At 38.3% G+C, this 57671-nt stretch carries 52 protein-coding genes and 2 other annotated features (2 of these 54 cut by a window edge); of the genes, 45 read left to right on the forward strand and 7 right to left on the reverse strand.

Translation table 11 applies throughout. The annotated features are described in order from the left end of the window. The 4 genes from pknB to BCR24_RS03405 all read left to right on the forward strand — a co-directional run. Positions 1-1051: the end of a Stk1 family PASTA domain-containing Ser/Thr kinase gene (gene pknB, locus BCR24_RS03390; protein WP_069639161.1), read on the forward strand. The gene continues 1133 nt to the left of window position 1, outside the view; 1051 of the gene's 2184 nt are visible here — the last part of the coding sequence; its start codon lies beyond the left edge, outside the window; its stop codon occupies positions 1049-1051. Positions 1052-1180: 129 nt separating this feature from the next. After that, positions 1181-2080 carry a ribosome small subunit-dependent GTPase A gene (rsgA, locus tag BCR24_RS03395; protein ID WP_069639162.1) on the forward strand — a complete coding sequence of 300 codons (900 nt, stop codon included), beginning with the start codon at positions 1181-1183 and terminating at the stop codon, positions 2078-2080. A gap of 13 nt (positions 2081-2093) precedes the next feature. Continuing rightward, positions 2094-2744 carry a ribulose-phosphate 3-epimerase gene (gene rpe, locus BCR24_RS03400; RefSeq protein ID WP_069639163.1) on the forward strand — a complete coding sequence of 217 codons (651 nt, stop codon included), beginning with the start codon at positions 2094-2096 and terminating at the stop codon, positions 2742-2744. Continuing rightward, a complete protein-coding gene (locus tag BCR24_RS03405) occupies positions 2744-3385 on the forward strand; it encodes a thiamine diphosphokinase (protein WP_069639164.1) in 642 nt (213 codons plus the stop codon). The genes rpe and BCR24_RS03405 overlap by 1 nt, the downstream gene beginning before the upstream one ends. Positions 3386-3436: 51 nt before the next feature. Here the strand turns inward: BCR24_RS03405 and rpmB are convergent, their stop codons facing one another. Next, the gene (gene rpmB, locus BCR24_RS03410) at positions 3437-3625 is read right to left on the reverse strand and encodes a 50S ribosomal protein L28 (RefSeq protein ID WP_069639165.1); all 189 of its coding nucleotides are present in this window, start codon (positions 3623-3625) and stop codon (positions 3437-3439) included. Between the two features lie 266 nt (positions 3626-3891). Here rpmB and BCR24_RS03415 point away from each other — a divergent pair, with 266 nt between their 5' ends. From BCR24_RS03415 to ftsY, 15 genes are all read left to right on the forward strand, one after another. Further along, positions 3892-4254 carry an Asp23/Gls24 family envelope stress response protein gene (locus BCR24_RS03415; protein WP_010761897.1) on the forward strand — a complete coding sequence of 121 codons (363 nt, stop codon included), beginning with the start codon at positions 3892-3894 and terminating at the stop codon, positions 4252-4254. Between the two features lie 65 nt (positions 4255-4319). Next, positions 4320-5993 carry a DAK2 domain-containing protein gene (locus BCR24_RS03420; protein WP_069639166.1) on the forward strand — a complete coding sequence of 558 codons (1674 nt, stop codon included), beginning with the start codon at positions 4320-4322 and terminating at the stop codon, positions 5991-5993. 392 nt (positions 5994-6385) lie between these two features. After that, positions 6386-8440 (forward strand): ATP-dependent DNA helicase RecG, encoded by a 2055-nt coding sequence (recG, locus tag BCR24_RS03425; RefSeq protein WP_069639229.1) that lies wholly within the window; start codon positions 6386-6388, stop codon positions 8438-8440. Between the two features lie 346 nt (positions 8441-8786). Then, positions 8787-9785: a phosphate acyltransferase PlsX gene (gene plsX / locus BCR24_RS03430; RefSeq protein WP_069639167.1), complete on the forward strand. Its 999-nt coding sequence runs from the start codon at positions 8787-8789 to the stop codon at positions 9783-9785. A 143-nt stretch (positions 9786-9928) separates the two neighbouring features. After that, on the forward strand, positions 9929-10168 hold the full coding sequence (acpP, locus tag BCR24_RS03435; RefSeq protein WP_069639168.1) for an acyl carrier protein: 240 nt from the start codon (positions 9929-9931) through the stop codon (positions 10166-10168). Positions 10169-10614: 446 nt separating this feature from the next. After that, the gene (locus BCR24_RS03440) at positions 10615-11622 is read left to right on the forward strand and encodes an ABC transporter ATP-binding protein (RefSeq protein ID WP_069639169.1); all 1008 of its coding nucleotides are present in this window, start codon (positions 10615-10617) and stop codon (positions 11620-11622) included. Further along, positions 11622-12599 carry an ABC transporter ATP-binding protein gene (locus BCR24_RS03445; protein WP_069639170.1) on the forward strand — a complete coding sequence of 326 codons (978 nt, stop codon included), beginning with the start codon at positions 11622-11624 and terminating at the stop codon, positions 12597-12599. Before BCR24_RS03440 ends, BCR24_RS03445 begins: the two co-directional genes overlap by 1 nt. Next, positions 12566-13528 (forward strand): oligopeptide ABC transporter permease, encoded by a 963-nt coding sequence (gene opp4B / locus BCR24_RS03450; RefSeq protein ID WP_069639171.1) that lies wholly within the window; start codon positions 12566-12568, stop codon positions 13526-13528. Before BCR24_RS03445 ends, opp4B begins: the two co-directional genes overlap by 34 nt. Positions 13529-13565: 37 nt before the next feature. Next, positions 13566-14468 (forward strand): ABC transporter permease, encoded by a 903-nt coding sequence (locus tag BCR24_RS03455; RefSeq protein WP_069639230.1) that lies wholly within the window; start codon positions 13566-13568, stop codon positions 14466-14468. Between the two features lie 24 nt (positions 14469-14492). Continuing rightward, positions 14493-16259 (forward strand): oligopeptide ABC transporter substrate-binding protein, encoded by a 1767-nt coding sequence (locus tag BCR24_RS03460; RefSeq protein WP_069639172.1) that lies wholly within the window; start codon positions 14493-14495, stop codon positions 16257-16259. A 198-nt stretch (positions 16260-16457) separates the two neighbouring features. After that, the gene (gene ndk / locus BCR24_RS03465) at positions 16458-16865 is read left to right on the forward strand and encodes a nucleoside-diphosphate kinase (RefSeq protein ID WP_069639173.1); all 408 of its coding nucleotides are present in this window, start codon (positions 16458-16460) and stop codon (positions 16863-16865) included. Between the two features lie 245 nt (positions 16866-17110). Then, a complete protein-coding gene (rnc, locus tag BCR24_RS03470) occupies positions 17111-17803 on the forward strand; it encodes a ribonuclease III (RefSeq protein ID WP_069639174.1) in 693 nt (230 codons plus the stop codon). A 23-nt stretch (positions 17804-17826) separates the two neighbouring features. Further along, positions 17827-21405, forward strand: coding sequence for a chromosome segregation protein SMC (gene smc / locus BCR24_RS03475; RefSeq protein ID WP_069639175.1), 3579 nt, complete (start codon positions 17827-17829; stop codon positions 21403-21405). Positions 21406-21432: 27 nt separating this feature from the next. Then, on the forward strand, positions 21433-22260 hold the full coding sequence (locus tag BCR24_RS03480) for a Cof-type HAD-IIB family hydrolase (protein WP_069639176.1): 828 nt from the start codon (positions 21433-21435) through the stop codon (positions 22258-22260). Beyond that, entirely contained in the window at positions 22261-23496 is a 1236-nt protein-coding gene (gene ftsY, locus BCR24_RS03485; protein ID WP_069639177.1) for a signal recognition particle-docking protein FtsY, read from the forward strand. It begins immediately after the preceding gene. Positions 23497-24301: 805 nt separating this feature from the next. Here ftsY and BCR24_RS03490 read toward each other — a convergent pair. Beyond that, positions 24302-25180: a YitT family protein gene (locus BCR24_RS03490; RefSeq protein WP_069639178.1), complete on the reverse strand. Its 879-nt coding sequence runs from the start codon at positions 25178-25180 to the stop codon at positions 24302-24304. A gap of 198 nt (positions 25181-25378) precedes the next feature. After that, the gene (locus BCR24_RS03495) at positions 25379-25873 is read right to left on the reverse strand and encodes a cysteine hydrolase family protein (RefSeq protein ID WP_069639179.1); all 495 of its coding nucleotides are present in this window, start codon (positions 25871-25873) and stop codon (positions 25379-25381) included. A gap of 226 nt (positions 25874-26099) precedes the next feature. On the opposite strand from BCR24_RS03495, the gene gshAB reads away from it, so the two are divergent. Beyond that, complete coding sequence (gshAB, locus tag BCR24_RS03500; RefSeq protein ID WP_069639180.1) at positions 26100-28367, forward strand: bifunctional glutamate--cysteine ligase/glutathione synthetase; 2268 nt, start codon at positions 26100-26102, stop codon at positions 28365-28367. Between the two features lie 93 nt (positions 28368-28460). Here gshAB and BCR24_RS03505 read toward each other — a convergent pair whose 3' ends face one another. Next, the gene (locus BCR24_RS03505; protein ID WP_069639181.1) at positions 28461-28910 is read right to left on the reverse strand and encodes a YueI family protein; all 450 of its coding nucleotides are present in this window, start codon (positions 28908-28910) and stop codon (positions 28461-28463) included. 384 nt (positions 28911-29294) lie between these two features. Here BCR24_RS03505 and fitA point away from each other — a divergent pair, with 384 nt between their 5' ends. From fitA to BCR24_RS03580, 15 genes are all read left to right on the forward strand, one after another. Continuing rightward, complete coding sequence (fitA, locus tag BCR24_RS03510; protein ID WP_069639182.1) at positions 29295-30242, forward strand: iron chelate ABC transporter permease FitA; 948 nt, start codon at positions 29295-29297, stop codon at positions 30240-30242. After that, positions 30239-31207, forward strand: a complete 969-nt coding sequence (gene fitB / locus BCR24_RS03515; RefSeq protein WP_069639183.1) for an iron chelate uptake ABC transporter family permease subunit FitB — start codon at positions 30239-30241, stop codon at positions 31205-31207. Before fitA ends, fitB begins: the two co-directional genes overlap by 4 nt. Further along, positions 31204-31962 (forward strand): iron chelate ABC transporter ATP-binding protein FitD, encoded by a 759-nt coding sequence (gene fitC / locus BCR24_RS03520; protein ID WP_069639184.1) that lies wholly within the window; start codon positions 31204-31206, stop codon positions 31960-31962. The genes fitB and fitC overlap by 4 nt, the downstream gene beginning before the upstream one ends. A 56-nt stretch (positions 31963-32018) precedes the next feature. After that, positions 32019-32978, forward strand: a complete 960-nt coding sequence (gene fitD, locus BCR24_RS03525) for an iron chelate ABC transporter substrate-binding protein FitD (protein WP_069639185.1) — start codon at positions 32019-32021, stop codon at positions 32976-32978. Positions 32979-33133: 155 nt separating this feature from the next. Beyond that, positions 33134-33368, forward strand: a binding site (T-box leader). A gap of 228 nt (positions 33369-33596) precedes the next feature. Further along, positions 33597-35243, forward strand: a complete 1647-nt coding sequence (locus BCR24_RS03530) for a peptide ABC transporter substrate-binding protein (RefSeq protein WP_069639231.1) — start codon at positions 33597-33599, stop codon at positions 35241-35243. Positions 35244-35247: 4 nt separating this feature from the next. Then, positions 35248-36483 carry a peptidase T gene (gene pepT, locus BCR24_RS03535; protein WP_069639186.1) on the forward strand — a complete coding sequence of 412 codons (1236 nt, stop codon included), beginning with the start codon at positions 35248-35250 and terminating at the stop codon, positions 36481-36483. 70 nt (positions 36484-36553) lie between these two features. Next, positions 36554-36781: a binding site (T-box leader), on the forward strand. An 811-nt stretch (positions 36782-37592) separates the two neighbouring features. Beyond that, complete coding sequence (gene trpE, locus BCR24_RS03540; protein WP_069639187.1) at positions 37593-38957, forward strand: anthranilate synthase component I; 1365 nt, start codon at positions 37593-37595, stop codon at positions 38955-38957. Next, positions 38954-39529, forward strand: coding sequence for an anthranilate synthase component II (locus tag BCR24_RS03545; RefSeq protein ID WP_069639188.1), 576 nt, complete (start codon positions 38954-38956; stop codon positions 39527-39529). Before trpE ends, BCR24_RS03545 begins: the two co-directional genes overlap by 4 nt. Position 39530: 1 nt before the next feature. Beyond that, the gene (gene trpD / locus BCR24_RS03550; protein ID WP_069639189.1) at positions 39531-40544 is read left to right on the forward strand and encodes an anthranilate phosphoribosyltransferase; all 1014 of its coding nucleotides are present in this window, start codon (positions 39531-39533) and stop codon (positions 40542-40544) included. Position 40545: 1 nt separating this feature from the next. After that, positions 40546-41304: an indole-3-glycerol phosphate synthase TrpC gene (gene trpC / locus BCR24_RS03555; RefSeq protein WP_069639190.1), complete on the forward strand. Its 759-nt coding sequence runs from the start codon at positions 40546-40548 to the stop codon at positions 41302-41304. Continuing rightward, positions 41301-41891 (forward strand): phosphoribosylanthranilate isomerase, encoded by a 591-nt coding sequence (locus BCR24_RS03560; protein ID WP_069639191.1) that lies wholly within the window; start codon positions 41301-41303, stop codon positions 41889-41891. Before trpC ends, BCR24_RS03560 begins: the two co-directional genes overlap by 4 nt. A 367-nt stretch (positions 41892-42258) precedes the next feature. Continuing rightward, complete coding sequence (gene trpB / locus BCR24_RS03565; protein ID WP_069639192.1) at positions 42259-43452, forward strand: tryptophan synthase subunit beta; 1194 nt, start codon at positions 42259-42261, stop codon at positions 43450-43452. After that, complete coding sequence (gene trpA / locus BCR24_RS03570; protein WP_069639193.1) at positions 43449-44222, forward strand: tryptophan synthase subunit alpha; 774 nt, start codon at positions 43449-43451, stop codon at positions 44220-44222. Before trpB ends, trpA begins: the two co-directional genes overlap by 4 nt. 69 nt (positions 44223-44291) lie before the next feature. After that, complete coding sequence (locus BCR24_RS03575; RefSeq protein WP_069639194.1) at positions 44292-44861, forward strand: GNAT family N-acetyltransferase; 570 nt, start codon at positions 44292-44294, stop codon at positions 44859-44861. A gap of 32 nt (positions 44862-44893) precedes the next feature. Next, positions 44894-45517: a DUF1054 domain-containing protein gene (locus BCR24_RS03580; protein WP_083244295.1), complete on the forward strand. Its 624-nt coding sequence runs from the start codon at positions 44894-44896 to the stop codon at positions 45515-45517. A gap of 174 nt (positions 45518-45691) precedes the next feature. On the opposite strand, the gene lepB is transcribed toward BCR24_RS03580, so the two are convergent. After that, positions 45692-46237 carry a signal peptidase I gene (gene lepB / locus BCR24_RS03585; protein ID WP_069639195.1) on the reverse strand — a complete coding sequence of 182 codons (546 nt, stop codon included), beginning with the start codon at positions 46235-46237 and terminating at the stop codon, positions 45692-45694. A 182-nt stretch (positions 46238-46419) separates the two neighbouring features. Between lepB and BCR24_RS03590 the strand changes: the two genes are divergently transcribed. Continuing rightward, positions 46420-47505, forward strand: coding sequence for an ABC transporter permease (locus BCR24_RS03590; RefSeq protein ID WP_069639196.1), 1086 nt, complete (start codon positions 46420-46422; stop codon positions 47503-47505). A gap of 16 nt (positions 47506-47521) precedes the next feature. Continuing rightward, positions 47522-48193 (forward strand): ABC transporter ATP-binding protein, encoded by a 672-nt coding sequence (locus BCR24_RS03595; RefSeq protein ID WP_069639197.1) that lies wholly within the window; start codon positions 47522-47524, stop codon positions 48191-48193. A 112-nt stretch (positions 48194-48305) separates the two neighbouring features. Here the strand turns inward: BCR24_RS03595 and rpsD are convergent, their stop codons facing one another. Beyond that, positions 48306-48917: a 30S ribosomal protein S4 gene (gene rpsD / locus BCR24_RS03600; protein ID WP_010761823.1), complete on the reverse strand. Its 612-nt coding sequence runs from the start codon at positions 48915-48917 to the stop codon at positions 48306-48308. 622 nt (positions 48918-49539) lie between these two features. Here rpsD and BCR24_RS03605 point away from each other — a divergent pair. From BCR24_RS03605 to BCR24_RS03615, 3 genes are all read left to right on the forward strand, one after another. Next, positions 49540-50337 carry a formate/nitrite transporter family protein gene (locus BCR24_RS03605; protein WP_069639198.1) on the forward strand — a complete coding sequence of 266 codons (798 nt, stop codon included), beginning with the start codon at positions 49540-49542 and terminating at the stop codon, positions 50335-50337. Between the two features lie 100 nt (positions 50338-50437). Next, complete coding sequence (locus tag BCR24_RS03610; protein ID WP_069639199.1) at positions 50438-51085, forward strand: DNA alkylation repair protein; 648 nt, start codon at positions 50438-50440, stop codon at positions 51083-51085. A 22-nt stretch (positions 51086-51107) separates the two neighbouring features. Then, on the forward strand, positions 51108-51884 hold the full coding sequence (locus BCR24_RS03615) for a Cof-type HAD-IIB family hydrolase (protein ID WP_069639200.1): 777 nt from the start codon (positions 51108-51110) through the stop codon (positions 51882-51884). Between the two features lie 53 nt (positions 51885-51937). Here the strand turns inward: BCR24_RS03615 and def are convergent, their stop codons facing one another. Then, the gene (def, locus tag BCR24_RS03620; protein WP_069639201.1) at positions 51938-52501 is read right to left on the reverse strand and encodes a peptide deformylase; all 564 of its coding nucleotides are present in this window, start codon (positions 52499-52501) and stop codon (positions 51938-51940) included. Between the two features lie 271 nt (positions 52502-52772). On the opposite strand from def, the gene rpsO reads away from it, so the two are divergent. The 5 genes from rpsO to BCR24_RS03645 all read left to right on the forward strand — a co-directional run. After that, positions 52773-53042: a 30S ribosomal protein S15 gene (gene rpsO, locus BCR24_RS03625; RefSeq protein WP_010761818.1), complete on the forward strand. Its 270-nt coding sequence runs from the start codon at positions 52773-52775 to the stop codon at positions 53040-53042. 212 nt (positions 53043-53254) lie between these two features. After that, entirely contained in the window at positions 53255-55369 is a 2115-nt protein-coding gene (pnp, locus tag BCR24_RS03630; RefSeq protein WP_069639202.1) for a polyribonucleotide nucleotidyltransferase, read from the forward strand. A 186-nt stretch (positions 55370-55555) separates the two neighbouring features. Then, positions 55556-56416, forward strand: a complete 861-nt coding sequence (gene mreC, locus BCR24_RS03635; protein ID WP_069639203.1) for a rod shape-determining protein MreC — start codon at positions 55556-55558, stop codon at positions 56414-56416. A 7-nt stretch (positions 56417-56423) separates the two neighbouring features. Next, complete coding sequence (mreD, locus tag BCR24_RS03640; RefSeq protein ID WP_069639204.1) at positions 56424-56933, forward strand: rod shape-determining protein MreD; 510 nt, start codon at positions 56424-56426, stop codon at positions 56931-56933. A 241-nt stretch (positions 56934-57174) separates the two neighbouring features. Further along, positions 57175-57671 carry the 5' end (the start) of a coiled-coil domain-containing protein gene (locus tag BCR24_RS03645; protein ID WP_069639205.1) on the forward strand. Its footprint extends 829 nt past the window's final position, so 497 of the gene's 1326 nt are visible here — the first part of the coding sequence; the start codon lies at positions 57175-57177; its stop codon lies beyond the right edge, outside the window.

Below are 57671 nucleotides of genomic sequence, written 5' to 3' on the forward strand. Positions count from 1 at the left end.
GCAAGCACGTAAAATGCTGGAAGATGCCGGTTTGGAAGTGAAAACGGAGACCAAACAAGTACAAAGCGACACGATCGAAGAAGGAAAAGTAGTGAAGACCAATCCTGAAATAGGTTCTACTGTAAAGAAAAATCGTGAAATCGAGTTATATATTAGTTCTGGAAATAAAAAAATCAAACTACCTAAAGTGACAGGGAAAAGCTATAAAGATGCAATCGAGGAGTTAGGTGACTTAGGCTTTAAAGAAAGCCAAATCAAGATTACCAAAGAGACCGATCCTAAGGTGGATGAAGATAAAGTCATCAGTCAAACGCCAGAATCTGGTGAAGAAGTAGATCCAAAAACAGATGAAATAAGTTTGGTTGTAAGTGAAGGGCCAGAAGATGTGTATCTTGCTGACTATGCAAGCTTAGGATATAGCTACGATGATGCAGTAAACGAATTACTAAGTTACGGCATTAAAGAAGATCAAATTACGCGCGTGAATAAACCGAGTGATACAGTAGGGAAGGACCTAGTTATTGGTCAAAATCCCGCAGCAGGCAATCCATTTAATCCTAAAAAAGGGAAAATTACATTAACAGTCAGCTCTGGGCCTGAGAAAACAACAGAGACTAGTTCTGACTCAACTAAAATCTCTTTAGGTAATTATGTAGGACGTTCATATGAAAATGTCGTAACTGACTTAGTTGCACTAGGGATTAAATATGAACAAGTGGATGAAGCAAGCGATACAGTCAGTAAGGGAACCGTTATTTCTCAGGAACCTAAAGAAGGGGCGACATTTGATACTAAAACTGGTAAGGTCATCTTACGAGTTAGTTCAGGCCCTAAAGAAGTAGCCGTTCCAGACGTTACAGGGTTAACTCAAGCAGAAGCAAAGGCTAAATTAGAAAGTAGTGGCTTTACTTACGCTGCAGGTTCTGGTGACGTATCTAAAGGTACCGCCTCAAGCACTTCTCCAAGTGCAGGAAGTATGCTTGCTAAAGGGGAACCAGTTACTGTAAACTTCTCAAACGCAACAGCTCCAACAAATGGAGAAAATAATTAATAAATGAAAAAGTGATGAAGCTGTGAAATCGAGTATTCATCACTTTTTTTGTACCAAAAAAGGGTTTACGCTATCTTCCGTTTAGCTTTCTCCCAACCTATGGTAAAATGAAACCAATAGAACGAGGAGGTGGCATTTCTGAAAGGTCAAATCAGAAAAGCATTAAGTGGGTTTTACTACATCTATGCAGAGGGTGCAACATTTCAAACGAGAGCCCGCGGCAATTTCCGTAATCGAAAAATCACCCCATTGGTTGGGGATGAAGTGATGTTTGAAAGTGATAATCCGACGGACGGCTATTTACTTGAAGTTTTCCCTAGACACAATGAACTAGTCCGTCCACCGGTTGCAAATGTCGATCAAGGCGTGGTCGTCATGAGCATGGTGGAACCGAACTTTTCCTACAATTTACTGGATCGTTTTTTAGTTACATTGGAAGAGAAAGAAATTGCTCCGATCATTTATTTGACGAAGATCGATTTATTGACTGGAACAGAAGCCGTTAGTGTGACTCAGGTAAAAAAAGTCTATGAAGAAATCGGGTATCCTGTAATTGCTGCAACAAAAGCAGATGACGATGCAGCGGTGCGTGCTTTAGAACAGTACTTCCCCGAACAGTTAACTGTTTTTATGGGTCAGTCTGGTGCAGGGAAATCGACCTTACTAAACAAGATTTCTCCGGAATTACAATTAGCGACTGATAAAATTTCTGAATCACTAGGACGAGGAAAACATACTACGCGTCACGTAGAGCTGCTACCCCTGTATGAGGGATTAGTCGCAGATACACCAGGGTTTAGTTCAATCGACTTTTTAGAGATGGAAACAACAGAGCTGCCAAAACAATTTCCAGAATTTGTAGAAGCATCCTCAGCGTGTAAGTTTCGTGAGTGTATGCATCGCAAAGAACCTGGTTGCGAAGTGAAACAGCGCGTCGAGGCTGGAACAATTGCTCAAACACGTTATGATAATTATCTGCAGTTTTTACTAGAAATAGAAAATCGCAGACCAATTTATAAGAAAAAATAAAGGAGTGTCTTTAATGAAACTAGCCCCATCGATTTTAAGTGCCGATTTTGCCAATTTAGAAAGAGATATTAAATTAGTCGAAAAACTAGGAGCGGATTATATCCACGTAGATGTGATGGATGGTCAATTTGTCCCTAATATTACATTAGGACCGAATGTGGTTTCAGCAATTAGACCGGTGACTAAGCTGCCACTAGATGTTCATTTAATGATCGTTCAGCCAGAAAACTATATCGAAGCATTTGCTAAAGCTGGTGCGGACATTATCACCGTTCATGAAGAGTCTACACCGCATATCCATCGTGCTGTGCAAATGATCAAAGCATCTGGTGTAAAAGCTGGTGTGGTGATTAATCCCGGTACACCGTTATCAGCGATTGAGTATGTCTTAGATTTAGTCGATCAAGTTTTGATCATGACCGTTAATCCAGGATTTGGCGGACAATCATTTATCGAAAGTTCGTTGGATAAAATTGCCCAGTTAAAAGAGTGGAAAGAGTCCAAAGGCTATACGTACGATATCGAAGTAGACGGTGGCATTGTTCCAGAGACAGCGAAGCGTTGTAAAGAAGCTGGTGCAAATGTATTTGTAGCTGGTTCCTATATCTATAATGCAGAAAGTCCAAAAAATCAGATCGACTCGTTGAGAGCTGTGTTGGACTAATGAATATTCTTCTTGTGGCTGGCGGTTCACCAGATAAGTGGCCGCAATTAAACGCTAAAGATTTTGATTATTTTGTAGGAATTGACCGCGGAAGTTTATATATTGTGGAGCAAGGGTGGTCATTAGATATAGCCGTAGGGGATTTTGATTCATTAACGATTGAAGAGCAACAGTTGATTCAAAAACACGCAAAAGAAGTAAAAAAAGCACAAGTAGAAAAAGATGATACGGATACACAACTTGCTTTGGCACTGACGTTTAAAAAGTTTCCAGAGGCTGAGATAACCATTATTGGCGCAACAGGCGGGCGTTTGGATCATTTTTTAGCCAATCTATGGCTGCCGTTAGAACCACGTTTTCAAGCGTTTGTTCAACAAATTAAGTTAAAAGATCAACAAAATAGCATTTCTTATTATATGCCAGGGAAGTACAGAGTAGAAAAAGAAGCTGAGATGAACTATCTTGCTTATTGTTGTTTAACGCCAGTTGAACAACTGACGTTACTTGATAGCAAGTATACCTTGGATCATGTAGATGTAGTTGTCCCAACTTCTTATGCAAGTAATGAGTTTGTTGGAACAACGGCAACGTTCTCTTTTGCTTCAGGAATGGTCGCTGTGATTCAAAGTACAGACAAATAAGCAAGAAAAAAAGCTGAGCGGCATGCCGTTCAGCTTTTTGATGACGTTCTATTAAACACGCTCGATTTTACCAGATTTCAAAGCACGAGTTGACACCCAAACTTTTTTAGGTTTACCGTCTATTAATACACGAACTTTTTGCAAGTTAGGTTTAACAGTACGTTTAGTAGCGTTCAATGCATGTGAGCGGTTATTGCCGCTGCTTGTCTTACGACCAGTAAAGTAACATACTTTTGCCATTTTTAGTTTCCTCCTTTGCTTTGATCTCGGAGCGATATTTTTCAGCTCATACTAAATTAATTTATCATAGAAAGTTCTTTTTTGCAAGAAGAATTTCAAATCTGTTTGACATTTTCCGTCAAACGATGTAAATTATACAATTATTGGTAAATTCGATGAGACGCTCTATAATAATCTGGCTAAGTTCCTTTTCATTAAGGTATGGCTATGTTAAAATATTATAGAAGAAAATAGGGCAATTGTGCTCTTTAAGGAGGCTTTCATCAATGGCTGTAAAAATCAAAACACCAGCAGGCACCATTGAGATTACCAATGAGGTTATCGCCACGGTTGTTGGCGGTGCTGCGACAGATATCTATGGAATCGTCGGTATGGCTAGTAAAAACCAAATCAAAGATAATTTAAATGGCATTTTGCGTAAAGAAAATTATTCTAAAGGTGTTGTCGTACGTCAAGAAGAAAATGGCGTTGCGGTCGACGTATATACAATCGTAAGTTATGGAACAAAAATTTCAGAAGTTTCTCGAAATGTACAAGAAAAAGTAAAATATAATCTTGAAACATTGCTTGGCGTAACGGCAAATTCCGTCAATGTATTTGTGCAAGGTGTTCGTGTGTTGCCTGACTAGGTAGCCAGCTGTTAAATAGATGAATGATCATTTATTTGCAGGAATCTCAAAGGAGGATTTTTTAGGTGAATGTAACAGAAATCAGTGCAAGTCAGTTCCAAGAGATGGTTCAGGCTGGTGCGAGTCGTCTGCATGTAAATGCAGAGTATGTCAACTCATTGAACGTTTTCCCTGTGCCAGATGGCGATACAGGAACAAATATGAACTTATCTATGACGAGTGGAGCGAAAGCTGTAGCAGATTCTCGTTCTGAAAAAGTTGGAGAATTAACAACCATTCTTTCAAAGGGATTGTTGATGGGCGCTAGAGGAAATTCTGGTGTTATCTTATCACAATTATTCCGTGGTTTTTCTAAACAAATTCCAGATGTTGTGACGTTGAATGCAAAAGATTTAGCCGCAGCATTTACACATGGTGTAGAAACAGCTTATAAAGCAGTAATGAAACCTGTAGAAGGTACAATTTTGACTGTTTCCCGTGAAGCTGCTCGTTCTGGAGAGCGTAAAGCCAAAGAAACCGATGACTGTATCGAAGTAATGGAAGCCGTTGTGAAAGGTGCAAAACGCGCTTTAGCGAAAACACCAGATCTTTTACCTGTATTAAAAGAGGTCGGTGTAGTCGATAGTGGTGGTCAAGGGTTGTTATTTATTTACGAAGGTTTTTTAGAAGCTTTGTCAGGTGAATTTTTAGCAACCGAAGTTTATGAGCCAAGTCCTGGTGAAATGGATGAGATGGTCAATGCTGAACATCACCGTGGAGTGAGTGGACACGTAGCAACCGAAGATATCAAGTTTGGTTATTGTACAGAAATCATGGTTCAAATCGGAGAAGGTCCAACTGTTGATAGTGACTTCGATTATGAAACATTTAGAAACTACTTAAATGAATTAGGTGATTCTTTACTTGTCGTAAATGACGATGAAATCATCAAAGTTCACGTGCATACAGAACATCCCGGTGAGGTAATGAACTATGGTCAAAAATTTGGCTCATTAGTGAAAATCAAAGTGGATAATATGCGTTTACAGCATGAGACGTTAGTTGAACATGATGCCAAAGCAGCTGTTACTAAAAAAGCGCGTGTTCCGTACGCTGTGATTGCAATTGCAGCAGGCCAAGGAGTTCAAGAATTGTTCCGTAGTCTTGGTGCAAGTTATATCATCAGCGGCGGTCAAACGATGAACCCTAGTACAGAAGATATTTTGAAAGCTGTGAAAGAAGTCAATGCTGATCAAGTAATTATCTTACCTAACAACAAAAATATCTTCATGGCCGCGGATCAAGCAGCCGAAGTGGCAGATATTCCAGTAGCGGTTGTTCCAACCAAAACAATTTCTCAAGGAATGACAGCAATGCTTGCTTACAATGATCAACAAAGCCTTGAAGAAAACAAAACGATGATGACAGAAATGATCGAAAGTGTTGTGAGTGGGCAGGTAACAACGGCTGTACGTGACACAACGATTGATAATGTTGAAATCAAAAAAGATGACTATCTAGGAATGATTGACGGCAAAATCGTAGTATCTGAACCAGATATGTTCAAAGCATCATTGGATACACTAAAACGCATGATCGATGAAGATACAGAAATCGTAACGATCATTGTCGGTGAAGGTGGCACAATGAAAGAAGCTGAAAAATTTGTAGAAGCCTTGACTGCTGAATATGAAGATCTAGAAACCGAGATTCATGAAGGTGGACAACCAGTGTATCCATACCTATTTTCAGCGGAATAACAAATGATTTATTGAAGAGGCTGGGACAGAAGCGTTTAATCCCCAGAAATAAGAAGGAATTCACGAAAATGACAAGAAACACAAAATGGTCAATTTCGATGTTGAATGATGCCTAATTAGTGTTTTTCAAATTTTAGTGACCAAGTAGGTACTGTGCAACATCAACTCATTCCTTGTTGTGTTTTACAGCAATTTCAGCTTATTTCCGAAGCTTTCAAAGCTTAGTGCTTTAGCACTTAGAATTTGATGTAATCGAAGCGAAGCGTAGTGATTGCTTCTGCTCCACCGTTTATTCGTATTTAGGGTGTGATACAAAAGTAATTTTTACTTTTGTCCCACACCCTTTTTCTTTAGAAAATAAACAAATGAAGAGTAAAACACGTATCTATTTAATGAGAGGAGGAAGAGTGGTGAACTTAGCGGATGATATCGGTGTCTTGACCGGCGTGGGTCCAAAACGTGCTGAGAATTTAAAAGAGTTAGGCATTTGTACAATCGAAGAGCTGTTGTCCTACTATCCTTTTCGCTATGATGATATCCAAGAAAAGGAATTAAATGAAATCCAAGATCAAGAAAAAGTTACACTAAAAGGTTTAGTTGTATCTGAACCAGTCGTGAGTCGTTACGGCTATAAAAAAAGTCGCATGATGTTTCGGATGATGCAAGACCACGCGGTGATCAATGTGTCCTTCTTTAATCAACCGTATTTAAAAGACAAAATCGTGATGTCTGAAGAAATCGCAGTTTATGGGAAATGGGACGCTAAACGAAAATCGTTGAATGGTATGAAAATTTTAGCAGCCAAAAATGATGGTGAGGATTTTGCTCCGATTTATCATGTGAATAAAAAAGTTCGACAAAGCAGCTTGATTCAGCTGATTCGAACGGGCTTTGAAAAATATGGAGATCTTATTCCCGAAATTTTGCCGAAAGACTTGTTGGAGAAGTATCGTTTGATGCCGAGAAAAGAAGCGATGTTTGCGATGCATTTTCCTAGCGGTCCAGAAGACGGTCATCAAGCTAAGCGGCGTGTTGTTTTTGAAGAATTTTTCTTGTTTCAATTAAAAATGCAAGGTTTGAAAAGACAAGAAAAAGCAGAAAAAAATGGGTTGAGCATCCAATATGATGTGGAGCGCCTAAAATTATTTACACAAAAGCTTCCATTTGAACTGACAGCGGCTCAAAAGAAAGTGACGAATGAAATCTGCCGAGACTTGATGAGCCAAAACCATATGCAGCGTTTGTTGCAAGGGGATGTTGGGAGCGGTAAAACAGTTGTGGCAGCAATTGCTCTTTATGCCACGATGACAGCTGGCTTTCAAGGCGCTTTAATGGTACCAACAGAGATTTTAGCACAACAGCATATGGAAAGTCTCCAGCAACTTTATGATCCTCTGGAAGTTAGGACAGCACTCTTAACGGGATCAACTAAAACAAAAGAGCGCCGAGAATTGCTTCAACAATTAGCGACAGGAGAAATCGATATTATTATCGGAACACATGCTTTGATCCAAGAAGATGTTATTTTTCATAAATTGGGCTTGGTTATTACAGATGAGCAGCATCGGTTTGGTGTGAACCAACGGCGAATTTTAAGAGAAAAAGGGTTGAAGCCAGATGTCTTATTTATGACAGCTACACCTATCCCAAGAACGTTAGCCATTACAGCGTTTGGTGAGATGGATGTCTCGATCATTGATGAAATGCCAGCTGGTCGGATTCCGATAGAAACACGCTGGATTCGGCCACCGCAATTAGATACAGTTCTAGAATGGATGGGAAAAGAGCTGGCTCGTGGACATCAAGCCTATGTGATTTGTCCGTTGATCGAAGAATCTGAAGCCTTAGATGTTAAAAATGCTACGGAGATTTTTGAGCATATGTCTGCTTTCTTTAATCCTACTTATCAGGTCGGGTTACTTCATGGCAAAATGAAAAATCAGGAAAAAGAAGAAATCATGCAGGAATTTAAAGAGAATAACTTGCAGCTTTTAGTTTCGACTACAGTAATCGAAGTAGGTGTCAATGTCCCCAATGCCACTGTTATGCTGATCATGGATGCTGATCGTTTTGGTTTAGCTCAGCTGCATCAACTACGTGGTCGTGTTGGGCGAGGATCAGAAGCCTCTTATTGTATTTTAGTCGCTAATCCCAAAAATGAAATGGGTGTAGAGCGGATGAAAATCATGACGGAAACGAATAATGGTTTTGTACTAAGTGAAAAAGATCTGGAATTGCGTGGGCCTGGTGAGGTATTTGGTGCTAGGCAATCTGGTGTTCCGCAATTTGCTGTGGGTGATATTGTAACGGATTTCAATATACTTGAAGTAGCTCGTCAAGAAGCTAGTATTATTTGGAAAAAAGAGCAGTGGTGGGTTTTACCAGAGTATCGTGGTGTTGCGGATAAAATTAAACCCAATGATGATGAGCAACAGTTTTTTGACTAATCGTATTGAGACGGTGTGAGGAGTTGAAATGAGAGTTAAACGCTTCGTTCTGCTTTTCGTGATCCAGCTACACAAAGCAACTCTCAAGGAAAATAGATAATCTGTCTATGAAACAAAAAGAGCGTTTCCTAGTCAGAGTCCTAATTTTCATGAGAGTTAACCGCTTCGTTCCGCTTTTCGATGATCCAGCTGCACGAAGCAACTCTCAAGGAAAATAGATAATCTGTCTATGAAACAAAAGAGCGTTTCCTAGTCAGAGTCCTAATTTTCATGAGAGCTAAACGCTTCGTTCCGCTTTTCGATATGTTATACTATTTATTGTAATTTACCTAGGAGGGACTATTTTATGAAGATTGCAGTTGATGCAATGGGTGGCGATCATGCACCGCAGGCGATTATTGAAGGTGTGATGCTAGCCAAGCAGGATTTTCCTGAGATTGAGTTTTTACTTTATGGAAAAGAAGATGAAATTAAAAAGTATGTAACCGATGAAACGAATATTACGATTATTCATACAGATGAGAAAATCAATAGTGACGATGAGCCGGTTAAGGCGATTCGTCGTAAGAAAACCGCTTCGATGGTTCTAGCTGCTCAAGCGGTTAAGAATGGTGAGGCGGACGCGATTTTTTCTGCTGGGAATACTGGAGCATTATTAGCAGCAGGTTTGTTTATCGTGGGACGAATCAAGAATGTTGAGCGTCCTGGTTTGATGTCTACTTTGCCAGTTATCGGTCAACCAGATGGCGGCTTTGACATGTTGGATTTAGGTGCGAATGCTGATAATAAACCGGAACATCTTGTTCAGTATGCTGTGTTAGGTTCTTTTTATGCTGAAAAAGTGAGAAATATCGCGACACCTCGTGTTGCTCTTTTGAACAATGGTTCTGAAGAAACGAAGGGGAGCGAATTAACGAAAAAAGCATTTGAGTTGCTATCAGAAGAAGACAGTATCAATTTTATTGGAAACGTAGAAGCGCGTGATTTATTAAGTGGCGCTGCTGATGTTGTTGTGACCGACGGCTTTACAGGCAATGCCGTGCTAAAATCGATTGAAGGAACAGCACTAAATATGATGGGGCTTTTAAAGTCCTCAATTCTTGCAGAAGGATTTAAAGGCAAAATGGGCGCATTACTTTTAAAAAATGCCTTACGTGGGATGAAAGATGAAATGGATTACTCTAAACATGGCGGAGCCGTTTTATTTGGGTTGAAAGCACCTGTTATCAAAACACACGGATCAACAGGACCAGAAGCTGTTCGCTATACTATTCGTCAAATTCAGACAATGTTAAAAACCGAAGTTGTACCCCAGCTTGTCAGCTATTATGAAACAAAAGAATAACCATTTTCGCAACCTGTTTGCAACCGTATTGTAATGTTTTTGCAAAAAAAGATGGACAAATCGATTATTTGTGAGTACAATGTATCATAGCGTTTAACTCAATCGTGAGGAACGCTTTTCAAAAGCAGTGGAGGTGAATACAGTTGAGTCGTGAAGAAGTACTTGAAAAAGTAGCGAAGATTATCTCAAACCACTTTGATATTGAAGCTGAGAAAGTGACAGATCAATTAAACATTAAAGATGACTTGAATGCAGATTCGATTAGTGTAATGGAATTTGTTTTAGAACTTGAAGACGAGTTTGGTACAGAAATTTCTGATGAAGATGCAGAACAAATTGAAACAGTTGGTGCTGCTGTAGATTATATTATGAATCACTTATAATTTAAAAAATGCAAAATGAGGTTGTGCCAAAGGTTGAGTAGGTTATTTTCAAAAACTCGACTTTTTTCACATTATCACAAAAGAGGCTGGGACAGAAGTGTTTAACTCCGAGAAATAAGAGGGATTTTACGAAAATTGCTCTTCAAATTTTTGTGGATTTCAACTTATTTCCGAAGGAGTTGCTTTTGCTCCCGCCGTTTATTCGGATTCTTTGAGTCTGAGATATAACTCGTAGAGTTATGTCTCAGACTTTTTTTGTGTGTTTCGAAATAAATATACTTTTACCAAAATGTTGCATTTTTTGTAAATCTTATATACAATTGCATAAAAAAGATTACAATAAGGTTGTTGAAGCGTTTTTTATGTAATGGATTAGCAATTTTATTCTATGATAAATAGTTTTTAGTATGACGAACTGTAAAGTCGATAATAAGGGGTGGATTAATGTGAGTGATGGCAGTCAATTATTGGATATTCAACATCTTCACACTGGATTTAGAATCAAAGATGAGTATTATGATGCAGTAGATGATGTGTCATTTGAGCTAGAAAATAATGAAATTTTCGCAATCGTTGGTGAATCGGGTTGTGGCAAAAGCACATTAGCAACAACGATTATGGGATTACATGATGCAAACTATAGTCGTGTGACTGGGGAAATTTTCTATAAAGAGCTAAACTTAACTACGTTTAACGAAGAGCTATACAACAAAATACGTGGGAATGACATTGGTATGATTTTTCAAGATCCATTGTCAGCACTCAATCCTTTAATGCGGATTGATGATCAAATCAAGGAAAGCTTAACCTATCATACTGATATGAATGCAGAACAAATGCAAGCAAGGGTAATGGAGTTGTTGCAGCAAGTTGGCATTCCAAATCCAGAACGAGTGGGCAGACAGTATCCTCATGAGTTGTCTGGAGGAATGCGTCAACGTGTCATTATCGCGATAGCAATTGCCTGTAAACCTGCTATCATCATTGCCGATGAACCCACAACGGCACTAGATGTAACGATTCAAGCACAAATTTTGGATTTACTTAAGGATCTACAAGAAGAAACGGGTTCAGGAATTATTTTGATTACTCATGATTTAGGTGTGGTAGCAGAAATGGCAGATAAGGTAGCGGTGATGTATGCGGGACAATTTGTTGAGGTTGCGACAGCTGAAGAATTATTCAGCAATCCGAAACATCCATACACACGTTCTTTACTACAATCAATTCCGCAAGAAAATTCAGATGATAGTCAATTACATGTGATCGAAGGCGTAGTCCCTTCATTGAGTAAATTACCAAGAGAAGGGTGTCGTTTTGCGCCAAGAATTCCTTGGATTCCAGAGGATGCTCATGAAGCAGAACCAACTTTGCATGAAGTGTCAGAGGGCCATTTTGTCCGCTGTACCTGTTATCAGCATTTCCATTTTAGAGACGATCAGGAGGAAGTATAATGGCAGAAATTATTCAAATCAAAGACTTGAAAGTTCATTATCCGATCCGTAGTGGTTTCTTTAACAGAGTGACTGATCATGTATTAGCCGTTGATGGAGTTGATTTTATCATTGAAAAAGGCAAAACATATGGTTTAGTCGGTGAATCAGGTTCTGGTAAATCCACTACTGGAAAAGCAATCATTGGCTTAGAGAAAGTAACGAGCGGTAGCATTTCCTATCAAGACAAGGACGTGACAAAAGCGCACAATCGAAAAGCGTTGCACTATAACAAAGACGTGCAGATGATTTTTCAAGATTCTATGTCTAGTTTAAATCCTAAAAAAAGAGTATTGGATATTATCGCAGAACCAATTCGTAATTTTGAACGTTTAAGTATTCAAGAGGAGAAGAAGAAGGTTCAGGGGCTTTTAGATATCGTAGGAATGCCGGAAGATGCGTTGTACAAATATCCGCATGAGTTTTCTGGAGGTCAGCGTCAACGTTTAGGTGTTGCTCGAGCAGTCGCAACGAATCCTAAATTGATCATTGCGGATGAACCCGTGTCAGCTTTAGACCTATCTGTCCAAGCACAAGTATTGAATTTTATGAAAAATATTCAGGAAGAGTATGGATTGAGTTATTTGTTTATCTCCCATGACCTCGGAGTTGTCAAACATATGTGTGATAATATCGCGATTATGTACAAAGGTCGTTTTGTAGAAATCGGTTCCCGAAAAGATATTTACACGAACCCTCAGCATATATATACAAAACGATTACTGTCAGCTATTCCTAAAATCGATGTGGCTCATCGAGAAGAACATAAAGCGGAGCGGCGCCGAATTGAACAAGAGTATCATGCGTATCAAGAAGAGTATTATGATCAAAATGGTCGTGTCTATGATTTACATAAAATCAGTGAGACACATCAAGTGGCATTAAAAGACGGAGGTGCAAGCGAATGTGGAAAACGATTTTGCGACGAATCCTGTTGATGATTCCTCAAGTGCTGATTTTGAGCGTATTGATTTTTATTTTAGCCAAAATGATGCCAGGAGACCCTTTTTCAGGGTTGATTCAACCGGGAACAGATCCTGCCCAAATTGAAATGTTGCGGGAGAAAGCTGGATTATATGATCCATGGTATACACAATATTTTCGTTGGTTAGTCAATGCTCTGCAAGGTGATTTTGGTGCCAGCTATCAATATAAAATTCCAGTAGCAAATTTAATTAGTGAACGGGCGATGAATACGATTTGGCTATCGCTGTTGACAGTTATTTTGACCTATGCGATTGCGTTGCCTTTAGGTGTATTATCAGGAAGATATCAAAATTCTAAATTTGATAAAGCGGTCGTGGTGTATAACTTTTTTAGTTTTGCCGTCCCTAGTTTTGTTTTTGCTTTAATTATTCTTTTCTTTTTCGGTTATCGACTAGGTTGGTTTCCAACACTAGGTTCCGTATCACCTGATGTTGAACCGGGAACGATTGCTTACTTATGGAGTCGTGCATACCACTTGATTTTACCGGCGATTACATCTGCATTATTGGCAACGGCGGTTACGATTCAATACTTAAGAAGTGAAGTGATTGACTTAAAATCGAGTGATTTTGTAAGGACAGCGCGAGCAAAAGGAGTGCCAACGAAAAAGATTTTTACACGACATATTTTTAGGAACGCATCTTTGCCGATTGCTTCGATGGCTGGCTATGAAATTACTGGTTTACTGGGTGGGTCAGTTGTGATTGAACGTATTTTTGGTTTTCCAGGAATGGGAAATTTATTTATCACTTCAATCACGCAAAGAGATTATAGTGTAGTGACCGCTCTTATTTTAATTTATGGACTAGCAACCTTATTTGGGACACTTATTTCTGATATTATCATGAGCGCTATAGACCCTAGGATCAGAGTACAGTGAATGGAGAGGTGATTACATTATGATGAACAACGAGTCGATGGAAGAAATTGGCGAATCACAGGAATATACCGAAATCAGTACACCACCAATGGGGTTAAAGATGATTGCTAGGGAGTTTAAAAAAGATAAGCTAGCTCTGCTTTCACTAGTGATTTTATTGCTGATCATAGCTGTTACCTTTATAGGTGCGTTGATTATTGACCAAAACAACGTCATGACAATCGACATATTTGAAAAATATTCTCCGCCAGGAGGCAAGTTCTTTTTAGGTGCGGATGAAGGTGGTAGAGATGTTTTTGGGCAACTAATTATAGGTGCGAGAAACTCCATTGTTATTGGATTTGCGATTACGATCATTACTTCCGTTATTGGTGTTGGTATAGGGATATTAGCGGGTTATTATGGCGGAAAAGTAGATAATTTTATTATGCGCATCGTTGATTTTACTATGATCTTGCCAATGATGATGATTATTATTGTTTTTGTCACGATTATTCCTAAGTATAATGTTTGGTCATTTATTTTGATCATGAGTCTATTTTACTGGGTAGCAAAAGCAAGATTATTTAGAAGCAAAACATTATCAGAAGGACGTCGAGATTATGTAAATGCGTCCAAAACAATGGGGACGAGTAATATTAAAATCATGTTTCGAGAAATTATGCCTAATCTAAGCTCATTGATCATCACCAATTTGACAATGAATTTTGCTGGTAATATCGGTATTGAAACGACCTTAACGTTCTTAGGTTTTGGACTGCCTGCCAATGTGCCAAGCTTAGGGACATTGATCAGCTTTGCCAGTAGCGGCGATGTGTTAGTCAATAAACAATGGGTTTGGTTACCTGCGTCACTACTGATTTTAGTGCTGATGCTAAGTATAAATTATGTCGGACAAGCTTTCAAACGTACGGCAGATGCAAAACAACGATTAGGGTAAACTAAAAAATGAGGAGGATATTTTATGAAAAAGAAAATGGTCAGTGGTGTGATGTTGTTAATGTCTGTAACGTTAGGACTAGCAGCCTGTGGAGGCGGCAAAAAGGAAGAGAGTACATCGTCTAATGAGGATGCAACAAAATTTGCACGAGCAGTAAAAAATGAAGAGAAAGCAATTGATGGAGGAACGCTAAAAGTAGCAATTGCAGCAGATACACAATTTCCAGGAGTATTTGATGCTAACTTTTCTTCAAATGCATTGGATACAAAAATCATGTCAGGTGCTTATGAGTCACTAATTAAATATGATGATGAGGGCAAATTGATTGATGGTGGTCCTGCGGATCTTGAAATTGACGTAGATGGTAAAAAAGCTATCATCAAGTTGCGTGAGGATTTAAAATGGAGCGATGGCAAAGCAGTCACAACAGAGGATGTTATTTTCCCATACGAAATCATAGGGCATAAAGACTATCCTGGTGTCCGCTATGGTAGTAAATTTGAATCAATTGTCGGAATGAAAGAATACCATGAAGGAAAAGCAGAAACGATTTCTGGTATCAAAGCAATCGATGATCGTTCAGTAGAAATATCCTATATTGAAATGAATCCTGCAATCAAGTTGGCTGGTGGCGTCATTTGGGGTACGGCGACACCTAAACGTCTTTTTGAAGGAATTGCTGTTAAGGATATGGAAACCAGTGATCCGGTTCGGAAAAATCCTGTAACTTTGGGTGCGTTTAAGTTAGATAAGTTTGTCAATGGAGAGTCAGCAACGTTCGTAGCAAATGAACATTATTATGGCGGCAAGCCAAAACTAGCTAAAATTGTTAAAACAATTGTCCCAACCGCAAGTGTTGTAGAGAGTATGAAGGCAAAGGAATATGATACTTTTGTGGATATGCCTGCGGATAGTTATGATACGTATAAGGATTTAGAAGGATACCAAATATTAGGTGATGTGGATAATTCTTATACGTATCTAGGGTTTAAAATGGGGAAATGGAATGCTGAACAAGAGGGAGTAGCCTATGATGAAAAGTCAAAAATGGCAAACAAAAACTTACGTCAAGCAATGGGCTATGCCATTAATACAGAAGCAATTGCCGATAAATTTTATCATGGTTTGAGAAGCACGAGTAATTCATTGATCATTCCATTTTTCAAGAGTGTTCATAATCCTGACCAAAAAGGTTACTCGTATGATCATAAAAAAGCGAAGAAATTGTTAGAAGATGCAGGCTACAAAGATACGGATGATGATGGTATCCGTGAAGATCCAAATGGGGACAAGTTAGTCATTAACTTTGCTTGCCGTAAGAATGAAGAAATCTCTCAAGCATTAGCAGACTACATGATTCAAGAGTGGGAAAAAATTGGCTTGAAAGTGGAATTATCTGGTGGTCGATTGATGGACAGTCAAGCATTTTACAAAAAATTACAAGAAGATGATCCAGAAATCGATGTTTACAACGCAGCTTGGGTAACAGGTTTAGATCCAGCACCAACAGGCTTGTATGGTCGAAACTCCGAATTCAACTATACTCGTTTTGCTTCAGAAGAAAATGATAAGTTATTAAAAGCGCTTGAATCAGAAAAAACATTCGACGATAAAGAACGTAAAAAAGCTTTTTACGCGTGGCAAGAGTATGCCAAAGAGGAGGCTTTTGCGATTCCAACGACAAATTATTATGTTATCCAACCAGTAAACAATCGTGTGAAAAATTATCTATTAAGTAATAAAGAGATGGATTGGTCTAAAGTGGAACTAACAGCAGATAAACCTAAATAAAGAATAGTATTAGAAAGAGGAGACTGAGACTAAGGTAGCTCGTGGCGAGCTGTCCCAGTCTCTCTTTTTTAAGTAGTCTATCAAAAAGGACAATTCCCAACTTTTTTTTGTCACTTATACACTAGACAGACTATGGTAAGCATGGTAACCTTCTTTTTAAGCGCTTACAAAAAAGTGGGGATTAAGGAGAGAAATCAAATGGAGCAAACATTAATCATCATCAAGCCAGACGGAGTTACTCGTAAATTAGTTGGAGAAATCATTCAGCGATTTGAAAAGAAGCAATTAAACATTCGTCGATTAAAAATAGCAAAAATGTCTCGAGAATTAGCGGAAGAACATTATGCGCATGTGAAGAAATTTGATTTTTTTGAAGACATGATGGCCTATATGACCTCATCAGAAGTCGTTTACCTCGTTTTAGAAGGAACAAGTGTCATTAAAACTGTTCGAAAAATGATTGGCGCAACGAATTGCTTAGAAGCGGAACCTGGGACGATTCGTGGAGATTATGGTGCGAATAGTTATCAAAATATTATCCATGCCTCAGATTCATCAGAAGCAGCTGCAATTGAGATTAAACGATTTTTTACTGAAACAGATTAAACGAAAAGCGTATCGAGATTTTAAACGATCTTGAACGCTTTTTGTCTTTTGAATCGGAACGAATGCTCGAATCTTTAGAGTTTATTATAAAAAGTCTCATTCTACAAGCTGAAATCATTAGTAAAACTTGCAAATATGTTGAAACAGGCAGTCATTTTAAGTCAATTCCGCCCTAACCATTTAAAAATCCCGTAAAAAAAAGTATAATGGAGAAGGTTGTAAATAAACTTAAAGGAATGTAGCAAATGGACAATCAGTTAACTACCGAATTAAAAGAACGTTACGGCATTGTATTCCATGATGTCAACCTATTAGAACAAGCTTTTACCCATTCATCCTATGTGAATGAGCATCGATACTTAAAGCTATCTGACAATGAACGATTAGAATTTTTAGGAGATGCCGTTTTAGAATTATTGGTTTCTCAATATCTGTATAAACAATTCCCAGAAATGCCGGAAGGCAAGCTGACGAAGATGCGGGCGGCGATCGTTCGAGAAGATAGTTTATCCAAATTTGCGAAAGAATGTCATTTTGACCAATATATTCTCCTAGGAAAAGGAGAAGAAAATTCAGGCGGACGTACTAGACCAGCGTTACTGTGTGATTTATTCGAAGCATTTTTAGGTGCTTTATTCTTAGATCAAAAAGTGGATGCAGTCAAAAAATTCATTGCAGAAGTCATTTTTCCAAAAATCGATGCCGGTGCTTTTTCACATGAGATGGATCACAAAACACATTTACAAGAAGTATTACAACGACAAGGAGACGTCCATATTGACTATCGTTTAGTCAATGAAGAAGGCCCCGCTCATGATCGGATCTTTTTTGTAGAAGTCTTTGTTAACGAAAAAATGATTGGAACAGGTCAGGGGAAATCAAAGAAATTAGCAGAACAGGATGCCGCTGAACGAGCGCTGAAAAAGAATCCTGAGTAAGCTTGGAAGGAGCCGTTTTATTCGTGTATTTAAAACGAATTGAGATCGCGGGATTTAAATCCTTTGCGGATCGAACCGTAATAGAGTTTGAAAATGGCGTGACGGCTGTTGTCGGACCAAATGGCAGTGGAAAAAGTAATATCACCGAAGCGATTCGCTGGGTTTTAGGTGAGCAGTCAGCTAAAAGCCTTCGCGGAGGTAAGATGCCGGATATTATTTTTGCGGGCTCTGAAGGTCGTAAAGCGTTGAATATTGCCGAAGTAACGGTTGTCTTAGATAATAGTGATCATTTTTTACCGTTAGATTTTACTGAAATCAGCGTGACACGTCGCTATCGTCGAACAGGTGAAAGTGATTTTTATATCAATAAACAAGCTTGTCGCTTGAAAGATATCCACGATTTATTTATGGATTCTGGTTTGGGTAAAGAATCGTTTTCGATCATTTCTCAAGGGAAAGTCGAAGCGATTTTTAATAGTAAACCAGAAGACCGTCGCGGGATTTTTGAAGAAGCAGCAGGTGTGTTGAAATACAAACAACGAAAGAAAAAAGCAGAACAAAAACTGTTTGAAACAGAAGATAATTTAAGTCGTGTGCAAGATATCATCTATGAATTAGAAGATCAACTGACTCCTCTAGCTGCACAAAGCGAAGCAGCCAAGGAGTTTTTGAAGCTTAAAGAGAGCTTGACTGAAATCGATGTTAGCTTGACCGTCACAGAAATCGAAACAGCCAAAGAAGTCTGGGAGATAAAAGCGACCGAACTTGCAGCAATCGAAGAAAAATTGCAGGTGGCAAGCAAGAAAATACGTGATTCAGAAGATGAGCTATTCCAACTACGCGGTAAACGCAATAAATTAGATGAGCAGATCGAGACACAACAGCAGCAATTATTACAAATCACCGAAGCGTTAAAACAAACTGAAGGACAAAAAAACGTCTTAGTTGAACGTTCAAAACACACGATGCAAACAACTAGTGAATATCAGCAATCATTAACAGAGAATGCTGAGAAAATCACTCGATATCGTGAAGAAGTGCAAGACTTACAAGCAAAGGTCACTGAGAAAAAAGCGCAACGTGAATCATTAGTTGAAGCAATCAAATCCTCAGAACTAGAAGTTGAAAAATATAGTAAATCTTCTAAAGAATTATTAGAAGAACTACGTAGCCAATACGTTGAGGTCATGCAAGAACAAGCCAATACGAGCAATGACTTAAAGTACTTAGAGCGACAATATCAACAAGAAACAGCTAAAAATCAACAGTCTATTCAAAAGCATGAAGCACTAGAAAAACAAATGACGGATGCCTTAATCGAAAAAGAACAACTAGAAGCAAATGTCTTTGAATCAGAACAATCTTTAATAGAGCAAAGAGAACAATATACCCAATTCAAACAGCAACTAGATCAAAAACAAGGACAATTAGCGACCAAACAAAAGCAAATGTACCAAGCGATGAACCAAGTTCAACAAGCAAAAGCACGTCAAAAAAGCTTACAAGAAATCCAAGAAAACTACTCTGGCTTTTATCAAGGTGTTCGTTCAGTCTTAAAACACAAAGAACAATTGACTGGAATCGTCGGTGCAGTTGCGGAATTAATCGATGTTCCCAAAGAGTATACAGTAGCGATTGAGACAGCTTTAGGCGGAGCTGCACAACATGTAGTCGTGGAGACCGAAAAAGATGGTCGAGCAGGTATTACGTTCCTAAAACAACAACATAGCGGTCGGGCAACGTTCTTGCCATTGACGACGATCAAGCCCCGAAACGTGAGTAGTGCGGTGCGCGATCGTGTCAGTACTATTTCTGGATATTTAGGAGTCGCTAGCGAATTAGTTCATTTTTCAGATGAAGTCAGCAATGTGATCCAAAACCTCTTAGGTGTAACCTTGTTAGCGGAAAGTTTAGAGAGCGCCAATCAACTAGCAAAAGCTGTGAATTATCAATATCGTGTTGTTTCTTTAGAGGGTGATGTCATGAACTCAGGTGGTTCGATGACGGGTGGTGCCAACAAGCGAGGCAACCAAGGCAGCTTATTTTCACAAACCCAAGAACTCCAAACATTGACTGAACAAATGGAGCGGGTCGAAAAACAATTGACGGTTACCGAAAAAGAAGTACAACAGCTGACAGAGGAAGTCAAAGAATTAAATGAAAAACTTGAGCAATTGCGTTCAACAGGTGAAACGAGCCGCTTGAAGCAACAAGAGCTGCAAAATAAATTAGCCAATCAAGAAGAAACGATCACTCGTTTAACGAAGGAACAACGCTTGTTTGAATTTGAAGCGCGAGAATTACATCAATTTTTAACTGAGTATCAAACAAGAAAAGCCGAATTAACAGAGCAACAGCAAGAGCTAAATCAAACGAAAAATCGTTTGGATCAGGAAATGAAACAAGTCGATCAAGAAGCCAGCCAAATGGAAACATTACGGGCAGAGGCGTTTGAACGGTTCAATCAAGTGCAAGCCGATCAAGCCGTTGTAACAGAACAACTAGCGCACCTAACCGAACAAGCGGCAGAAAAGCAAATCCAACTAGACGAATTTTTAGCTAGAGAGACTGCATTACGACAACAACTACAACAATTGAATGACAATTCAACCAATCATCAAGTGACGGAAGAAAGTTTAGCGGTTCAATTAGAACAATTAGCTGAGAAAAAAGAGCAACTCCAAACGAGTATTCAAGAAGCGAAAACTGCTCGTCAGCAATTACAAGCACAAGTCGACCAAATCGATGTCGGCTTAGCAGAAGAAAATAAACAGCAGCAACATTTATTAACAGAGCAAACAAAAATCGAAGTCGAAAAAAACCGTTCAGAAATCAAATTAGACAATTCGTTACAATATTTGCAAGAAGAGTACAGTTTGACCTTTGAGCGTGCAAGTGAGGACTACGAATTGACAATCGACAAAGAACAGGCAAAAATCGAAGTGAAACGCTTGAAACGTGATATCGAACGTTTAGGCCCCGTCAATCTTAACGCAATCGAACAGTATGAACAAGTCAATGAACGACATGAGTTTTTAGTGACGCAGCGTGATGACTTATTAGATGCCAAAGAGCAATTATTTGAAACGATGGGCGAAATGGATGAAGAAGTTAAAGCGCGGTTTAGTGAGGTTTTTGAAGCAATTAGAGCACAGTTTAACGTCGTATTTCCAAATATGTTTGGCGGCGGTCGGGCAGAATTGATTTTAACGAATCCAGAAGATTTATTGAATACTGGGGTCGAAATCGAAGCACAACCTCCAGGTAAAAAATTACAAAATCTAAGCTTACTTTCTGGAGGTGAGCGAGCATTAACGGCGATTGCCTTATTGTTCTCGATCATCCGTGTTAGACCAGTACCTTTTTGCGTCTTGGATGAAGTCGAAGCCGCTTTAGATGATGCGAACGTTTCTCGTTTTGGTCATTATTTGAGTGAGTTTGAAGATAATACACAATTTATTGTGGTGACACACCGTAAAGGGACTATGGAAGCCGCAGATGTGTTGTATGGAGTAACGATGCAGGAATCAGGTGTTTCGAAAATCGTTTCTGTTCGTTTGGAAGAAGTCAAAGAAGGCGGCGCAATCGTCGCTGAAAGCTAGTTGTATAGGATTGGAGGACAAGACAGGTTGATTAAATTGATCGCTATCGATTTAGATGGCACGTTATTAAATAGTAATAAGGAAATATCTGCAAGAAACAAAGAAGCCTTAGCGCAAGCAAAAGCTGCAGGTGTTAAAATCGTTATTTGTACAGGTCGACCATTAGCGGCAATCGGTATTTATTTGGACGATTTGAATTTGCGTGACAATGGGGACTACAGTATCACCTTCAATGGTGGTTTGGTTCAAAAAAATGATACAGGTGAAATCATCGAAAAAGCGTCTATGCCTGTAGAAAATATCCATGATTTGTTTGAGTTGGCTAAATCATTGAACGTACCATTGGATATTTTATCTGATGGGCTTGTATTGCAGTTGCCAACGACAAAGGATCATGAATCGTTGTATAGCCAGTTAAATAAATTACTGACATATGAGTCTTACGAATTAGCGCAATTGACCGCTGACAGAATCTACAATAAAGCTGTTATTGCAGTAGATCAAACGTATTTAGATGAGCAAATCAAAAAAATACCGCGTCCATTTTACGATCGGTATGAAATCATCAAAACGAGAAGTAATTTACTTGAATTTATGCCAAAAGGAATCACAAAAGCTTACGGTATTTCTCTATTAGCAAGAGATTTAGGCATTAAACAAGAAGAAATCATGACGCTCGGTGATGAAGAAAATGATTTACCAATGATCGAATATGCAGGTCTGGGGATCGCGATGGAAAATGCTGTTTCTCGAGTGAAAGATTTGGCAGACGTGATCACAGACACAAACGACAATGACGGTGTCGCACAAGCGGTTGAAAAATTTGTTTTAGAACCATTGAAAGGAGGGAATTAAATGGGATTTTTCGATAAAATAAAAAAAGCTTTCATGAACGAAAAAGAAACGCAGCCAGCTGAAATCGAAACAGATGAAACGCAGACAGAAGCTGAGGTAGAAGATAAAGTTTCAGAAACGCAACCAGTCGAACAAGAAATGACAGAACAAACACAAGAGGATTCTTTTGAAAATGAAGAAGAACCAAAAAACAATTTAGAAGCGGAAAGTGATCCTTTGACCACGGTGACCCCTGTGATACATGCAGAAGAACGTGTTGATCCTGAAATTATGGAGGAACAAGCAGAAGAAATCATCGTACAAGAGAAATATGAAAAAGGGCTGGAGAAAACTCGCAAAACCTTTGGTGAACGTTTAAATGAATTATTTGCCAACTTCCGTTCAGTTGATGAAGACTTTTTTGAAGAATTAGAAGAAACGTTGATCGGTGCTGATGTTGGTTTTGATACAGCAATAAAAATTACAGAATCGCTCCGTCAAGAAGTAAAATTGCGTAATGTGAAGAAACCTGCTGCTGTGCAAAATACGATCATTGAAAAAATGGTTGATCTCTACGAAGCTGAAGGCATTGAAGAAAATAATGCGTTGAATATCCAAGAAAACGGATTGACTGTGATGTTATTTGTCGGTGTAAATGGTGTTGGTAAAACGACTAGTATCGGTAAACTTGCCCACGAATACAAACAAGATGGTAAAAAAGTCCTATTGGCAGCAGCTGATACCTTTCGAGCAGGGGCTATCGATCAATTAGTCGTCTGGGGTGAACGTGCTGGGGTAGAAGTTGTTCGAGGCAATGCTGGCGGTGATCCAGCAGCAGTTGTTTTTGATGCAGTAGAACGTGCCAAAGCGGAGAATGCAGATATCTTACTTGTTGATACAGCAGGACGTTTGCAAAATAAAGTCAATTTGATGAATGAACTTGAAAAAATCAAACGTATAATTCAGCGAGAACTACCAGATGCACCTCATGAAGTCCTGCTTGTAGTAGATGCCACAACTGGGCAAAACGCAATGTCACAAGCAAAACAATTTAAAGAAACAACGGATGTCACAGGCTTAGTACTAACAAAATTAGATGGTACAGCCAAAGGTGGAATCGTCCTGGCGATTCGTAATGAGTTGCATTTACCAGTGAAATTAGTCGGACTTGGGGAAGGTATTGATGATTTGGAAAGGTTTGATGCCAATGATTTTGCGATTGGTTTGTTCAAAGGATTACTAAAAGTCGAAGATTAAAGAAATAGAAAAAACTTTTGAGTGACTACAAAGTAGCCAGCCAAAAGTTTTTTAATTCGTTAAAATAACGTTGGCACTATGTTCGCTGTCCATTCAAATTGCTGAACTGCCGACAACTAAATTTAACCAAAAGTATAATATAATTTAAGTGAATGTAGTGAATAATGGGGAGAAATTTTTGATTTACTTTGTTTTTGGGGTGAGACACGCGTGGAGTGTTTGATCGATAATGGTGAGGTGATAAGCTTGAATTGTGAGAATCAAGAGAGCTAATAAAGTAGTAATCAACGATTAAATAAACACACTAAGATCATTAGACAAACACAATGATCTTAGTATACTTATTTTTTTATAGTATAAAAATCTGATTGACTAGCAATATCTCCACCTAAAATGAGAATAATGCAGTAAGAGCAAAAAAGCGTATTTTAATATGTCGCCTATCCGCCAGTCCTGCGACTGAAAGGAGGTGTACCCATGCTTTTAGCATTTTTTTGCCCGCTTCTTGTAGGAATATTGAGCTCTGTATTTGAGTATTGGCTAAATACTAAAAAGAAGTAAAACAAAATATGGCGGCATTAGCCCACGAAAAACCCCTGAAGACTCACACTCTTCAGGGGTTTAGTGTACCACATGCTTTTTTTCTGCAAGTTAATTATAACATGAAAAATGAATTTCGTACATAATGGAATGGAAAAATTGGTCCTTTGGATTGCTAAGTGGCAAACTGTTTCATTCCGATTCTCTTGATCTAGCTACACAAAGCATTTTTCATGAGAGCTAAGGGCTTTATTTTACCGCTCTATCACAAATTATTCGTTTCAATCCCGTAATCCTCTGCGATTTTCTTCAAGCTAAACCCTCGACCAAAGACCTCACTCGCATTCATCGAAACAATAAAGGCTTCTTCATCGATTGCCATGACATTTTCTTTGATTTTAGCAAAGTCTTTTTCACTGATGACAGTCATCATCAACATACTTGGATTTTTTTGATAACCGCCTTCAATCGGTATCATCGTTAACCCTTTATCCATATCAACTAAGATTTTTTCTTTGATTTCTGCATATTTTGGTGAAATGATCAGAACATTCTTAGAACGAACAAAACCGACTTGGACCATATCCACCACACGTCCAATAAGGTATAAGCAAATCAGAGAGAAGAGAACTGTATCAGTATTGAAAACAAATAGGGCAGATAAAATCACGATACCGTCCACAAACAAAATCGACACGCCTAGGGAAATTTTAAAATATTTATTAACGATTTGAGAGATAATCGCCGTTCCGCCAGTTGACGCGTTTCCTCTAAATTCTAGTCCTAACCCAATCCCGGTTAAAAGACCACCAAAGATTGTTGCAAGAAAAATATTATGAGTAAGCACAGGTAAATGCGTTGTAATTCCCACAAAAAAAGGATAGATCAAACTACCATAAATTGTTTTGATCCCAACTTCCTTTCCAAGGAGCAAAAAGCAAAGCAGTAATAAGGGCAAGTTAATTGCATACAAAACTAACGCTGGATTGATCCCAAACAGATAATTGATTACTACACTAATTCCATTGGCACCACCAGCCACGATTTTATTTGGTAGTAAAATTGAATTGATCGATACTGCTAAAATAAAAGAACCAATTGTTACGTATAATGTATCTTGGATTTGTCTTTTCGTAAATTTCATGTAAAACCTTCCTCCATTTCCATAGAATACGGGATATTTCCTCTTTGAATAGAAAATAAGAACGAAATTAATAAAACGCAACAAATATCCCCTAGTTATACTATCACGAATGACTAGAAGATATCATGAGATAATTTTAATTTTTTGTTTCCAGAATATGGTACTATTAGAGAGAGATAGAAAACAAGGGGTATTGAATCAAATAAACGTTAGAAAACGTTGGTCCCATAACTGTTCATGATGCCTAATAATTGTTTTAGCATCTAATAAATCATTATCCAGGGTAGTGCTTAGACCACGCTTCATGAAACATGTATAGCCTAAACCATGTGCCATACGGATTGTTGTGTCAACACAATATTCTGTTTGAGCACCGCAAAATTCAAGTTGGGTGATACTCAGTTGATCCAATAGTTCTTTTAATGGTGTGTGGAAAAAGGAATTTGCATGGGTTTTACCAATATAGAAGTCTTCGGCTCTAACGTCTAGTTGGTCGAATAACTGCCAACTTTGACTATTGATCACCAAGTCTTCATCCTCGTGTTGGATAAAGATAATTGGTAACTGCTGTTTTCGGTACTCGCTGATTCGTTGGTTCACGCCAACTAAAACCTTATCACGCTGAAATAAGCCAGTGCCAAAACTTTCTAGTCCGATTTGAAGATCGATGATGATTAAGGCTTGATTCGTCATTAGATACCTCTCTGATTAAAATTATTTTTTCTTTTTAGTATACATGGAAGTCACGGATCTTGAAAGAATAGATAGTAGAGGATACAAAATAAATAAGGCTTATCTTTGTCCAAAGTAGTAAATTTATTTCCTTTTTGACAAAATTTAAGCTAAAATATTTTTTTTGCTTCTCTTTTTCTATATAATGATGAGTAATAGCATAATAACAGGGAAGAAAGGCGACAGTATGAAATTTAAAGAGTTGTTACAGCAAAAAAATGCACGCCCCTATATCATGGCAGCGCGCTTTGGATTAGAAAAAGAAAGTCAACGTACGACATTTGATGGTCAATTAGCAATGACAGACCACCCAATGGTTTTAGGGAATCGAACATATCATCCATATATTCAAACCGATTTTAGTGAAACGCAAATGGAATTGATCACACCTGTGGCAAATTCAATCCATGAAATGATGCGTTATCTCGCAGCAATTCATGATGTAGCGTTTCGTTCGATGAATAAACATGAGATGCTTTGGCCCCTAAGTATGCCGCCAAAATTACCACTAAAAGATGAAGAGATAAAAATCGCCAAACTTGAGCAGTATGATGGGATTTTGTATCGTCGTTACTTAGCAAGAGAATACGGGAAACGTAAGCAAATGGTCAGCGGGATTCATTTTAATTTTGAATACGATATCGAATTAGTTCAGCAGCTTTTTTCAGCGCAAACAGAGTATAAAACGATCGAAGCATTCAAAAATATTTTATATATGAAAGTCTCACGTAACTATTTACGTTACCGTTGGCTGATCACGTATCTATTTGGCGCTTCTCCTGTGAGTGAGCCGGGTTACTTTACTGAACGTGAAGAACGACCGAAAGAGCCGGTTAGAAGTTTACGTAACAGTGCATTTGGTTACAAAAATAATGAAAATGTCAAAGTATCTTATGAATCTTTACAACATTACATCAAAGATATTCATCGGATGGTTGAAAATGGCATATTATCAGAAGAAAAAGAATTTTATTCAGCGGTTCGATTACGCGGCGGCAAGCAAATGGCTGATCTACCTAAAACGGGTGTTCGTTACATTGAATTACGAAACTTAGATTTAAATCCGTTTGCCCCACTAGGTGTTGATGAAGAATCTCTAGAATTTATCCATCTGTTTATGTTGTATTTGTTGTGGACTGATGAAAAGGAAGCGCCCAATGATTGGGTAGCGACAGGAGATTTCTTGAATGAGCAAGTCGCTTTAGGTCATCCGTTTGCCCAAGTGAAATTATTGGCAGAAGGGGATCGGATTTTTGCTGAAATGGATGAAATGATCGAGTCTTTAGGATTATTTAGAGCTAAAAAATCATTAGAAGTTCATCGAGCACAGTTGCGAACACCTGATTTAACGATTGCCGGAAAGATGTGGACGATCATTGAAAGTAACTCCAATCATGAATTGGGGATTATTTTCGGGAAAGAATTTCAAGGGATGGCATTTGAACGCCCGTATCAATTGGCTGGCTTTAGAAACATGGAGCTATCTACGCAACTATTTTTATTTGATATCATTCAAAAGGGTGTCGAGGTTGAAATCCTTGATGAACCAGAACAATTTTTGAAACTCAAACATAATGAGCATATCGAATATGTCAAAAATGCTAATATGACCAGTAAAGATAATTATGTTGTCCCATTGATCATGGAGAATAAGACAGTGACGAAAAAAGTTTTAGCAGAAGCTGGCTTTACAGTTCCTGCTGGCGATGAATTTGATACGCTGGAAATGGCTGAACAGGCCTATGTAAAATATTCGGAAAAAGCATTTGTGATCAAACCAAAAACGACAAATTATGGTATAGGAATCACCATTTTCAAAGAGGGTGCTTCATTAGCTGATTATACTGAAGCCTTGCAGTTAGCGTTTAAAGAAGATTCAGCTGTCTTAATTGAAGAGTTCTTGCCAGGGACGGAATATCGATTCTTTGTTTTAGATGATCAAGTGCGGGCGATTATGTTGCGCGTACCAGCCAATGTGGTGGGAGATGGTATCCGCTCTGTGGAAGCATTGGTAGCCGAAAAAAATCTCGACCCATTGAGAGGAACCCATCACCGTTCACCATTAGAATTGATTCAGTTAGGTGACGTTGAGCGTTTGATGTTAAAAGAACAAAATTTATTAACAACATCTGTTCCAGAAAAAGATCAAATTGTGTATCTAAGAGAAAACTCTAATGTCAGCACGGGTGGCGATTCCATCGATGTGACAGATGATTTTGATGAAAGTTACAAGCAAATTGCCATTGAAGCAGTCCAAGCCTTAGGCGCCAAAATCTGTGGCATCGACTTGATCGTGCCGGATAAATCGATCAAGGGAACGAAGCATAGCCGAACATATGGCATCATAGAAGCAAACTTCAACCCAGCAATGCATATGCATGCTTATCCACATTCGGGTAAAGGTCGCCATTTAACGATGGATGTACTGAAAATGCTGTATCCAGAAGTATTTTAGACTCGAGTAATTGGACTAAAAACCACACAATGCGGAAAGCGCATTGTGTGGTTTTTAGTAAATTACCGAAGAGCCTGACTTTTTCATACCGTTTCAATGAAATAACTTATGCCAAAACCCCTTCTTAGGTTCATCCAGTTGTTCACTCTTAGTAGATTGTTTAGGAAATTTTTGTTCAATGTCGATGGTTTCCACGTTTACTGCTTCTTTTGCGGTCAAAACTAAACCTAAAGCATCTGGCGTATTTTCAACGAAATCATTGACCACTGTGAATTTTAGGTGTCGTTCATTGATCAGTTTAATATAAGCAGACTGCAAAGTAATGTCCATTGCACCATTTAAAAGAACCGTTGCATCAGGATGTTGAGTTAACTCTTTTAAGAAATTTGTTCTATTGGCTGTATCTTTCATCTGTTCGATTGTCATAGTCAAGTAACATCTTTCACGAAAAGTACCCATATACTTGCGTTGTTCCTCTGGTTTTAGTAGCGGGGTGCCATACATCGCATTATCTAAATGTTTCTGTAAGTCATCTTGTGCCATTCATTATCTAACCTGCTTCCATTCAATAGTCTTACCTCAGATTATAGCACAGAATTAAGAGAAACCGCTTATAAGAACGGAATTTAAACAACAATCGAGCATAGAGAAAAGCTAAAAAAGTATTGCTTTTCTTACGATTTTCGCATAGACTAATAAGTAAGAATGAAAATCATTCTCAATTAGAAAAGCTGATCAGACTCATTCAGCACCGACAGAAAAATAGGAAAACAGGATTGTGCCGCTATTGGGCACGAGCAGGTTTTATCTTTTTTCCGAGGTGTTAGTCTGTAAAGCTAGACAAAGAGAAAAGCTGATCAGACTCGTTCTGTGATAGCTCTAGTCAGGATCATGTCATTCTAGCAAGTAGAAAAACGGAGCAAGTATATGAAAAAAATAGGCCTATTTGTTCTCTTACTCCTTTTGATTGTAGCATCGATTTTTGTCGGAGTGAAAGATATTTCCCTGACACAGTTGTTTCAATGGGATTCACAGCAACAATTAGTATTGTTCACAACGAGGATACCTCGGACAATCAGTTTGGTGATCGCTGGAAGTACAATCAGTATCTCTGGATTGATCATGCAACATTTAACACAGAATAAATTTGTTTCGCCAAGCACAGCAGGTACGATGGATAGTGCAAGATTAGGAATTTTAGTCGTAATGATTTTTTTCCCTACAGCACCATTATTGTTTCGTTCGTTTGTCGCATTTCTGTTTGCTTTTGGTGGAACGTTAGCTTTTATTTATTTAACACGCTTCTTACCTGCAAAAAATCAAGTCATGATTCCATTGATCGGTGTGATGTTTGGTAATATTATCGGTTCAGTGGCGACATTTTTTGCGTATCAATTTCAATTAGTTCAAAATATGTCTTCTTGGCTGCAGGGGAATTTTTCTACAGTGATGAAAGGCAATTACGAACTACTTTATCTAACGATTCCTCTATTGATCATCACCTATCTTTTTGCTTACCGCTTTACCGTAGTTGGGATGGGCGAAGACATGGCGACGAATCTGGGCTTAAATTATCAACAGATTCAATTGTTTGGTTTAGGAATTGTTGCGTTGTCCAGTGCCGTTGTGTTGATCATGGTTGGGAATATTCCGTTTTTAGGCGTAATTGTTCCTAATTTGGTCTCCATGCGCTATGGCGATCATATGAAAAATACACTTGGGATCACAGCTGTTGGTGGGAGTATCTTTTTGCTAGCATGCGATGTTTTAGCCAGAGTGGTGATTGCGCCTTATGAAGTACCTGTCAGCGTAGTTGTCGGTGTGTTAGGCAGCTTTATCTTTATTGCATTATTGATGAGGAGGAAAACAGCATGAAAAAATTCTTCCAATCATCAACAGTGAAAATCCTTTTATTACTAGTTGCGGTGATTGCCGTGTGTGCGTTGTACCTATCCTACAAGACATATGGTAATTGGGATTTCGCGTTAGAACTTAGAGGGAAAAAGTTACTGGCTTTTGTCTTTGTTGGAGTTGCTGCAACATTTTCGACAATCAGTTTTCAAACAATGACCCAAAATCATTTTTTGACCCCGAATATCTTAGGACTGGATTCTCTGTATGTTTTTATTCAGACCTTATTATTTTTCTTTTTGGGCGGACAACAACTTTTAGGGAATGAAACAATCGCTACGTTCCTATTAAATGTTTTGCTAATGGTAGGTGCAAGTATTTTGTTATCGCGCTTTTTATTAAAAAAGGGCGGGAACGATTTATTCTTATTACTGATGATCGGCATTATTTTAGGTACTTTTTTTAATAGTATCAGTACGTTCTTACAAGTGGTAATGGATCCGAATGAGTATGATTTGCTGCAAGGGAAATTATTTGCCAGTTTTGGGAATGTGAATAGTCAGCATTTGTTGATTGCTGGTATTTTGATCACCTTTTTAGTTGGTTTTTTGTGGGTGAAAAGTCATGCTTTGGACGTTTTACATTTAGGAAATGAGCAAGCAACTAGTTTAGGGATCAATGTTCCTAGATTTCAATTTGTGTTATTGACTGTGATTAGTGGACTGATCGGCTTATCTACAGCTTTAGTAGGACCTGTAACGTTCTTAGGGTTTATCGTTGCAAATATGAGCTATCAGTTGATGGGTACTTTTAGGCATCGTGAGTTATTTTTAGGTGGTAGTTTGCTGTCGATAATTTTGTTGGTTTTTGGACAATTTATGGTCGAACAAGTCTTCCAATTAAACACGACTTTAAGTATTGTGATCGAGTTTGGCGGTGGTGTTTATTTTGTTGGGAAAATTATTAGTGAAAGGAAGCAGCGCAGATGATCGAAATCAAAAATGTATCAAAAAGATATGGTGAAAAGATTGTTGTTTCAGAAGTTCAGTTGCCAATTACAGAGCAAAAATTGACCGCTTTTATTGGGCCAAATGGAGCGGGGAAAAGTACGCTGCTTTCAATGATGAGTCGCTTGATTCCTAAAGATACTGGTGAGATTTATTTAGACCATAATGAAGTAAAGACTTGGAAACAAAGCGAACTATCAAAGAAACTATCGATTTTAAAACAAACAAATGGAATCAATTTAAAAATCACGGTCAGAGAATTAGTTAATTTTGGCCGCTTCCCCTATAGTAAAGGTCGTTTAAAAAAAGAAGATCATGAAAAAGTCGAAGAAGCGATGGAAAATCTTGGATTGCTGGATTTGGCAGATGAATTGATCGATACATTGTCTGGCGGACAATTGCAACGAGTATATATTGCCATGGTTTTGGCGCAGGATACAGATTATATTTTACTAGATGAGCCGTTGAATAATTTGGATATGAACTTTGCGGTCCAAATGATGCAGACCTTGCGCCGTTTGGTGGATGAGTTTGGCAAAACAGTGATCATCGTGTTGCATGATATCAATTTTGCAGCGAGCTATGCAGATGAGATCGTTGCCATGAAAGACGGCCGCTTATTCACACACGGTAGTACCGATGACATTATCCAATCTGAGGTATTGAATAAACTTTACGATATGAATATCCGGATTTGTGAAATTGAAGGAAAAAGATTCTGTATGTATTTTAACTAGAAAAGCTGAATAAGATAGCAAAATTTAAATACACTAATCAAACTGGAGGAAACAAAATGAAAAAGAAATTTTTAGCGTTAGCAACAGTCTCAATGGTTGCACTACTTACTTTGGGTGCATGTGGCAACAATGATAAAAAAACAGATGAATCTGGCTCAAAAGAATCAAGTGCAGAAGCGACAACAATTACAGTCAACGATTCAAATGGTTCTATCGAAGTTCCTAAAAATCCTAAAAAAGTCGTTGTTTTCGATAACGGTTCATTAGATACAATGGATGCTTTGGGTGTAGGGGATACTGTAGTTGGAGCGCCAACGAAAAACTTACCTGATTATCTATCAGATTATAAAAAAGTCGAATCAGCTGGCGGAATCAAAGAGCCAGATTTGGAAAAAATTAATGAACTTAAACCAGATATGATCATCATCTCTGGTCGTCAGCAAGATTTCCAAGATAAATTGAGCAAAATTGCCCCAACGATTTATTTATCAGTAGATGCAAAAGACACATGGAATTCTACAAAGAAAAACATCGAAACGTTAGCTGAAATTTTTGATAAAAAAGACGAAGCGAAGACAAAAATCACTGATTTAGAAAAAGAAATTGCAGATGTTAAAGAAAAAGCAGAAGCAAGCAATGATAAAGCTTTAGTTGTTTTAGTAAATGAAGGTCAGCTTTCAGCTTATGGAACGGGTTCTCGTTTTGGCATTGTTCATGATACTTTTGGCTTTAAACAAGCAGATGATGCCATTGAAGCTTCTACCCATGGACAAAGTGTTTCATATGAATATGTTCTAGAAAAAAATCCGGATATCTTGTTTGTCGTTGACCGTACCAAAGCAATCGGTGGCGATGATACCAATGATAATGTAGAAAATAATGAATTGGTTAAACAAACAAATGCTGGTAAAAATGGTAAAGTGATTACATTACAACCAGATGTTTGGTACCTAAGTGGTGGTGGATTAGAATCTACTCATCTAATGATTGAAGATGTACAAAAAGCACTAAAATAAAATGAATAAAGTATCTGGTTCCCCTGAATCATCTAGCATGTTAGAAATGTTGGTATTGAAGGGATAGCCAGGTATTTTTTTGGAAATTTCTCAACCTATATTGACGCTTCTTCCCTTGGTATGCTACAATCCTTATAATACATTATCTATTAAAATTAAATGTGAAGATGAGGAAAGTATTTTTCAGATAGCTCAAAGAGAGTCTCGTTTGGTGGGAAGAGACAGTGAATATGGGAAAGAAAATGGCCTTTGAACAAATTGATCGAACAAGTTAAGATCAATTCAGGTGCGCCTGTTATAGCGCCTCAGCATGCTTGTGTTGATAGAGTGGACTTTTTATAAAGTCAATCGAAGGTGGTACCGCGAAAGTTTAAAACTCTCGTCCTTTTTATAGGATGAGAGTTTTTTGTTGTGAATCACTACGACTGGCTCTGCCAGAGTAGATGATGAACAATACAAGGCGTGCAAAGGGAGAGAAGCTTCCAAACTAGGAATCACCAAGTGTTATGACTATGATAATTTGTAGAGCATGACTTCAAGAGAGAGGCCATTTGATTTTCAACATTCACAAAAAGGTAGGAGTAGTTGATGTATACAGATTCTGAAGGGGGAAACAAAATGAAGAAAAAATTACTAGTTGTAAGTGCAGTATTAACGGGATTATTACTCACAGCATGCGGGGGCAACGACCAAAAAGAAACAACTAAAAGCGAAGCAGGGACAATTGCTAAAAATCAAAAAATCGAAATCAGTTCACCTACACCACTTTCAACGCTAGATACAACACAAACTATGGATAAAAATACGTTTACGATCGTGCAACATTTGTTTGAAGGACTGTATCGTTTTGATGATGATAGTACTCCAATTCCAGGTTTAGCAGAAAAAGTAGCGGTTAGTGAAGATGGTTTAACGTATAAATTTACGCTGAAAGACGATATCAAATGGAGTAATGGTGAACCAATCACTGCACAAGATTTTCTTTATTCATGGAAAAAATTAGTGACACCAGCAACGATTGGTCCAAATGCTTATTTATTGGATAATGTGAAAAATAGCAAAGCAATCCGAAATGGTGAAAAACCAATAGACGAAATAGGTCTTGCTGCACCAAGTGATCAAGAGTTTGAGGTGACATTAGAACAAGCCCAACCATCCTTTTTAGTAGTTGCTTCAATCGGCTGGTTAGCCCCACAAAATCAAGCATATGTTGAGAAGCAAGGGAAAGAGTATGCTACAGATAGTGATCATTTAATTTATAGCGGGCCGTTTATTTTAACAGATTGGGATGCTTCGTCTGATACCTGGACATTGAAAAAGAACCCAGAGTATTACGATGCAGATACAGTCAAGCTAGAAGAAGTTAAAGTTAATACGATCAAAGAAGAAAATACAGGAATCAATTTATACCAATCAAATGAATTAGACTTGGTTCGTATCAGCGGTCAATATGTGCAGCAATACAGTGATGACGCAGGATATGTCACACATTCAGATGTAGCAAATCACTATTTAGATTTCAATAAAAAAGCAGGCACAGCACCAGCTAATATCCATTTACGAAAAGCAATCGCACAAGCAATCGATAAGGATGCTTTGACAAAAAGTGTTTTAAATGATGGCTCAAAACCATTGAATGGTCTGATCCCAAGTAACTTATACAAAAATCCTGAAACCTCTGAGGATTTCAGAAAATTCAGCGGAGATCATCTAACATATGATGTGAAAAAAGCACAAGCAGAATGGGAAAAAGCGCAAGCGGAGCTAGGCGATAAAGTGAAATTATCACTCTTGGTGTCAGATGATGACAATGGAAAAAAAATCTCTGAATACATTCAAAGTCAACTACAAGAGAACTTAAAAGGGCTAGAAATCACGATCAATGCACAGCCAAAAAATAATGTCTTACAAACGCGTAAAGACAAAGAATATGAACTTTCATTATCTGGCTGGATTGCTGGCAGTAGTGATTTAGATTCTTATTTTAACTTATATGCAGGCAGCTCTGCGTATAATTATGGTTCATACAAAAATGATACCTATGACAAGTTCATTACCGATGCACGAACAATCAATGCGAATACGCCGAATAAACAGTTTGATGATTACAAAGAAGCAGAAGATATTTTACTAGATCAAGATGCGGCTCAAGTACCGCTTTATCAAAGTGCATCTAATTATTTGATCAATCCAGCTATCAAAGGAATCAGTTACCATTTATATGGTGATTATTTCAACCTGAGAACAGCTTACTTGGAGGACTAACGAAATGAGTCAACTACTAGAACGGTTTGTTCGTTATGCGAAAGTAAATACACGGTCTGATGCAACAAGTCAGACCATTCCTACAACACAAGGACAAGTTGATTTTGCGCGAATCATTGAAAAAGATTTAACAGATATCGGACTTTCTGAAATCTCTTATAATGAAAAAAATGGCTTTCTGACGGCGGTTTTACCTGCGACGACAGATAAAGAAATTCCTACGATTGGTTTTATTGCTCATTTAGATACAGCGGACTATAATGCGGAGAACATTTGCCCCACTATTTTTTCTGATTATGATGGGCAAGATGTTGTGCTGAATGAAAAAGCTGGAATCATCATGAAGACAGAAGAGTTTCCTAATCTAAAGGATTATGTCGGTCAAACGTTGATTACAACAGATGGAACGACATTATTAGGAGCAGATGATAAAGCGGGAATCGTCGAAATTTTAGAGGCAGTTGAGTATCTACTGGCACATCCTGAAATACCACATGGGAAAGTGTTGCTTGCTTTTGGGCCTGATGAAGAAATTGGTCGTGGTGCAGATCGTTTTGATGCAGCGAATTTCCCTGCCCAATTTGCCTATACAGTAGATAGTGGCAGAGTAGGCTGCTTTGAATACGAAACGTTCAATGCAGCGCAAGCTGTAATCACGATCGAAGGGACCAGTGTTCACCCAGGAACAGCCTATGGAACAATGGTCAATGCCATCAAATTGGGTGAAAGCATCGATGCACAATTACCACAAGCGGAAGTTCCTGAGAGAACACGTGGTTACGAAGGTTTTTATTTACTAACAAAATTTATTGGAAGTTTAGATCAAGCTGAATTGACGTATATCATTCGCGATCATAACAAGGAACTTTTCCAAAAAAAAAAGCAACAACTTGCTAAGATCGTCCATGAATTAAATGATTCACTCGACAAAAAACGAATTACAATTGATTTTTTGGATCAATATTATAATATGGGAGAAATCATTGAAAAGGATATGACACCCGTAGAACTTGCTACTAAAGCGATGGCAAATCTTGGCATCAAGCCAGATATTCAACCTTTTCGAGGTGGAACAGATGGCTCAAAAATTTCATTTAAGGGCATCCCAACCCCTAATTTATTTACTGGTGGCGAAAATTTTCATGGACAATATGAGTTTATCACGCTAGAAGCAATGGAATTGGCTGCCAAAACAATTGTCGAAATTATTAAAGAAAACGCTAATAAACCAACTTTTTGAATAGATGGTTAAAATTCTATATAAAAAATAGTTGACAAAATTAGAGTTTTCTAATATGATTATCCTCAATAGCAAAGCTTTGAGAAAGAGGAGTAACAACACTGGAACTTTTCAGAGAGCTGATGGGACTGCGAATCAGTAAGGAATGGGTTGTGAATGGACTTTCGAGCGAAATGTTGAATTACAGTAGGCATTTTCGGGAACTCCCGTTATAGAGTAAGGTCGTTGATTGACGACTGACAAGAGGAAAGAATTTCTTTCAAACTTGAGGTGGCACCGTGAATGTTTCGCCCTCAAACCACAGCTATTTGTGTGGTTTGGGGGCTTTTGTTGTTCATCTACACTACGTTTTGATTGCATCAATTTCTAAGAGCTAAAGCTCTAAGAATTGAAGGACAGTGATTGGCCTTACCAGAACGGATGATGAACAATACAAGGTGTTGTACAAAGAGAGAGAAGTAACCTTACTAGGAATCACTAAACGCTTTGATCTCAAATGATCAATAGCGAAACATGATCCTAATGATGACAAGACATTCACGTTGAAACGTGTAACGTTAAGTTATTGAAGGTTATAAAAAGAAATAAACTTTTCAATGAGGTGGTACCGTGGATACTATTATTCGCCCTCACAAAAGCAGATTACTATCTGTTTTTGTGAGGGCTTTTTGCTGTGAATCACTACGACTGGCTTCGCCAGAGTAGATGATGAACAGTACTTGGCGAACGAAGTGAGCGAAGTCTCATTATGAAAGAATCACCCAAAGTGAAGTGATCTCAATAAGTTTAACAGCTAAAACACTAAAAATGGAAGGATTAAAAGTGGCTTTACCAGAGTAGATGATGAACAGTACTTGGCGAACGAAGTGAGCGAAGTCTCATTACGAGAGAATCACCCAAAGTGAAGTGATCTCAATAAGTTTAACAGCTAAAACACTAAAAATGGAAGGATTAAAAGTGGCTTCGCCAGAGTAGATGATGAACAGTACAAGGCGCGCAAAGTGAGCGAAGTCTCATTACGAGAGAATCATCAAATTAGTTAAACTATCCAAAATAGACTAAAAGACAAGCAACATTCCCAATTATCAAAAAAGAAAAGAGGAAATCATATGCAATTGATCAAAGAAATCCAAGCAGACTATCTAACCGCAATATCTGCATTTTTAAGAATCCAAGGAAGTAATAAATGCCTATTAGAAAGCATTCCCCGGGATAAAAGCAAAGGACGTTACTCGATCATTGCTTGGGATGCTGTTTCTACCATTACATGCTACGGCCATCAATTAACGATCGATGGGCAAACGAGGACCGTAGAAGATCCATTAAAAGAAATCGAAACACATATTTTGAAAAAAGAAACCTATCTAAATGAGCTTCCCTTTCAAGGTGGCGCGATCGGGTATGTTGGGTATGATGTGATCGCCTGTTATGAAGATTTAGGAAAAATGCCATTTGACGAGCTGAATGTACCAGATATTCATTTCTACTTATTTGACTCTTACTTAATTTTTGATCATGTTGGCGAAAAAATCATGTTAGTTGAGGCAGATACTTATTCAAATCGAAGCGCACGATCACTAGAAGAAGCACTCAACCAAAAAATAAAAGAACTCCAAACACCAAGTAAAGAAGAACAAAAAGAAATCCACTTAAAAAACATGGATTACCAAAGTAACTTTACTAAAGCGAGCTTTGAAGAAGTCGTTGTCAAAGTAAAAGAGTATATCAAGCAAGGCGATCTATTTCAAATGGTCCCCTCACAACGTTTAACAGCTGATTTTGAAGAAGAGCCATTTGATTATTATCGCCGGTTACGTGTCACTAATCCGTCAACCTATCTGTATTTTCTAGATTTTGGTGAAACCTATGTGATCGGTTCTTCGCCAGAAAGCTTAGTAAGTGTGAAAAATCAAATCGTCACAACAAATCCCATTGCAGGAACTCGTAAACGAGGACAAACAATGGAAGCAGATTTACTTTTAGAAAAAGAATTGCTCACAGATGAAAAGGAGCGTGCAGAGCATTTAATGTTGATCGATCTTGGCCGCAATGATGTGGGGAAAGTCAGCGAAATCGGCTCGATTGAAGTGCCGGTTTATATGATTGTTGAGAAGTATCGGTATGTCATGCATTTAGTTTCAGTCGTAACTGGAAAGCTAAAAACAGGATTGACAGCAATGGATGCGTTAAAAGCTACTCTGCCTGCTGGAACAGTGAGCGGCGCACCAAAAATCCAGGCAATGAAACGTATTTATGAAATCGAACCAGTCAAACGAACTATCTACGCGGGTGCGGTGGGGTATTTATCAAAAGATGATCAAGCAGACTTCGCTATTGCGATTCGAACAATGGTGATTCACAAAAATAAAGCGTATGTTCAAGCAGGTGCAGGCGTCGTTTATGATTCTGACCCTACGAAAGAATACGAAGAAACGTTACAAAAAGCAAAAGCACTTTTGGAGGTGGGACAATGATCTTATTGATCGATAATTATGATTCATTTACATATAATCTTGCTCAATTACTCGGCGTTGAACGTGAAATAAAAATTGTTCGAAATGATTCAGAGACTATTTTTTCTTTAGCTAACCAAGCATCAGCAATCGTTATATCACCCGGTCCTGGAACACCAAAAGAAACCGGTCAGGTAAAAGAAGTAATCAAACAATTTTATCAAAAGAAACCTATACTAGGCATTTGTTTAGGCCACCAAACGATTGGTGAAGTGTTCGGGGCAAAGGTCAGCAGGGCTAAAGAGATCCGGCATGGCAAGCAATCACTGATTAAGATTCATCAAAATAATCAGCTATTTAAAGAAGTTGACTCCGGAAATCTTGTTATGCGTTATCACTCGCTGATCATTGAGCAAGAAACATTACCAGAAGATTTCCTGATTACCGCAACTGCTGCTGATGATCAGGAAATCATGGCAATCGAGCATCGGGAATATCCAATTTTTGGCCTTCAGTTTCATCCAGAATCGATTGGAACGCCAAGTGGAGCCGTAATCATCAAAAATTTTATCCAACAAACGGAGGTAAAGTGATATGAATGAGTTATTTGAGAAAGTCTATAATAATCAACACTTGAATCGTATAGAAGCAGAGCGAATAGCTGAAAAAATGTTTGAAGGTCAATTAACGGATAGTCAACTTGCAGCTTTTTTAACCGCTCTAAAATGCAAAGGAGAAACGGCTGAAGAAATGGCAGGAATTGCTGATACGATTCGGCGAAAAGCCGTGCTGATCGATTGTCAAAAAGACAATGTAATGGATAACTGTGGGACTGGTGGCGACCGATCGGGTAGTTTCAATATTAGTACAACAGCGGCTTTTGTACTCGCTTCAGGTGGAGTAACAGTCGCTAAACACGGCAACCGAAGTATATCCAGTAAATCAGGCAGTGCGGATATTTTTGAATGCTTAGGTGTAAATATCAATCTTTCACCAGAGAGAACAAGTCTCCTATTGGAGGAAGTAGGATTGGCCTTTCTATTTGCTCCTCATCTGCATCCGAAAATGAAATATGTCATGAAAGTCCGTAAAGAATTAGGCACCCCAACCGTTTTAAATTTGATTGGGCCATTAACAAATCCTGTCTCACTAGACTCACAATTAATGGGGACATATCGCCGAGATTTATTAGCAGAAACGGCAAAAACGTTGAGTGAATTGGGGCGAAGCCGTGCAGTAGTCGTCAACGGAGCAGGTGGCTTAGACGAAGCATCCCTAGCTGGAACGACCCATTTTGCCTTATTACAAGATAAACAAATCACGATGCATACAATCGAACCAGAAGAATTTGGCTTCGCTCGACTTCCTCTAGAGTCGATTCGGGGTGGTAATGCCAAACAAAATACAGAAATATTATTATCTATTTTAAAGAATCAAGCCAGTCCTTATTTGGATACAGTGCTATTGAATGCAGGCTTAGGATTTTTCAGTAATGGCAAGGTGACAACGATTCAAGCTGGCATCAGCTTAGCGAAAGAATGTGTGGCAAGTGGCGCGGCTATGGCTAAATTAGAACAGTTGATCCAAGTACAAAAGGAGGTTGCGTAAAATGGCATTTCTAGAAAAAATTATCAAGGCAAAACGAGAAGAAGTAAAACAGATGCCTTTAGAAACAGTTAAACCACTGCGGAAAACAGATTCATTCTATCAACAAGTCAAAGCAAGACCAGAAAAAATGCATCTTATTGGGGAAGTCAAACGTGCGTCACCGTCTAAAGGCGCAATCAATTTATCAGTCGATGTAAGTGAACAGGCAAAAGCCTATGAACAAGCAGGAGTTACAGCCATTTCAGTATTGACTGATGAACAATTTTTCAAAGGATCGATTGAAGACTTGCGTCAAGTTGCTTCGCAAGTGAAGATTCCAATGCTATGTAAGGATTTCATCATTGATGAAAAACAACTCATTCGGGCAAGAAATGCTGGAGCGACGATCGTGTTACTGATTGTTGCGGCATTATCCAAACAAAAGCTAGAAGAACTATATACAAAAGCGACAGGGTTAGGTTTAGAAATTCTGGTAGAAGTTCATGATGAATCAGAATTGAAAATTGCTGAAAATTTGTCGGCACAATTGATTGGTGTAAATAATCGCAATTTGAAATCATTTGAGGTATCCATAGATGTTAGTCAACTATTAGGAGGAAAACAAGGAACAGATGCGATTTATATCAGTGAATCAGGCTTTTCAACTGGTGAACAAGTCGAACGTATAAAAGAAAATTATCAAGCAGTTCTAGTAGGTGAAGGCTTGATGAAAGAAGATGATCCAAAAGAAAAAGTCAAAGAATTGCAGGTCTTGCGATGAAAGCGAAAATTTGCGGATTAAAAACCAAAGAACACGTGGATCTAGCAGTCACTTCTGGTGCAGATTATCTAGGCTTTGTTTTTGCCGAAAGTAAGCGGCGAATCACTCCTGAAAAAGCAAAAGAAATCACGTTAAACGTACCAAGAAAAGTCAAAAAAATCGGTGTTTTTGTTTCACCTAGCTATGAAGAAGTGGAAACAATTATACAGCAGGCGAATTTAGACATGGTGCAGATTCATGGGGCATTAATGACAGAGAAAGTGTCAGTCCCAGTGATTCGGGCAATACCAGTTAATCATGCAATACAAGCAGCATTGAGTCAAGAACCAGAGACAGAGTTTCTGCTTTTTGATGCACCACCTCAGAAATTCGTCGGGGGAAACGGTGAAGTCTTCGATTGGCAACAATTAGATACAAGCATCATCAAAAATAAAAAAGTGTTTATCGCAGGAGGGCTAACTGCTGAAAATGTCCTACAAGCGAAAAAAAGATTTAATCCATATGCAGTGGACGTGTCTAGCGGAGTAGAAACAAATGGTGTAAAAGACCCCGCAAAAATTGTGGCTTTTTTAAAGAAAGTTATCTAGCTTCATGATCCAGTATCTCGGAAAAAAGATAAAACCTGAGTGTGGTAAAGAACACCACCTTCATGTTTTCCTATTTTTCGTCGATACTAAGCGGCTCATTCAGCTTTTAAAGTTATCTAGCTTCATGGGCTAGTCTCTCGAGAAAAAGATAAAAATGGAAAGTGACAAAAAGCGTCACAGTCAATTTTTCCTATTTTCTTATCGAGCCAGAACGAGCCCATTCAGCTTTTATATTATCTAGCTTCATGATCCAGTATCTCGGAAAAAAGATAAAATCTGAATGTGGTAAAGAACACCACCTTCATGTTTTCCTATTTTTCGTCGATACTAAGCGGCTCATTCAGCTTTTATTACAAGGAGGAAAATTATGTATAATCAACCAAACCAAGGATTTTATGGAGATTTCGGTGGGCAATTTGTCCCGGAAACTTTGATGTATGCTGTGAAAGAATTAGAAGAAGTTTATGAGGCTTCCAAAATAGATGAGGAATTTCAAACAGAACTAAATTACTATTTAAAACAATATGTAGGACGAGAAAATCCGTTATATTTTGCTGAACGTTTAACAGATTATGCGGGTGGTGCAAAGATTTATCTCAAAAGAGAAGATTTGAATCATACTGGTGCACACAAAATCAATAACACGATCGGACAAATTTTATTAGCCAAAAAAATGGGCAAGAAAAAAATCGTCGCCGAAACTGGAGCAGGGCAACATGGTGTAGCAACGGCTACAGTCGCAGCGTTATTTGGAATGGAATGTACGATTTTCATGGGAGCTGTGGATGTCGCTCGTCAGTCATTAAACGTATTTCGGATGGAATTGTTAGGGGCAAAAGTTGAAAGCGTGACTTCTGGAAGCAAAACATTGAAAGATGCCGTCAACGAAGCACTGCGTTTTTGGGTTGCGAATGTTGAAGATACGCATTATGTAATGGGGTCTGTTTTAGGTCCGCATCCATTTCCTGAAATCGTCCGCGATTATCAGAGCATTATTGGAATCGAGGCCAGACGTCAATTTTTAGAAGTGGAAAATAAATTACCGGATGCAGTTATCGCTTGTGTTGGTGGGGGGAGTAATGCGATGGGCATTTTTTATCCATTTATCGATGATGAGGTCGCGTTGATCGGTGTTGAGGCAGCAGGCTTAGGATTGGATACAGAAGCTCATGCCGCTTCAATTAATAAAGGGAAAACAGGTGTGCTTCATGGAGCAATGATGAAGCTGCTTCAGGATGAGGATGGCCAAATTTTAGAAGCCTTTTCGATTTCAGCAGGTTTAGATTACCCTGGGCTTGGACCAGAGCATTGCCATCTAAACGAAACACAAAGAGCAAGCTACGAATCAGTGACGGATCAAGAAGCATTATCCGCTTTTAAGATTTTATGCCAAACAGAAGGCATTATCCCAGCGTTAGAAAGTGCTCATGCTATTAGTCATGCTATCAAGGTTGCACAAGAGTTGGGACCAGATAAGCAAGTCATCGTCTGTCTTTCAGGTCGTGGGGATAAAGATGTGCAACAAATCAAAGCGTTATTTGAACAGGAGGACTCGCAATGAAATCACTAACGAAACAATTGAAAGCAAGACAGGAAGCGGATGAGACCATTTTCGTTCCTTATATTATGGCAGGTGCGCAAGGACTAGATCGATTAGCAGATGAAATCCAGTTGCTCACAGATGCTGGAGCCAGTGCGATTGAGCTAGGTATTCCTTTTTCGGACCCTGTTGCAGACGGTCCGATCATCCAGGAAGCTGGTCTCAGAGCATTGAAAAACAATGTCACGTTAAGCAAGATCATTCATCAGCTAAAACAAATCAAAACCCCAACGCCTTTAGTAATCATGACGTATTTCAATCCGATCTTTAGCTATGGCTTAGAAAGGTTTATTCAAGATTTGGCGGAAACCAATGTTTTAGGATTGATTATTCCAGATTTACCTTATGAACATCGAGAATTAGTCGAACCATTATTAAAAGAGAGTGATGTTGCTTTGATTCCGCTGATTGCTTTGACCACTCCTAAAGAACGAATTCCAGAATTAGTGGTAGCTGGGGAAGGATTTATTTATGCAGTAGCTGTTAACGGCGTAACAGGCATTGATCGAAACTATCAAGAAACGCTAGATGAACATTTAACTTATATCCAAAATAGTAGCGATAAACCTGTTTTAGCTGGATTTGGAGTGTCTTCTAAGGAACATGTTGACCGTTTTAGAAAAAGCTGTGCCGGTGTGATTGTCGGGAGTAAAATCGTCCAGTTGCTTAGTGAAGGGAAGCGGACCGAAGTTAAAGCCTTTATCCAAGCAGCTGTAAGAAAAGAAGTGTAACGTTTTTCATTTTTCCTCTTGCCTCTGAGTGGTTATTTCTGTAAAGTAGTATGAAAAGCAGGTGTAATTATGGAAATCCTCATCAATCGAAATTTAATTTTTGCACAAAATCAATATTTAGAAACAGAGCGCTTAAAGCTGCGCCCTGTCACACTAAATGATGCTGCTGATATGTACGAATATGCATCAGATGAAGCAACTGTTACTTATGTTTTTCCGATCCATCAGTCATTGAAGGATACGCAAGAAAGTATTTCTAATTATTTTATGTCAGCGCCTCTAGGAAAATATGGTGTCGAATTAAAGGAAACGGGTCAATTGATCGGAACGATCGATTTGCGTGTGGAAGAGCAGCACAATATTGCAGAACTTGGCTATGCATTAAATCGAGACTATTGGGGCAAAGGCTATATGCCAGAAGCCGCGAACGAAATCTTGCGTTTAGGTTTTGAAGAGTTACGATTGATGCGGATTTTTGCTGTCCATGATATCGATAATGCTAAATCAGGTCGTGTGATGGAAAAAATTGGCATGAAAGTAGAAGGTAGGATTCCGAATGCTCGTATCTGGAAAGGGAAAGTTGTGACAGATGCCATGCTTGGAATTACTTTGGCAGACTGGCAGAACTTACAGCGCTAAACTATAGAACAACTCAGAGGAGAAATGAATACATGTTAATGTTTACTGAAAAAGATTTTGATGTTTTTACAATAGAAGGATTAGATCCACGAATGGCGGGTATTCGTTCAACGATCCAACCAAAATTTCAAGAATTAGATGATTATTTTGCGGAAGAATTAGGAGAGAAATTAGAAACAGAATTTTTCGTTCATATCGCGCAACATCGCCGTAGAACTGTCTACCCACCAGAAAATACCTGGTCGGCTTTAAGCCAGAAAAAACGCGGCTACAAAATGGAGGCTCATTTTCAATTAGGCATCTGGCCAGAGTATCTGTTTATGTGGCTATCACTGATCGATAATCCTAAAAATGAAAAAGAAATTGCACAAGCTTTTTTAGAGAATCCAGCATTATTTGAACAATTAAATGATGATTTCTATCTGTCGATCGATCATACTCAACCTGAGATTGAGCGCTTGAAGGAAGCGAATTTAGAGAAACAGTTGACTCGTTTTCGCGATGTCAAAAAAGGCGAGTTTCAGATTGGTCGGATCATTAGAAAAACAGATGATCTGCTGAATGATCCAGAAAAAGCACGTGAGTATATGTTGAAGACATATGAAGAATTATTACCGTTATATCAATTGGCGATCAACTTACAGCAAGCTGAATAAAGAAAGCCTTATTACAAAAGACAAGAGAAAAAGTGGAACAGTAATCAGGAAGGTACCTGCTTATTGTTCCATTTTGGTTCACTCAAAAAAGTAAAGCATGACAAAAAGCTGTACAATGTTTTATTTCATTATACAGGCTCTATAAAATGTCACTATGATAGGCCGAGGTGAAGTTTATTGTATACCAAGCTGATTCAACGGATAATACCGAAAATAAACAACTCCGACAATATCTTCTTCATCTACAAAACCAAAATAACGACTATCATCCGCCACTCTTCGATTATCCCCTAACACAAAATACTTTCCTTCAGGAACAACAGTTTCTGGACCGGCTGCACTAGTTGCTAAAGTAAAATCAGCTGTCAAAGGCATTCCATCTGTCAAAGCTTCTTTAAATTCATCTAAATAAGGTTCAGTAAACTTTTGATCATTGATATACAACTGATCATTCTCCATTCGAAGCGTATCCCCTGGTAAGCCCACGACACGCTTAACGATCCGTTTCCCGTTTCGTGGACTAGGGAAAGTTGCTATGTCAAATCGTTTTGGTTGGATTAACGAGGTTTGCCACAAGCGATCTGATTCATGATAGGTCGGTTCCATGGATGTACCAAGGACTTCTACAGGAGTTAGCACAAATTTTCTCAAAAAAAGGCCAAATAAAAAAATTAGTGCAAACTGCAATAGTGTATAAAGTGTAGGATACTTTTTTTTCATAATAAACTCCTTTTTATGTATTGTTTCTCTTAGTATATCAGAACAATTTCGATAAATAAGAAGAAAACAAGACAAAATCATGGCTTTTTTGAGAAATACTTCAAGCAGATATTTTGTTGTCGTTGTAAAAGTTTGCTATAATTTCATTAGAACTTATCGATTGATAAGGTGGAGGTGGAAGTATGTTTTTAGCATGGAATGAAATTGTACGTTCAAAATTACGATATGGTCTGATCATCAGTGTGATGTTTTTGATTGCCTATTTAGTCTTCTTTTTAACAGGATTAGCCTATGGGTTAGCATCAGATAATCGTACTGCTGTGGATAAATGGCAGGCAGATGGCATTGTGTTGTCGGATGAATCAAATACCAATATCAACATGTCAATGATTCCAATCAAATCATTGAAAGATGTCGATGCCAAAGAAAAAGCGACACTCGGACAAACCGCTGCAGTAATTCAATTAGACAAAAAAGGTGCTGAAAAAATCAACGCCAGCTTTTTTGGGATCAATAAAGATGAATTCTTGATGCCGAATATCATTGAAGGAAAAGCCTTTGCCAATGAGAATGAAACAGTTGTGGATAACAGTTTGAAAGAAGAAGAGGGCGTCAAGCTTGGGGATACATTAAAATTAGCAGGGAATGACAAACAGCTCAAAGTAGTTGGGTTTACAGATAATGCTAAATTTAATGTAGCACCAGTATTATATGTTTCTACAGCCGCATTTCAACAAATTCGGTTTGAAAAAACGGATACATCGGAGAACGCTCGAGTAAATGCAATCGTTTTTCGAGCAAAGGATGGCGCCGTAAAAAATGTTCAGCTAAATGAGGATGGTTTGACTCGTTACAGCATCAAAGAGTTCATTAATAAATTACCGGGATATAATGCTCAAGTGCTGACTTTCGGGTTTATGATCGGCTTTTTGATCGTAATCGCAGCAATTGTTATAGGAATTTTTATCTATGTTTTGACTATGCAAAAAGCAAATATATTTGGAATCATGAAAGCGCAAGGAATTTCTGGTTTTTATATTGCCGTATCGGTAATCGTTCAGACCTTTATATTGGCTGTTTTGGGAATAGCATTAGGATTACTGGGCACTGTAGGAACAGCACTAGTCTTACCAACGGCAGTTCCATTTCAGACAAACTGGTCATTCTTCTTGGCAATCGGTGGAATAATGTTGGTCATTGCCGTTTTAGGTGCGCTATTTTCAGTTCGAACGATTGTTAAAATCGATCCATTAAAGGCAATTGGCTAGAAAGGAGCAAATTGAAATGAAAGCAATCGAATTTTTATCTGTGGATAAACAGTTTTTAGATGGAGATACTACAATTGAAGCATTGAAATCCACAGATTTTTCTGTGGAAAAAGGTCAATTTGTTGCAGTGATCGGACCAAGTGGTTCGGGAAAAAGTACCTTTTTAACGCTGGCGGGTGGGTTGCAAACACCGACGAATGGCGAAGTTAAGATAAACAATGAAGCGTTCAGTGAGGAAAATGAAAAAACACGTTCTAAGATTCGTTTTTCAGAGATTGGTTTTATTTTACAGGCATCAAATTTAGTCCCATTTTTAACTGTGGAAAAGCAATTACGTTTGGTGGATAAGGTAAAAAAAGAAAAAACCGATGTGGATAAAGTCAACAAGTTATTAACAGAGCTTGGTATTGAGAAGTTGAAGAAAAAATACCCAGACGAAATTTCTGGTGGTGAACGTCAACGAGTGGCAATTGCCCGGGCGTTGTATAATGATCCATCGATTATCTTAGCAGACGAGCCCACAGCAAGTTTAGATTCTGACCGAGCATTTGAGGTTGTAAAAATCTTAGCAAGAGAAACGAAAGAAAAAAATAAAGCGACGATCATGGTGACCCACGATCAACGCTTAATCGATTTTTGTGATGAAGTATTTGTGATGAAAGATGGCGTATTAGAGAAACAAACATAATAAAACGATAGAACAAAGCTGAAAGTTGGGCTTTGTTCTATTTTTTATGCAAAAAACCTTGTACAGCTTTTGCTGTACAAGGTTTTTCCAAAAGATCGACGATAATCGAATCTTAAAGTTTTTGGTTGTAGTATTCAACGACAAGAGCTTCGTCGATATCAGGATATAATTCATCACGCTCTGGTAAACGAGTGAAGCTACCTTCTAATTTTTCAGCGTCAAAGCTTACGAATGCTGGACGTCCAACAGTTGCTTCAACCGCTTCTTTGATTGTTACGACGTTTTGAGATTTTTCACGAACAGAAATCACTTGACCCACTTCAACGTGGTAAGAAGGGATATCTACGCGTTTGCCATCTACAGTAACGTGACCGTGGTTTACTAATTGACGTGCTTGACGACGAGTAGTTGCAAGGCCTAAACGGTAAACGACGTTATCTAAACGTTGTTCTAGTAAGATCATGAAGTTAACACCGTGTTTACCTTCTTTGATCTTGCTTGCTTTAATAAACAAGTTAACGAATTGACGTTCGTTCATACCGTACATATGACGTAATTTTTGTTTTTCAGTTAATTGCATACCGTATTCAGAAACTTTACCACGGCTGTTTGGTCCGTGTTGTCCTGGTTTGTATGGGCGACGTGCTAGTTCTTTACCAGTACCTGATAGAGAGATACCTAGACGACGAGAGATTTTCCATGATGGTCCTGTATAACGTGACATTAAAAATTCCTCCAATAAAATAAGTTTTTTGGAGTAAAATAATCTTCTGAAAAATTCATATTCGTTCAGTTCATTCTTCAACCTTCGCCCTTTGCAGCCGTGGGTTACGCAGTTGAACCTGAAAGCCTAAGCAATCAAGGCAATGGACTGTTGACGAGCCTATTATTTTTCTGCTGCATTATTTTACACAAAAATTAGTATAACGCAAAAAAAGGGATAACTCAAGCTTTTTATTGCGTTATCCCAATAAACTACCAGCCGCCAGAAAAGCCGCCACCACCGGAAGAACCGCCGCCAAAAATTCCCCAGAAAAATCTAGATAAAGTTGCCATATCACATGTACCTCCTTTTATAAAGTTGTTATCATTTTATTATATCATAATGCTAATTAAAATATGCTTTTCATTCTGTATAATCTTTAGATAGAGATTGTTGATGGTGAACTAAAATAGTAGAGTTTTAAAAAGATAGGCCAAAAAATTATTGAGAACAAGTTAAAAGTCCTGTTATTTTTAGAAAGGATTGTTGAAAAGTACTAGACAAAGCACGTAAATGTCTTTAAAATGATAAAGAATGTTTTTGAAAATATAAATATGAAAACAAATTGAAAAGGAGAAACAAAATGAAACCTGTATCGCCATTATTTGAGCAGATCGACAAATCAATCAATAAAAAGATGAACTTATTCCAAAGTAGTTTTATGCGTTACGCTTTTCGTGCTATATTAGCTTGTATGTTTTTAACCTTAGGGACAGCAGTTGCGTTCGGGATTGCCATCAAAGGGGAAGGAATGGTACACGGCTTAGGTAAGATCCTTTATGCTTTTATGTTCAGTTGGTCACTTGTGATGATTCTTTATATGAATGCGGAACTTGGCACATCGAATATGCTGTATATGACCGTTGGGGTTTATCGTAAAAAAATCAACTTCTCTTTTGCAACAAAGATTTTATTTACCTGTATTTTCTTTAATTTAGTCGGTGGCATTCTGTTTGGCTACTTGATTTCGTTGACGGTTCCCTTCCAAGATTTACCAGCGGATAGCTTTTTCTTCACATCGATTGCTGGTAAATTAGATAAAACAACAGTACAGATTTTAGTTGAAGCTATTTTTGCTAATATTGTGGTAAATACAGCAGTGTTAGTAAGTATGCGTATGAAAGATGATGCTGGTAAAGTTGCTGCAATTATTTTTATCATCTTTATCTTTGCATTTTTAGGCTACGAGCACGTTATCGCTAATTTCCCTGCGTTTAGTTTAGCTTACTTTGCGTCTCACGGGACATTGGCAGCAATGACAGTCGGCAGTGTAGCACACAACCTATTCTTTGCATTGATCGGTAACTTTATCGGTGGCGGCTTAGTGATGGGCTTAGGCTATGCCTGGTTGAATAATGCAGATACGAATTATTTAGATTAATGAAATCAGAAGTTGAAGCGGAGTTATTCTTGCTTCAGCTTTTTTGCTGTCTAAAGTGATTTGAAGTAAGATAGGAGAAAGAAGAAAAAAGGAGTAGCGTATGAATGAAGTAGTTTTTCCAAAAAAAGCGGACAAAGCGGTGCAAATGGCAGCGTACATGAAAAATTTATTTCCATTTGCAGGTATTGCTGCGCCTGAGCGAGCGTTGTTAGAAAAAGAGCTTTTAAAAGCGAGTAAAAAAATGACATACACGGAGTTAGTTGATCTAGTTCGATTTTATTATGATAAACCTGAACGGGAATACCAATATGTTGCAATCGATTTAGCAATCGCCAATGTTAAACGTTTTTCTTTTGAAGAAGTTTTAGGGTTCAAACCTTTCGTGATCGAAAAAGCCTGGTGGGATAGTGTGGATGCGTGGCGTAAGTTTTTCGGTCTTTGGGGGTTCCAGCATCTAGAAGAAATGCCGCAGTTATTTGAAGCCTTTTTTTGTGAAGAAGATTTTTGGCACAGACGAATTGCCATTAATCTGCAACTGTTATATAAAGAAAAAACAAACATTGTGTTATTGAAAAAAGCCATTATTTATGATAAAACTACAGATGAGTTCTTTGTTCAAAAAGCAATCGGCTGGTCTTTGCGTCAATATAGTAAAACTGATCCTGAGTGGGTCAAGACATTGATCGAGACGATCGAATTAAGCCCATTAGCTGTCAGAGAAGGCAGTAAATATTTGCCAAAACCATAGAAAGTGAGCGAGTTATTACGCCATGAGAAGAAAACTTTTTGCATTTGATATTGATGGAACATTATTGGGAACAGATAGGCAACCGCTAGAAAGTACCAGAGAAGCATTGAAGATGTTACGACAACAAGGACATCTCGTAACGATTGCTACAGGACGCAGTCGATTTATGGCACAAGATATTATTTTAGACTTAGATTTCTCCAATTATGTTCTTTGTAATGGAGCGGCCGCATTTTTAGATCATGAACAATACTACCAAAATTTATTGGATGAAAAAGAATTGCACCGTTTTGCCTCAGAAGTAGAAAAAAGAGAAATCGGTTTGGCATATGTTGGCTTGGATGATGTGAAAAAAAATAACCATCATCGCCGGAAACAAATGGCTGAAGCGATGGGGTCAATCGATTTTGAAGCACCAGAATATGATTTGAATTTCTATAAAGAAAATGATGTGTATCAAGCATTAGCTTTTTATGATGAGTCATCAGATGGGCTGTTTGACCATGAATTTTCTAAATTCCGTTTTATTCGTTGGCATTCTGAAAGTGTGGATATCGTCCCTAATAATGGATCTAAAGCAGCGACCCTGCTGAATTTGGCAGATCGTGTGGGCATCGCTCGTGAAGATATCGTCACATTTGGAGATGGTGAAAACGATCGTGAAATGCTGCGGGAAGCGGGGATCGGCGTTGCAATGGGCAATGCCTTGCCCCATATCCAAAAAGAAGCCAAAATCGTGACAGATACCAATGACAATGACGGTATTTGGAAAGCGTTGAAAGAATTAAAGGCAATTTAAGTTAGCAAAAACAGCTCAAGACAAACTAGTACAGTTTGTCTTGAGCTGTTTTCTTATTCGATCACCAAGACGCCATCTTTCAACGCATAAGGATTTTCTTGATTGATATGATCATAAAACATCACACCATTTAAATGATCGATTTCATGCTGAACGACGATCGCTTCATAATTTTTCAATCGAATCTTTTGTTTAACGCCAGATGCATCTACATAAGATAACGTGATTTTGTTGTGGCGCACTACATAACCTGGTACTTCACGGTCAACAGATAAACACCCTTCACCTTCCCCAAGACAAGCATCCTGTACGGAATGACTCAAAATCTTCGGATTATACATCACTGCACTTAAGGTCGGTTCTGGATTTTCCAAATCGCCATTTGGCACGTGGACCGCAATGATTCGTTTTGAAATGTCTAATTGTGGTGCCGCTAAACCAACCCCACCGCGTAATCCTAATTCTTCTGCTTTGACAGGATCTTGACTATTATGCAAGAATTCCATCATTTCTTCACCTAATTTGATATCTTCATCAGATAGCGGCAAAGCTACTTCTTTAGCCACTGCTCTAAGTGTTGGGTTTCCTTCACGGATAATATCCTTCATGGTGATCATAGGATAATTCCTCCTTTATATTTAAAAGACTCGGTCAGAAACTAAATCTTTCCATTAATGTATTTATTCGCCTATACAGTTTATCACAAAACCATTCGTAATGGGGATAAATTGTTCAAAAAACAATGGATAAATTGAGCTTGGTCTTGCATTTTAGACAACTTTCCTGTAAAGTATAACTGTATGGAATCATACCGTCTTTTACTTGGTTGTGCGAATCACCAACGCATTACTCAGTAAGAAGATGACTATTAAAGAAGAGGTGAAAAACATGGCAATGTCAAAAGAAAAGAAAAACGAAATCATTAGCGAATACGCTCGTCATGAAGGAGATACTGGTTCACCAGAAGTACAGATCGCTGTATTAACGGCTGATATCAATCACTTGAATGAACACGCTCGCGTTCACAAAAAAGATCACCATTCTTACCGTGGACTAATGAAAAAAATTGGACACCGTCGTAACTTGTTAGCTTACCTACGTAAAACTGACATCCAACGTTACCGCGAATTGATCCAACGTTTAGGATTACGTCGTTAATCAAAAAAGGAAAAGCGAGATTCTTTAAGAACCTCGCTTTTTAGCTTATTTAAAAGCAAAGGTTCAGTATCCTTAAAATACTAAAAAATAATCATCTTTGGAAAGTTTGAATAAATCTACTAACCAAATAAAAGGACTCAATTCGTTTGAATCTTTTCATTTGTTTAGTAGCAAGTCTAACTTCTCCAAAGAATCAAAGGAGAAACAAGTAAATGACAGAGAAAAAAGTATTTAAAACAACTTGGGGCGGACGCCCTTTACAAGTTGAAGTCGGCCAATTGGCTAAACAGGCAAATGGTGCAGTATTAGTACGCTACGGAGAGACTGTTGTACTAAGCGCGGCGGTTGCGTCAAAAGATGCAAGAGATTTTGATTTCTTCCCATTAACAGTGAATTATGAAGAAAAAATGTACTCTGTAGGGAAGATTCCAGGCGGATTTATCAAACGTGAAGGTCGTCCAAGTGAACGTGCAACGTTAACTGCTCGCTTAATCGACCGTCCAATTCGTCCGATGTTTGCTGAAGGCTTCCGTAATGAAGTGCAAATCACAAATACCGTGATGAGTGTGGAACAAGACTGCACACCAGAAATGGCAGCAATGTTTGGTTCATCTCTAGCTTTAGCCATTTCAGATATTCCATTTGACGGACCGATCGCAGGTGTGGATGTTGGTCGTGTTGATGGTGAATACGTATTAAACCCAACTGTCGAACAATCTGAAAATACAGATATCGAATTAACGGTTGCTGGAACGAAAAAAGCAATCAACATGGTGGAAAGTGGTGCCAAAGAAGTATCCGAAGAAGATATGCTTGGTGCGTTACTTTTCGGTTTTGATGCCATCAAAGAATTAGTTGCTTTCCAAGAAGAAATCGTTGCCGCTGTTGGTAAAGAAAAAATGGAAATCAAGTTATTACAAGTGGATGCTGATTTGAAAAAAGAAATCTTCGCGGCTTACTACGCTTCAATGAAAGAAGCAGTTATGACCGAAGAAAAACTCGCTCGTGAAGTCAACATCGATGCAATCAAAGACCAACTAAAAGAAGCCTATGCAGAAAAATTTGCTGGTCACGAAGAAGAAGCGCAAGTGGCGAAAGAAGTTAAACAAATCGCAGAAGATCTAGAAAAAGACGTGGTTCGTGAATTGATCACGATTGATAAAATCCGTCCTGATGGTCGTAAATTAGACGAAATCCGTCCATTGGCGTCAGAAGTTGGTATTTTACCACGCGTTCATGGTTCTGGATTATTCACGCGTGGACAAACTCAAGCCTTGTCTGTCGTGACGTTAGCACCGCTTGGGGAACACCAAATCATTGATGGTTTAGGTGTAGAAGACAGCAAACGTTTCATTCATCATTATAATTTCCCGCAATTCTCTGTTGGTTCAACAGGTCGTGCTGGCTCTCCTGGTCGTCGTGAAATCGGTCACGGTGCCTTAGGTGAACGTGCAATGGCGCAAATTATTCCAAGTGAAGCGGACTTCCCTTACATGATCCGTGTAGTATCAGAAGTCTTAGAATCAAATGGTTCTTCTTCACAAGCAAGTATCTGTGCTGGAATTTTAGCATTGATGGATGCTGGTGTACCAATTAAAGCACCAGTTGCCGGAATTGCGATGGGACTTGTCAGTGATGGTGAAAACTATACGATTTTAACAGATATCCAAGGACTAGAAGATCACCTAGGCGACATGGACTTTAAAGTTGCTGGGACTAAAGATGGAATTACTGCTTTACAAATGGATATCAAAATCCAAGGAATCACGGAACAAATCTTGACAGAAGCATTGACTCAAGCGAAAAAAGCCCGTATGGAAATTCTTGCAGAATTGACATCAACATTGGCTGAACCTCGTCCAGAGTTAAGCAAATATGCACCTAAGATCGAAATGATCCAAATCGCCCCAGCTAAAATCAAAGATGTGATTGGTAAAGGTGGAGAAACCATCAACGGAATCATTGATGAAACTGGCGTGAAGATCGATATTGACCAAGAAGGTAATGTAAGTATTGCCTCTGCTGATGCAGATATGATCAAAAAAGCGATCAAGATCATTGAAGAGTTGACAAAAGAAGTTGAAGTTGGACAAGTTTACCTTGGTAAAGTCGTTCGTATCGAAAAATTCGGCGCATTTGTTAACTTGATCAAAGGAAAAGATGGACTCGTTCATATTTCTCAATTGGCCAATGAACGTGTAAATAACGTTGAAGATGTTGTGAAACTTGGCGACGAAGTCCTTGTAAAAGTTATGGAAATCGACAAACAAGGCCGTGTCAACGTATCTCGTAAAGCATTATTGACTGAAGAAAACAAAGAAAAATAAGCAACAGAAGTTTGCTTTTGATTTAGAGCCGATTAAAGCAGAGCATGGCGTTTAGCCTGCTCTGTTTTTTTGTGAAAACAATAATATTTAATAAAAAAATGTAAAGACGTACCACAGCTCTTTTGTTTGCTTCCAATTAGTGGTAAAATTATTGCTATCAGTCTAAAGATTAGTCGGGGTGTCGATGTGAAAAAATTTAATCCAAATAAAAATATAATTATCACGCTGATCGTAGTGATTATTGTGGTAACCATCATTAGTTTGACTGCGGCTAACAGAGCCAATAGTGGAAAAACCAATCTTGGGCAATCTGCAGTCAATGACAGCGTAGGGTTTATTGACAAAGTGATTTCGTTTCCAGGTAGGGTGATCGGCAATAGCGTATCATCGATTAGTACATTATTTAACACCTATGATGAAAACGAACGCTTAAAAGAAAGAATCGATGGATATGGCGAGCTATCGATTCAAAACGACAACTTGAAAAAAGAAAATGAAACATTGAAAAAAGAATTAGCACTAAATGAGACCTTAGGGAACTATGAGAAAGTAACAGCGACGGTTGTCTCACGTTCGCCAGATATGTGGCAAGACTTATTGATTGTTGATCGTGGTTCGAATGATGGCATTGAACCCGATATGGCCGTTTTAGCGCAAAAAGGGTTGATTGGACGTGTCATCGAAGTGAATGCAACCTCTTCTAAAGTAGAACTATTAACGTCTAAAAACCAAAATTCAAATCATTTCCCAATTCAGATCAATTCTGAAAAAGGCGATTCTTACGGGTTATTAAAGGATTATAATGATAAAGAAAATACCCTGATCGTCAGCCAATTGGTAGGAGATATGGAGATCAAAGAAGGCGATATTGTACAAACATCCGGCTTAGGACAAAATTCTCCAGCAAATCTGCCTGTTGGTGTCGTTCAAAAAGTCAAACCAGATAGCTATGGCTTGGATAGAGAAGTTTACGTCAAACCATATGCGGATATGTATGGTATACCCGTTGTTACAATCATCAAACGATTAGCTGGAGCGGGGGAATGATGGACTAATGATACGTAAAGAAAATGTTAAATACTACGCTCCCGTTGTTTTCTTTTTATTGATGCTGGTGGATGGTCAAATGACCCAAGCGGCAGCAAATATAACGGATAACGTCTATTTTGCAAATGCGCATTTTATGTTATTGGCCTTTTTGATGGCGGTACCTAACTTGTCTAAACGTTATTTGCTGATCACATCGGTGGTTTTGGGATTGATTTGTGATAGCTATTATATCGGCATCATTGGAATCTACACGGTTGCGCTGACAGCAACAGTCATGATGATGTATCGATTTCAGCGAGTAGTGCATACGAATCTACCAACGGCATTCTTTGGGATGATCATTTTTGTGACGGCATATGAACTAATTGCGGTAGGATTACAAGTTATTTTCAAATTATCAAATGTCGCACCATTGTTATTTATCACTAAAGTTTTAGGTCCGACATTACTATTCAATATGTTGATATTCGTTATTTTTTCTTATCCATTGAAGAGGCTATTCGCTAATGAATAGTCTCTTTTTCAATGTGCGGAGTCCAAATATACCAATATGCTAATGTTTTACTTTAGTTGTAAAAGTGAGGAGATATAATTATTCGTGTTATTTAATTTGGCGGCATGAAATATTTTTGTAATATCCTTTTTATCTGTATGTCATACTGCTATGGTACAATTAGCACGTTGCAAAATTATAAGACCGAAAAAATACTCAGAAATCATAAAATATATAAAGTAAATGTCGGAGGAATTCAAGAGTGAAAAAAAGTATATTATCAGCTTTGATGGTTTGTTCAATCACGCTTACTTCTGCTGCTGTGCCTATGGCAGCAATTGCAGATGAGTATGATACAAAGATCGACCAACAAGATGTAATCATTAATGGACTAAAAACAAAAGAATCAGAAGCCGCAGCTAAATTAGCAACAATCGAATCAGATATGCTGACTACTGCTACAAAAATCGATGAATTAACGGCGAAAGAAAAAACGCTGAAAGATGAAATCACAACCTTATATGGTGAAATTTCAGATTTGAATGTTCGGATTCAAAAAAGAGAAGTTCAAATGCGTAATCAAGCTCGTGACGTACAAGTCAGTGGCTCAAGTACTAGCTATTTAGATGTTATCCTTAATTCTGAATCGATTTCAGATGCGATCAGCCGTGTACAAGGGATCACAACATTGGTCAATGCTAATAATGACCTATTAGAGCAACAAAATTCTGATAAAAAAGACGTAGAAGATAAGACAAA

Source organism: Enterococcus ureilyticus, assembly GCF_001730315.1.
In the GTDB taxonomy this organism is placed as follows: Bacteria; Bacillota; Bacilli; order Lactobacillales; family Enterococcaceae; genus Enterococcus_L; species Enterococcus_L ureilyticus.

Bases quoted from the DNA above. Each gene is read 5' to 3' on its own strand.
- rpe (WP_069639163.1), top strand. From the start codon at position 2,094: ATGAAACTAGCCCCATCGATTTTAAGTGCCGATTTTGCCAATTTAGAA.
- BCR24_RS03405 (WP_069639164.1), top strand. From the start codon at position 2,744: ATGAATATTCTTCTTGTGGCTGGCGGTTCACCAGATAAGTGGCCGCAA.
- rpmB (WP_069639165.1), bottom strand. From the start codon at position 3,625: ATGGCAAAAGTATGTTACTTTACTGGTCGTAAGACAAGCAGCGGCAAT.
- BCR24_RS03415 (WP_010761897.1), top strand. From the start codon at position 3,892: ATGGCTGTAAAAATCAAAACACCAGCAGGCACCATTGAGATTACCAAT.
- recG (WP_069639229.1), top strand. From the start codon at position 6,386: ATGAGAGGAGGAAGAGTGGTGAACTTAGCGGATGATATCGGTGTCTTG.
- plsX (WP_069639167.1), top strand. From the start codon at position 8,787: ATGAAGATTGCAGTTGATGCAATGGGTGGCGATCATGCACCGCAGGCG.
- BCR24_RS03445 (WP_069639170.1), top strand. From the start codon at position 11,622: ATGGCAGAAATTATTCAAATCAAAGACTTGAAAGTTCATTATCCGATC.
- opp4B (WP_069639171.1), top strand. From the start codon at position 12,566: ATGTGGAAAACGATTTTGCGACGAATCCTGTTGATGATTCCTCAAGTG.
- BCR24_RS03455 (WP_069639230.1), top strand. From the start codon at position 13,566: ATGGAAGAAATTGGCGAATCACAGGAATATACCGAAATCAGTACACCA.
- BCR24_RS03460 (WP_069639172.1), top strand. From the start codon at position 14,493: ATGAAAAAGAAAATGGTCAGTGGTGTGATGTTGTTAATGTCTGTAACG.
- ndk (WP_069639173.1), top strand. From the start codon at position 16,458: ATGGAGCAAACATTAATCATCATCAAGCCAGACGGAGTTACTCGTAAA.
- rnc (WP_069639174.1), top strand. From the start codon at position 17,111: ATGGACAATCAGTTAACTACCGAATTAAAAGAACGTTACGGCATTGTA.
- ftsY (WP_069639177.1), top strand. From the start codon at position 22,261: ATGGGATTTTTCGATAAAATAAAAAAAGCTTTCATGAACGAAAAAGAA.
- BCR24_RS03490 (WP_069639178.1), bottom strand. From the start codon at position 25,180: ATGAAATTTACGAAAAGACAAATCCAAGATACATTATACGTAACAATT.
- BCR24_RS03495 (WP_069639179.1), bottom strand. From the start codon at position 25,873: ATGACGAATCAAGCCTTAATCATCATCGATCTTCAAATCGGACTAGAA.
- gshAB (WP_069639180.1), top strand. From the start codon at position 26,100: ATGAAATTTAAAGAGTTGTTACAGCAAAAAAATGCACGCCCCTATATC.
- BCR24_RS03505 (WP_069639181.1), bottom strand. From the start codon at position 28,910: ATGGCACAAGATGACTTACAGAAACATTTAGATAATGCGATGTATGGC.
- fitA (WP_069639182.1), top strand. From the start codon at position 29,295: ATGAAAAAAATAGGCCTATTTGTTCTCTTACTCCTTTTGATTGTAGCA.
- fitB (WP_069639183.1), top strand. From the start codon at position 30,239: ATGAAAAAATTCTTCCAATCATCAACAGTGAAAATCCTTTTATTACTA.
- fitC (WP_069639184.1), top strand. From the start codon at position 31,204: ATGATCGAAATCAAAAATGTATCAAAAAGATATGGTGAAAAGATTGTT.
- fitD (WP_069639185.1), top strand. From the start codon at position 32,019: ATGAAAAAGAAATTTTTAGCGTTAGCAACAGTCTCAATGGTTGCACTA.
- BCR24_RS03530 (WP_069639231.1), top strand. From the start codon at position 33,597: ATGAAGAAAAAATTACTAGTTGTAAGTGCAGTATTAACGGGATTATTA.
- pepT (WP_069639186.1), top strand. From the start codon at position 35,248: ATGAGTCAACTACTAGAACGGTTTGTTCGTTATGCGAAAGTAAATACA.
- trpE (WP_069639187.1), top strand. From the start codon at position 37,593: ATGCAATTGATCAAAGAAATCCAAGCAGACTATCTAACCGCAATATCT.
- BCR24_RS03545 (WP_069639188.1), top strand. From the start codon at position 38,954: ATGATCTTATTGATCGATAATTATGATTCATTTACATATAATCTTGCT.
- trpD (WP_069639189.1), top strand. From the start codon at position 39,531: ATGAATGAGTTATTTGAGAAAGTCTATAATAATCAACACTTGAATCGT.
- trpC (WP_069639190.1), top strand. From the start codon at position 40,546: ATGGCATTTCTAGAAAAAATTATCAAGGCAAAACGAGAAGAAGTAAAA.
- BCR24_RS03560 (WP_069639191.1), top strand. From the start codon at position 41,301: ATGAAAGCGAAAATTTGCGGATTAAAAACCAAAGAACACGTGGATCTA.
- trpB (WP_069639192.1), top strand. From the start codon at position 42,259: ATGTATAATCAACCAAACCAAGGATTTTATGGAGATTTCGGTGGGCAA.
- trpA (WP_069639193.1), top strand. From the start codon at position 43,449: ATGAAATCACTAACGAAACAATTGAAAGCAAGACAGGAAGCGGATGAG.
- BCR24_RS03575 (WP_069639194.1), top strand. From the start codon at position 44,292: ATGGAAATCCTCATCAATCGAAATTTAATTTTTGCACAAAATCAATAT.
- BCR24_RS03580 (WP_083244295.1), top strand. From the start codon at position 44,894: ATGTTAATGTTTACTGAAAAAGATTTTGATGTTTTTACAATAGAAGGA.
- lepB (WP_069639195.1), bottom strand. From the start codon at position 46,237: ATGAAAAAAAAGTATCCTACACTTTATACACTATTGCAGTTTGCACTA.
- BCR24_RS03590 (WP_069639196.1), top strand. From the start codon at position 46,420: ATGTTTTTAGCATGGAATGAAATTGTACGTTCAAAATTACGATATGGT.
- BCR24_RS03595 (WP_069639197.1), top strand. From the start codon at position 47,522: ATGAAAGCAATCGAATTTTTATCTGTGGATAAACAGTTTTTAGATGGA.
- rpsD (WP_010761823.1), bottom strand. From the start codon at position 48,917: ATGTCACGTTATACAGGACCATCATGGAAAATCTCTCGTCGTCTAGGT.
- BCR24_RS03605 (WP_069639198.1), top strand. From the start codon at position 49,540: ATGAAACCTGTATCGCCATTATTTGAGCAGATCGACAAATCAATCAAT.
- BCR24_RS03610 (WP_069639199.1), top strand. From the start codon at position 50,438: ATGAATGAAGTAGTTTTTCCAAAAAAAGCGGACAAAGCGGTGCAAATG.
- BCR24_RS03615 (WP_069639200.1), top strand. From the start codon at position 51,108: ATGAGAAGAAAACTTTTTGCATTTGATATTGATGGAACATTATTGGGA.
- def (WP_069639201.1), bottom strand. From the start codon at position 52,501: ATGATCACCATGAAGGATATTATCCGTGAAGGAAACCCAACACTTAGA.
- rpsO (WP_010761818.1), top strand. From the start codon at position 52,773: ATGGCAATGTCAAAAGAAAAGAAAAACGAAATCATTAGCGAATACGCT.
- pnp (WP_069639202.1), top strand. From the start codon at position 53,255: ATGACAGAGAAAAAAGTATTTAAAACAACTTGGGGCGGACGCCCTTTA.
- mreD (WP_069639204.1), top strand. From the start codon at position 56,424: ATGATACGTAAAGAAAATGTTAAATACTACGCTCCCGTTGTTTTCTTT.